Origin of the sequence: Nostoc sp. DedQUE04, assembly GCF_034530995.1 — a bacterium.
GTDB lineage: Bacteria > Cyanobacteriota > Cyanobacteriia > Cyanobacteriales > Nostocaceae > Nostoc.
The window spans coordinates 1-57671 of the sequence record NZ_JAVRCA010000039.1; the positions used below are offsets into that span (position 1 = coordinate 1).

The window sequence follows — 57671 nt, forward strand, 5'->3', positions numbered from 1 at the left end:
ACCTTGCTACTATCCATATCTGGGTTCAAAGGATTTTATTAGTGGGATAGGTTCTTGAACTTGCCATTATGGGGTGATGGCTCAACAGCAGCAGATGGAACCAAATATGAACTGTACTTCGTCATGACCCCCACTTGTTTGACAAAAGATTCTACCGATTGCAAAAATGCTTAATCTACGGCGTTTAGTCGTAGATTAAGCATTTTTACTTGATTCTGAAGTGATAGGTGTAACAAAAAGTTCAGTCCACAGATAAAACCCTGTATCTTTAGATGGTTTGCTTTTTTCGTGTCTTGTCTTTCTAGATAAAATATGTATAAATACGAGATATTTTAGTTAAATATTTTATTGAGATCGGTGCTAATTACAGATGTGAATATAATAATTTATTGCTAATTAAAATTATTAGAACTAATTTTGTAAATTTATAAAATACTTTATTTTTTTGTATAGATTGTGAACTTAACTTGGGAATACTAAGTGTGAAGAAAGTTAAAATTATACATAAATTTATAATTGCTTAACTTTTTCTACTAGCGTTCGCTGCTAAATAATCTAGATTCCTTTTTTAAACCACAGTAGGGAACTAATCGGGTTCAATCGAAGCTGACTAAGTTCTCTCAAAACTCTCATTGACCCCAACAACAGTTTATTTACACTTGCTTGATTCATATATCCTGTTTAGTTAAGAATCACTTTAGGTTCAATACTATTCGGATAAAATAACCCCGCCTGGATTTAAGGGAGTGAAGGAAAAAATACTCTCTCTTTTAAAGAAAGCCAGTGTGTTGCCAACTTTTCTAAATTTATAGGAGCAAGTGTCAGCAAAGCTGGCTACCAGTTTTCTATTGAAAAAAAGCTGATTAAATATTTTTGTTTTGGTTGAGATCGCAATGTTAGGAACTGACGGTGGCGAACGTGGTAGTGGCAGATAGGACTAGTGTAAAGTTCTCTCTCGATTATTTGCAGGAATTTTTGAGTGTTGGGTCAAAAAACTGAAATCCCTCGTACTTTAGGCGGGGGATGAGCTTAAATTGCGGCAATGACTTTGCTAATGGCACAATTGAATGATGTGAGTTCGACTTGACGAGTGCCTTCATGTCCATAAGTCAAACTCACGCTGAGATAACTATCTGGTTTGTAGGGCAATCGTTCCGCCCATTCAACTGCCACAATTCCTGGTATCACTTCAACACCTTCCCAGTAACTTTCTAAATTTAGAGTTGCGACTTCTTGCGGTTCCAAGCGATATAAATCCAGATGGTAAAGAGGAAAGCGTCCTTCAGTGTACTCATTAATCAGCGTGAAAGTGGGACTGACAATGGGTTCAGCAATTCCTAAACCTTTACCAATGCCTTGAACTAAAGTAGTTTTACCAGTGCCTAAATCACCTTCTAGTAAAATTACACTCCCCGATGTCAGGGATTCGCCAAGAGTAATACCTAAGCGCAGCGTCGCTTCTGTATCTGCAAGAAAAATTTTCATGATTGAGGTATTGGGTATTACTGAATTAGTCTAAACAAATGACAAATGACAAATTTTCATCTTCCTTAATTTTGAATTTTGAATTTTGAATTTTGAATTCCCCGAAGGGACTGACTTCTACCGTACCACCGCAATAACACTTGTGCTAGTTTCTGCGGATTGTGACGTACAAAACCTGTTTCATCTTCATACAAAACATTAGCTGGAACAATCCGTCGCCCTAGTTGAGTTACGGCTTCTCTATCGAGGAAAACGGGATGGGAGTTTTGTTGGGCGTAGCGGATAAGTGATTGCTCCGAAGGAGATTTTTTGTGTATTAATACAGCATCGAATAGTCGTCTTTGTCCGCAAGCAGCATCAATTGCTCTGATGTGATCGGCAACAGTGTAGCCTTCAGTTTCTCCTGGTTGAGTCATTATATTGCAGATATAAATACGGGGGGCATCTGATTGAGCGATCGCATCGGCAATTTCTGGTACTAATAAATTAGGAATTAGGCTTGTATAAAGGCTACCTGGGCCAATAATGATATAGTCAGCTTCTTTAATTGCCTTAATAGCTGCTGGTACCGCCGGAGGATTAGCCGGAATGCAGCCAATTTTGACAATTTTACCACCAGCTTTGGGAATACTAGACTCCCCCTCAATATGACGACCATCGGCTAATTCTGCCCAGAGGCGAACATCACTGAGAGTTGCTGGTAGTACTTGTCCTCGCACCGCTAGAACTTTAGAACTAGCTGCAACTGCTTGTTCTAAATCTCCAGTAATATCACTCATTGCCGTTAAAAACAAATTGCCAAAACTGTGGCCAGTTAACCCATCTCCAGCCCGAAAACGGTATTGAAACAATTCTGTTAATAACTTTTCTTCATCTGCTAGTGCAGCCAAACAATTACGAATATCTCCTGGTGGTAGCACTCCAAACTCTTGACGCAAACGCCCAGAAGATCCACCATCATCGGCGACAGTAACAATTGCAGTAATATTAGCGCTATAGGTTTTCAGTCCTCTCAACAACGTAGAAAGTCCCGTACCACCACCAATTACCACTATTTTTGGGCCTCGGTACAATCGACGATGGGCTAGCAAGACATCAATGAGTTCCTCTCCGCCTTCTGCTCTTAGTACCTTAGTAATTGAGCCTACTGTGCGAGTTTGCCCCCAAAGCACTAATAGCAAACCGCCAAGCAGTACCAAAGGCCCACTGATATAGTTCGGTAAGAGGTTGGTGATGACTCCCAAGAAACCTCTAACCAACTCAATCATCCAAAAAATTGGGGTTAGCTTAATCCAAATGGCTAACCCCAAACTCGCCAGCAGTACACCTCCAACACTAATTAACAACCAACGTTTTACCGATAGTCCAGGGGATAACCATTTGAACCACTGGTTAACCCGATAAGTACGAGAGCGCGACTGCTTTTGCAGGGCGTTGAGGGCTTGTCTGAGAAAACCAATTGACATACCTGATTTGGAGCAGTGCTACAAACAATAATTAACAGAAAATTTACACCGCTTGGTTTAAAAGACCAGGCGTGAAACTATTATATTTATCAATCCTATTAGACTAAGAGCAAGTCGTGAAGATTGCCAGGATTTCTAATTAAACAATACCCTGGCTTGGTAAAAGTGAATTTAATGGAAAAACGAATTTTAGGATTAGATCCAGGACTGGCAATTTTAGGATTTGGGGCAATTAGCTACACACAAAATCTCAAAAAGGTGCAAGAGACTACAGTAAATATGCTGGATTTTGGAGTAATTAAAACGTCAGCAGATGTAGAAATGGGACAGCGCTTATGTACCTTGTTTGATGATTTACACACCCTGATAGAGGAATTTCAACCAGATCTAGTGGCGATCGAGAAACTCTTCTTCTATCGTATGTCAAGTACTATCCTGGTTGCACAGGCGCGGGGTATAGTCATTTTAGTGTTGGGGCAGCGTCGTCTTCCTTATGTAGAGTTTACCCCGGCTCAAATTAAACAAGCTTTAACAGGCTATGGCAATGCTGATAAGTCAGAAGTGCAAGAAGCGGTGGCGCGGGAGTTGGATTTAGATGAAATTCCTAAGCCGGATGATGCTGCGGATGCTTTGGCAGTGGCTTTGACGGCTTCTTATCAGCTGTAGGTTTTCATCAAAGATTTGGGTTTGGGGAGATAATGCTTTCTCTAAAAGCCCACAACACCAATACTGGACTCTCTTTCAGAAAACGCTCAGGGGCTAGTCCTGATGATGTTGCTCAATGCGATCGCCACCGGAAAGGGCGGTTACGCGATCGCAAAAAGTCTTGCTAAATAATTGTAATAATATTTAATATGAGTCTGGGTTGTCTAATTTAGATTAACTATTGCAGAGAAATTCTCTCAGACTGAGTAAAATGACAAATACAACGAGGCAACTATTTTATAGATTAGTTACCCTAGAACTGGAGACTATGTTTTCAGTCCTGAGTTACTTCTGTATTTTGCCTCTGAGGCATAGCAATTTAGACCACACTAAATCCTTCATTTAAGAGCTCCTACAAATCATAATGGCTGTGATTGAGAAGAAAAGAACTCGCGATCTGCCCCAAATTAACGAACGAATTCGCTTCCCGAAAATTCGGGTCATTGACACTGACGGTGCCCAACTGGGAATTATGCTCCCACAGGAAGCACTACAACTAGCAGAAGAAAAAGAGCTAGATTTGGTGCTAATCAGCGATAAAGCTGACCCGCCGGTTTGTCGGATTATGGACTACGGGAAATACAAGTTTGAACAGGAGAAAAAGGCGCGGGAAGCCCGGAAAAAGCAGCACACGGCTGATGTCAAAGAAGTTAAGATGCGCTACAAAATAGAAGAACACGACTACAATGTGCGTGTTAAGCAAGCAGAGCGCTTTTTGAAAGATGGCGATAAAGTCAAAGCAACTGTGATGTTCCGGGGTCGAGAAATTCAACACAGCGACCTAGCAGAAGATTTGCTCAAGCGAATGGCAACGGATTTAGAGCCTTTTGGTGAGCTTCAACAAGCGCCTAAAAAAGAAGGACGAAACATGATGATGCTCATCTCGCCTAAAAAATAATTCTCTAACTGTTTAATAGACCAAGTTTGAAAATCCCCTGGCTAGAAGTCGGGGGATTTTTTCATCTTTCATTTGAATGCAATATACGCTTTGGGCGCATAGTTAGCTGTGCAGTCTTACGAAAGCGTTTAAATTTATCTAAAATCGATAGTCCTGAACGCTGAGTGGGAAACATAATACTCAGTTGCTCAGGACTTTTGCTATTTCCAGGGGATGAGGAGGCAGAGGGGCAGGGGAGCAGAGGGGACAAGGTGACAAGGTGACAAAAGTTTAGAACTACCAACAAGTCTTTCCCCTTGTCCCCAATTCTCCTTGTCCCCAAGTCCTCTTTCCCATGCCCAATGCCCAATGCCCATTGCGCGGTGATACTACCAGAAAATAAAACTGCATGGAACTGAAAAATCACTGGTTGGCTGCAAATAAAGTTGCTTTACCACGACTACTACAGTGGGTGAATCTCCGACCAGAGGAGAGCGAACGAACCCAGATAATGTTTCTTTTTTACACAATTGTATGTGTAGGATTGCGGTGGGCAGAAGACAGTACGGTGGCGCTGTTTTTGGATGAATATGGGACTCATCTACTGCCGTGGATGTATATTGCTAGTGCGGCAATGAGTGCTGGACTGGTTTTTTTATACTCTTGGCTGCAAAAGATTTTTCCCTTACGTCGGGTAATTGTGGCGATCGCACCTTGCATGTTGATGCCATTAGTTTTATTAGTTGTATTACGTTGGGGATATCATTTTTCCTACCTGGCAGTGATTTCGGCATTTCTGCTGCGGCTGTGGGTAGATGCACTTTATGTGGTCAATGACCTCAACACTTCCATTGTCGCCAACCAAATATTTAATATTCGGGAGATTAAACGGACTTACCCACTGGTGAGTAGTGGGCTTTTAGTAGCAGATGTAATCAGTGGCTTTAGTTTGCCTTGGCTAGTGCAATACACCACGCTGAATAAGATCATCCTCATCGCCTGTATGGTGATTTTATTAGGATCGGGAATTCTATTCTATTTAACTCATCATTATCGAGCAGCTTTTCCTGAAACCCCACAAAGACTAGCTCCTGAACAACAAGTTTCACGAGAGCGTTTCATTAAAAGTCCTCTGAAGCGCTACGTCTGGCAGTTGTTTGCTTTTGTGGGACTATTGCAAGTTATTGGGTTGTTAATAGATTTTCAGTATCTACGCGAACTCCAATCCAATTTGAGCGACCGAGAACTTGCAAGCTTTTTGGGTCTTTTTGGTGGGATGTTGGGACTGTGTGAGTTGTTGTTGCAATGGTTTTTTTCCAGCCGACTCATCGAACGCATGGGGGTATTTTTCACTGCGACGCTTTTACCAATCACCGTCGGCTTTTCACTCCCAGGAGTGCTGGTATTGCTGCATTTAATTCCAGCCATGCAATCGCAAAGTTTTTTCTGGGGTTTGATAACTGTCAAATTCTGCGATGAACTTCTGCGCTACACCTTTGTGATGAGTAGCGGCCCCATCCTGTACCAACCGATTCCAGAGGGAATTCGCAGCCGGATGCAGACTTTATCTGGCGGAACCGCCGAAGCGATCGCTACAGGTTTGACAGGAGCGCTAATTTTTGTGACTATCTTGTTTTGTGGGCGGTTTGTACCCGAACCACTACAAAAATGGGTGTTAGTAGCAGAAACCATGCTGATAGCTGGCACTTGTTTAAAAGTAGTTTGGGAATTGCGATCGCGCTATGTAGAACTGTTAGTCTTGAGTGTGGCGCGGGGTCATTTGAGTGCAAGCAATGTCGGCTTGCGATTTTTCAAACAGGGTGTAGTCAAAGCTTTAGCAGAAAAAGGCTCTGAGGCTGATAAACGCTCTTGTATTGAACTTTTAGCCCAAATTGATTCCCTTGGAGCGGCAGAAGTTTTAGCCCCGCTACTAGTGAAGTTAACCCCAGATTTGCAGCGCCAAAGTTTGGAAGTGATGCTGATGGGAGGTGTAAACCCGGTTTATTTAGCCGCCATCCGTCCTTTGTTAGAAGAATCCCAAGAAACTAACCCCGAAGTTTTTGCTTTAGCGCTGCGCTACGTTTGGCTGGCTGAACCAAATCCTAATTTAAGCCTCTTAGAAGGATATTTACACCCCAGGCAAAACTCACTCATCCGCGCCACCGCCGCCGCTTTAGTCTTACGCCAGGGAACGCCCATGCAAAAGGTAGCAGCTACCCAAACCATGCGCCGGATGCTGACTCATAAGCAAGAACGGGAACGGGTGAATGGAGTTAGAGCGCTCAGAGAAGCAGTTTATTTGCAGGCATTGCGGATTCATATCCCGAATTTATTACAAGATGAGTCCTTACGGGTGCGCTGTGCCGTATTAGAAATGATTTCAGCCACCCATTTAGAAGAGTATTATTCGGCACTGATTGCAGCACTTTATTACAAATCAACCCGCAGTACAGCCATGTCAGCTTTAGTGAGACTAGAAAATGAAGCTTTAGAAATGCTGTTGCGGTTGGCTACCAATATTTACAAACCAGAAGTAGTACGAATGTATGCTTGGCGTACCATTGCTCAAGTAGGAACTCAGCAAGCATTGGAGACTTTATGGGAAAACTTGGAAATATCCTGGGGTACTACTAGGGATCATATTCTCCGCAGCTTACTAAAAATCCACAAACAACCAGGAATTAAAGGTTTAGTAGATCGATTTTATGAAAGTCGGGTAGAAAATTTAATTAAGCAGGAATTAAAATTTTTAGGTGAAATTTACGCTGCATATATTGACTTCCAAACATTAGACCAAAAAGAAAATTATCAATCCAATCAAAGGATTGTGATTGTCTCGGAATTATTGCAACGCGCCCTTCTAGAATTGGAATTGGATGTGAAAGAGCGGCTGCTACTATTACTGAAACTGCTTTACTCGCCAGAAAAGATGCAGGCAGCATCCTTTAATCTGCGATCGCTCTCAGTGGTAAACTTAGCGCGGGGCTTAGAAATCTTAGAGCATACCGTAACTTTATCTTCAAAATCTTTATTGCTGAATATTTTAGATAATCGACCACAGGCAGAAAAATTGCAATATCTTGTCGAAGCCAAGATCGTAGAATATGAGAACATGGTAGTTAGCGATCGCCTCCACAGATTGCTGATGTTAGGTAATTTCCTTTCTGACTGGTGTCTAGCTTGCTGTTTCCATTATGCTCAAGTGACACGCATCCGACTGACCAGTTCTGAGATACTAGTGAGCTTGCGTCATCCTACTGGCTTTGTCAGAGAAGCTGCGATCGCATATTTAAATATGGTTTCATATCGCGTTCTCCTGCAAATCCTCCCCCAGCTACAAAAAGATCCACATCCTTTGGTGTCCGCTCAAGTTAAAGAGTTACTCGAAAAATACCAATTCAAAAATTACAATTAAAAATCCTCCACCTCGAATAATTCTGTTATTTCCATTGCTGCTAAAGGATTTCAAATAAAAAAACATCCAATAACTGTGCAAGCTATTCTGAAGCAGAGGGAGCAGAATTAACGACAAATGACAAATGACAAATGACAAATGACTATTTGTTAACCTGTAAACTGAAGTAAAAATTCAAAGAATATCAGGAATCATGTACGTACTCATCGGTGGAGCAGGCTTAGTCGGCTTAAGTTTGGCGCAAAAACTGGTAGAACTAGGGCATACTGTTGCTGTAATTGACATTGACCCTATCGCTTGCCGCTACGCCCGCGAACAAGTAGGAGCAATGGCTTTTGAAGGCAGTGCTGTGAGTACAGAAGTATTGTTAGAAGCTGGGATTCGCAAAGCCGGTTCCTTGGCAGCAGTCCTCAGAAGTGATGCCTTAAACTTGGCAATGGTAACTCTTGCTAAACACTACGGCGTCACCCATATTTTGAGCCGGATGCGCCACCCCGATTTTGTCGAACCATTGCGGATAGCTGGAGCCAACCATATTATCAGTACTGTTGAACTATCAGTTGCAACAATGGTGAACGCCATTGAGTATCCACAAGTAGAATCAATGATGCATTTTGAGCAGGGACAGATTGAGGTTCTGAAACTTTCCATCCCCAACAATTGCTATGTTGCTGGTCGTAGCGTTGCCGAAATTGCTCAAGATCCCCAATTCCCTACTGGTTCGCTAATTATTGGCTATCAATCTCATCCCCACGAAGATTTGATGATTCCTAACGGCAGTACAATACTGGAACCTCATTCAACTGTGCTGATTGTGACTAAACCAAGATGCTTACATCAAGTCATTGATTTTATTGAACAAAAATGTTGAGCACAGTTCCTACCTAAACTGTTTATTAGGTAGGGTTAGCTACACATTTAACAATTCAAAATTCAAAATTCAAAATTCAAAATTCAAGACATTTTCAGACGGGGATTTACAGCAGTTTTCATATATTTGAACCACATCTGTTGTAGGGGCGCAAGGCCTTGCGCTCCTACCGCGTCGTCTATTTACAGAAACTGACTGGAGTCGGAGCCACTTTGCCTCTGCGCTACGTCTAATGGTTGGGTTCTTAAACCCCTTGATTTACGATAATAAAAAAATGGTGAGTTTTGATGAAGCTGTATAGATATATTATTTTAGCGATCGCTCTTATTTTTCTTGTATCTTGTCAATCAACACCCAAATCACAACCCGATGCCATTCCAGCAGCCCCATTGCAAAAAACAGTGACGCTGGATAAGAATTTTAAGATAGCCAGCGGTGAAACTCTTTATGTTCCAGTCTACTCTCATATCTATCATCACAATCGCCAAGAGATTTTTGAGTTAGCAGTTACGCTTAGTATTCGGAATACAGATTTGACTAATCCGATCGTTATTACTTCTGTGCGCTACTATAACTCAGAAGGGAAACTAGTTAAACAGTATTTAGAGCGCCCTATTCAACTTGATGCCCTAGCTTCGACAGATTTTTTTATCAATAGAAATGACACCAGTGGAGGTTTAGGTGCAAACTTCATTGTCGAATGGGTAGCCCAAACCGAAATATCCGAACCGATAGTAGAGGCAGTCATGATTGGTACTGACTTTCAACAAGGAATTTCTTTTATCAGTCCTAGCAGGGTAATTAAAAGTCAAAATAACAATAAGCGATCGCCTTTAAAATAGAAATCTTAAAAAGCTAATTTATCATTTCCTCGTTCCCATGTTCCTCACGGGAATGCATTCATTGAGTTTCTGACTGCATCTATAGCTGGAGGCAACAGATCCTAATCAGCCAAAACTCAAAGGTTTATCAACGAAGCTCAAAGGTTCATTCACGAAGCTCAGAGGTTCATTCCAAAGCTCAAAGGTTCATCAACGAAGCTCAAAGGTTCATCAACGAAGCTCAGAGGGTCATTCACAAAGCTCAGAGGTTCATTCACAAAGCTCAGAGGTTCATTCACAAAGCTCAGAGGTTCATCAACGAAGCTCAGAGGTTCATCAACGAAGCTCAAAGGTTCATTCACGAAGGCCAGACTATCCCCAATGCCCAATGCCCAATGCCCAATGCCCCATCTTTAATCATCTTCTAATTTCAGTAATTGTTCATCAAGAATTTGTATCCGCTCGCGCACAATTTCTTCTGAGAGAATTCGCTTTCGCATTGCCTCATTGAGCGCTCCTTTTTCTGCCAAGAGTAAACGTCGGCGAATAGCTTCAAGTTTACTGCTCTTGCCACTTCTACCTTCCACCTCATCAGGGCGACGATTATATAGTTCCCGCAGTATTTTTTCTGCACCGGCAATTCGTACCTGATAAGCTGAACGCATCTCTTCATAAACGGCTTTTGGTAATACCCCTGATTTCAATAGGCTATCTAATTCATCTTGTGCCGCCTTACCCGTCATCAACTGGGCTTGCAACTCTTCAACCTGTTGTTGAACTTCGGAAAATTTAGATAACTTTAAGCGTTTAACCACCCAAGGCAAACTTAAACCCTGTCCCACTAACGACACCAGCACACAGCCGAAGACTATAGCTATCAAAACTTCTCGCCCCGGCAGTGTTGTAGGTAAACTCAATGCCAGAGCCATTGAGAGCGAACCTTTGATGTTGCCTAAAAACAGTAAATGTTGCCAGCGCAGTGGAATTGGGCGGTCAATCCAACGAACTAATGCTAGCAGTGGATATACGGTAAGAACTCGCCCGATTTGATAAGCCAAAACTGCAAGTAGAATTGCAGGTAAAGTTTTCCAGAGTGTTACCAAATTTATTTCTACACCAATTAACAGGAAAATAAAGGTGTTGACAGTGAAACTGGCATATTCCCAGAAACTCAACAAGGTGATGCGGCTAGAAGCAGAAGTATTGCGAGAAAGACCTAAATTTCCAAAAATCAATCCAGCAACAACTACGGCCACAGGGCCTGATACACCGAGAAATTGCCCAACCTGAAAAGTTCCTAATGCAACTGCGACTGTCAGCAAAAGACTGCTCAGAGCATCATCTAAACGGGCGAATACAGGTATACTCAAGTAGCCTAAGACTAACCCGACAACGCAGCCTCCTAGAGAGATAAATAGCAGTTGTTGGATTCCTTCTACAAATGTGAGTGAGCCTGTTGAATATACTTGCACGATCAGGTTGAAGGAAACTAGGGCAGCAGCGTCATTGAATAGGGTTTCTCCTTCAACAATGGTGGAAAGCCGCGAGGGTACTGGTATATCCTTAAATACAGCAATCATGGAAACAGTATCAGTGTTTGCCAGAATTACTCCGACAAATAATGCAGGTATCCAATCCAGTCCCAAGACAAATTTCAACAGGACGGCAATAATCGCACTGGAAATCACAGCCCCGGGCCCAGCTAGTAGAGCAATTGGTTTAAAGGTGCTGCGTAGGCGGCTGACATCTGTATTAATACCAGCTTCAAAGATCAGAATTGGCAAGAAAAGATCCAAAACAAGGGTTGGACTTAAACCAATCCGACGAGACAATAACTCAGTGATGGGCAAACCTGCTATTACTAAACCCGTAACATAAGGGATTCCCAACCGCCGGGACAGCAAAGCTACACCTGTAGCCACAACCAAAAGAATAATTGAAACTTTGACTAATTCGGTAACATCCACTATTGCGTTTTAGAGAGTTAGTTTGACTTGACTGATAGATTCTCTCTTCATTCATGCCAAATTAGCAAGTTCAGGGTGTGGGTTCATCGAACTCACGTTAAAGTAGAGTCGCTCCGAAACATTTGAAAAAAAATGCAACACATAGACCATTTGTAGAGACGCGATTCATCGCGTCTTTACCCAAGGATGTGTTGCAATCATCAATTGAATTGGTATTAGTTTTGCGTCAGTCCTAATTTTAGTCGAACCCGATAACGCCCGGAATTTCAAGGACAAAATCTGCCCCATATACAGATGCAGGAGTCTGGAATCCTACCTTAACTTCGCCTTGAATCACCCGTTTGATAACTGCTACAGCCGCCAATGCCGTAAAATCGTATGCTTCTGGCCCTAAGAGCTTTGCAGTTACTTGTTGACCAGTTTCATCCTCAGCAATACCAATTACTCGAACTTGCCCCTTGGCTCGTTCTGCTGCCGTTGGCCCAGTGGGTAGAGTTTTAATTAGACTTGCTAAAGCACTTTGGAATAGAGACGAGTTAAATAACCCTCCCAAATACTGGCTCGACTCCATCAGGAAGCCCACAGGATTAGGAAATACGGTATAAACCTCAATATTGGGAATACCCGTACTTTGAAAAGCAGTGATAATATCAGCACGCCAAGGGTTTGTTACTGCTGTCTCAGGCCCATAACCAAAATCAACTTTACGTCTTTTCGATGCTGGGCGAGATGGGATGAGCTTACCTGCTTCTCGGACTACCCCGATATGATGTAAAGTTGGCAGTACTGTATTTGCAGTTCCCTGAGATACACCGCCCACTGTTTCATAGATTAAAATCAGTCGCGTTGCAGCTGCTAACTTCTGTTTCAGGTAAGCAGCTACACAATCAGTAGGGACAACACCAAATCCCACACCAGGGAGAAGCATTATCCCTGCATTTTTAGCCTCAGTATCTCGTGCCTGTAGCGCCTGAAATTCAGGTACTTCGCCAGCTATGTCTAAATAATGAGTTTTAGTTTGCAGGCAAGCATCGACAAGTGGCTTTGAGGTTTTGGAAAAAGGCCCAGAGCAGTTGATGACAGCAATTATATCCTCAAGAGAGCGAGCGATCGCCTGCGGATCGTCTAAGCCAAAAACCCGAAAGTCCAAACTTAATTCCTTGGCTACAGGTGCTAGTGAACTTTGATTGCGTCCAGCTAAAATTAATTCCAGTCCATTATTTTTAGCAGATTCAGCAATGAGTTTTCCAGCATAGCCAGTTGCACCATACAATAACACCCTTGATGTCATTATTATCACCAGCTAGGAGTTGTTCGCAATCTGCTGCCATAACCTGACTTCAGGTGGTTCAACTAAAAATTGTCCTGATTTTTCCCCTAAAGCTTTAATATACGGCTGCTCTAGGTGTTGAGCTAAAATTTCTTGGCTGACCCAGTTTTCATGCAACAGAAACAAAGATGGCTCTTCAACAGATTGATGTAAATCGTAATTAATACAACCTTCTTCTGCAAGTGTAAGAGCTATTACAGGTTGAAATTCCTGCTTAAAATTGTCTTCCAAACCTGGCTTCACTTTTAGTCGAGCGGTGACGGTTACTTTCTGATTTGACATTGTGATTCCTCTTTTTTAGTAAAACTAATTCAAGTATTAATGCTATTAATAATTTCTGAAGGCTTGAAGTAGTTATAAGGTATGGGGCGAGTTTGATTTCTAATGTCTATTTGCCGTTCTATTTCATGCAAATTCTGTTGAAATTGCACCACAATTTCCTGTGCCAACGGATCGGGAAACTCCTCATCATAAAAACCCAATTTGTCATAGTGGTACGATGTTAAAATCTCAGTCCACATTACCTGATCGGCAGCTTGTTTAAAGGGAGGAAGTATCTTCATAATAGTTTCCAAGTCCACGCCCTTAGTTTCTGGAATTGGGTGGTAGGCTGCATAGGGCATATTGGGTACAAAAGCCATATATTCGTACTGAGAAAAATTCAAAGCAGAGTGTAGAGGAGCGCAAGTGAATACTACCACACTGATGATTTCAATCAGTTGTTCTAAAGTCTCAATCTTGGCTGGCATTCCCTTGACTCTACCACCATCTTGAGCTACTAATTCTCTAGCCCAATTTTGCAACTCATAGTCGTCACTGATATCCTGTGAGGTTTGGTAATAGAGTTGCAAGTATTCAGCCACAAACTTTTCGACGGCATTCCAAATTAATATGCCATCGTCCCGGAAAGGAAAGTGCGGTAAAATTTCTGGATCGTCTGTTTGACGACTTTTTATTAACCGAGGGAAGGTAAACTTTTCCACACTCCATTCTTCATAAACCTTCGCTACAAATCCAAGAGACTCCGCCAATGAACCTGCCATAAACTCATCAACCGGGCCTCCAGGCTGTAAAAACTGAGTGCGTCCCAAATCGTTATCAAATAGCATGAAACGGAAGTGGGGTTTTAACAGTAAAGCGATGGGATGATTTTCTGCTAGTTGCCGCGCAGTGACAATCGCGAACGGAGCCATAACTGCATGGGTATAGGCGAAATGACTACCCAATTCTTGATGATTGCCATCAGCAATTTGAACGCAGGTTTTTGCCAAAAACCAATCTAAATGCGGGTCATCTGGTGTATAAATCACGCTTTTTGCACCAGAGTCATGATTAATCTGGATAGCAACAGGTACTAGAGAACCACCATTAGGACTATCATTACTTTGCCAGTAAAATAGAGCTTGTGGTTTGGGAAGGTACTTTTTAACATTCTCGTAGATACCACCTTTAATATCAGATAACAAAGGATAATCTAAGAAATACAGCTTGCCTTCCTTAAGTGCTTTTTCCAAAGTAAATTCTGTACCTGCTACCTTCTGAAAATGTGCATCTGTGACAGCAAAATTCTCAGGTAATACATCAATTTTTTGGATAGCTAATGGGTTCGCTCCAGAGAGTCGTTGTTCTGCAAAACAAGAGTCTGTTTTGTAATTTTTTATGACATCGGGTTTTGGTAGTAGTGACAAAAGCTCTTCATATTCTTCCAATTCATCTAATGGGTCTAAGAAGTTTCTGGCTTTGGCAGCTAGCATATTTGGTGCAAGAGTTGCCATACTTGCCAAACGTTTAGCAGTATATTCCGCTGAGAATATTTCCTTATGAGGAACTTTATCAATTACTGGTAAAGGAGCCAGATAATTGTAATTAAACTTGTACTCTTCTCGATTTTTATCTAGCCAATTAATTCGGACATTAACATCAGGATCTTTTTGTGGTAAATATGGTTTCACGATTATCTCCAATTCGTTTTTTGAGCGGGTGCTAGTAAATGATTAACGTCAGTATTTAGCAAACAAACTTCATTACAGAGTTTTCAGATACTCAATCAAAGCTTTTTTATTCTCATCAGATAAATCAGTGCTATAAATATGTCCCTGATTTGAATTAGCAGTTACCTTGGTATCGTATTTAAAACCTATAGCTTTGGCTTCATCTCCCTCAGTAATAAAACCAACTTTTTTTGGGTCGTAGACATCATATCCTCGATAGAAAACTTGAGGACGATTCTCTGGTTTCTCGAACAAATCTTGTAGAGATGGGACTGAACCATTATGTAAATATGGCGCTCTTAACCATAATCCATCTAGGGAAACGGATACATACCCATTGGTTTTACGTAAGTTTTTGAAGTCCCAAGAATAGCCATCACCAAAATGATTGTAAGTATCCGCTCCTTCTTGCGTCCACATATCTAACCGATGGCGGTCAGTTCCCACTTCTTCCACAGGAATAACAGTACCTGTTCTTTCCCCACCAAAAGCGTGACAAGATGCACAAGTATTAGCAAAAATTTGACTTCCTTTTGCAGCCACTTGCTCATCAATAGCAAATGGATATTTAGGAGGTGGTAGTTCTTGAATAAAATCTTCTACTCGTTGTAAATCGGCTACAGGAAGTGATTTTTTGGTAGCACCATCACCAATTGCTCCAGTTTGAACAGTTTCTGTTAGTGAAGTTTCTAACCCATCCCAATGAAGTGCAAACCCTTTGTGCATCTTTTGATTCCAAAGAGGCATCATATCAGAGTTGCCAATAGTGTTATCTTTAGGCAACTTCAAAGTATTGAATTTAACTGGATTAAAAGGATCGATTCGACCAGGCCCCCAGTTAGGACGGGAATCTGTCCAACTATAGTCTTCTTTTTGTTGCAGCAGTGCTTTCTTAGTTTGAGGAATTAGCAGATAGCGATAAAGTAAATTTTCTAACCAGGAAAGGTTGTAATTATATTTGATTTCGTCAAGGATATAATCTGCTGTGAATCTAGGATCGCCAGCAGTTGCACTCAAAAATCGTAAATAGCCTTGTGAATCAAATTTATTAGCAGGAGCCGCAGCCACAATTGTGGGTTTATCTTTCTCTGTTTTTCTATAGGTAGCAGTATGGCAAACAGCGCAAGTTATACCGACACGAGGGAAGCCAATGGTTTTTTTCGTAAACCCAACTGGCATTTCTTTACCCTCTTCCCAAGTGATTCCCAAGGAAGTATAACCACCTGGCCCTGGTAATTTATCAGGGAATATTCGTGGTAGTACCAGCCAAATCCAATAGGGAACACCTTGCGCTTCTTCTGTGCCAATAGAACCATATTTAAAGTGTTCTTCAGACGATTCATAATATGTGGGAACCTCTCGAAAAAGGTTGTACCATCCCACATACCCAACTACACCAGCTAAAAGAACCACAATTAAAACGATGCTTGTGATTACCCTACCTATTTTATTTTTGAGTATTGTCATGGCACTCTTTTGCTCCTTTGCAGAAGAATCTGTTTGTAGTGTAGAAATATATCTACACTAGACTAGGGATAAAATTAGGAGAATTGCTTCACTGAAATTGCAGCGATTGCATTTTGCTACGCATTGCTAGGGTCAGAAGAATTAGTTCCGCTAATCCGAAAAACAGGTCTACAAAAGCAATGGATAAAAATCCTTTATCTTGCCCAAAGAAAAGCACTGCACAAATGAAAAATGTTGATCCAAAAGCTCTTGAAGGAAATATTGATATCCAGGCAGTTGCCTGATATCGGTACGGATCAAGTGCCCCAGGAATATAAAATGCACTAATAATAAACAACAGCATTCCCGCAGCACGAACCCAGATAATTGGCTCTGGTATATGCATTTGAAGGAACGTCAGCATTAATTCTGGAAAGAAGCAAGAGGGAATGACAAAAAGCATATTAACAATAATGCCAACCCAAGTAACGCGACTAAACCATTTAGCGTAATTATTCATTTTTTCTCCTTTTAAAGCTTTTTCATGTACTCAACTAGGGCATTTTTATCTTCTGTAGGAAGATCGGTTCCATATAAATGGCCACTATTACTATTTCCAGGCTTTGTGGTATCGAACTTAAAGTATTGCTTACCGTTTTCTACACCGACATCAGATACAAAGCCAACTTTTGCTCTGTCAATCACATCGTAGCCACGATAGAATTCTTTAGGTCTATTTTCTGGTGTTTCTAGTAAATCCTGTAAGGTGGGAACTGAGCCATTGTGCAAATAAGGGCCGCGTAACCAAACACCATCAAGGGGCATATTTGCATAGCCATTAGTCTTACGGAAATTCTTAAAGCGCCACGGATACCCTGTATACAGAGTATTTTGGTTAGACATCGTTTTGTAGCTATATGAGTCGAGACGATGAGGGTCTGTACCAATTTCTTGAATTGGGACAACTTTGCCTGTATATGCACCACCAAAAGCGTGACAACTAGCACAATTGCTTTCAAAAAGCTGTTCTCCCTTCGCTGCTATAGTTTCGTTAACTTCGTAGGGATATTTTGGTGGTGGTAGTTCCCATAACCAATCGGCAACTCTTTGAATTCGAGGCAAATCAATCGTTGTGGGTGTGACTCCAGCGCCTAAAGCTGCACTCTTATTTCGTTCATCAACGGAAGTGTTATTACCATCCCAATGTAACTGCAATCCCTCACGAGGTTTTTGATTCCAAACGGAAGGGAAATCAGAAGTACCAATCAGTTCATCCTCACGCAACTTATCCATTGGGAAATGAAATTGAATTGCTTTATAAGGATTAAAAGTATCTACTCTTCCTGGGCCCCAATCTGGCTGTTTTTCAACAAACTTAAGTCGAGATGCCTGATTAATTAGTGCGTCTCTAGTTTGAGGAATTGCAATAAAGCGATAAAGTAATTTTTCAATGGGATTAAGACCACCACTGATTTTTTCAATTTCTGGCAACATCCGGTTAGCAGTAAAGCGCTCATCTACACCAACTGCTGATAAGAATTTGATATATCCCTGCAAATTAACTACATTTGCAGGCATTGCCGTGATGACTTGATGTTCGCTATTAGGGGTATTTCGCAGCGTTCCTGTATGACATACAGCACAATTCAAGCTAACTCTATCGATAAAGACTCGCCGTTGCGAAAAACCTATAGGTAAATCTTTCTCAGGTTCTTTGATAAATCCCAAAGAAGTATAACCTTTTCCAGGTAATTTATCTGGGAATAATTCTGGTAAAACTTTCCAAATCCAGTAAGGGATGCCATTGACTGGTTCGCTGCCGATTGAACCATATTTAAAATGGTTTTCAATATCAGCATAATCCACTGGGGAGTTAGATAAAACAGGCCAAAGGAAAAATACTGCTACTGCTACAATACCTACAATTACAACCCAAATCCGCTGGAAGATTCCTTTGATTGAGGTTGGAAGTAGGGTAGGGTTTGTTTGTTCAGTCATGAAACACTCCCCATGTTGTCGAGATTATTTTTAAGCGAAATTGTCGATGCGATCTGCATCGCTTGTTTATCTAGATAAATTTGCAAACTGAGTTTCATGAAAGACTGACATTACTTCTTCCATCATCTCTTCATAGCTATTAAAGCGATCCTGCTCGTAACAACCCAAAGGATTTTCAATTACATTCAGCAGACATTTATTGCAATAGGTACAGGGTTTATCTGCCAGGTCTTTACCTTCTTTAAAAGATTTAACTAAGTCATTATTAGCAATTAGGGTACGAGCCATTGTCACGCCATCACAATAATGCTCGTCAATTGCCTGACGAATATAAGAAGCTTGCTGTAAACCACCTGTACATAATACGGGAATATTAACGTGCTTTTTAATTTCTCTGGAATCTAGTAAGTTTCTGCCTTGATTCTCTATTAGTAGCTGTTTGATTTTAGGATCTTTTACATCATCACCACTAAATGCTTGAGGAGGCAATTGTTTTTTCACACGATTCCATAAAAAATTGAAAATTGGATGCAAAAATGCTTTGCGAAATAAAATGTAGTTGCGTGTAGTTTCTACGCCACTTGACAACATGGAATCATAAGTTTTAGTAATGATATCAAAATTAAAATCACCAATGGGATTGAGTGGGTGAGGAAATAAGCTACCAGTTGACACATGCACGGCATCAGCCCCAGCTTCTTCTGCCCATTTACAAACTTGGATGGAATCTTCTATGGTATTACCTCGTTTTTCCCAAAAGGTGACGGCGTTGTTATAGTCAACGGCACTAATTTTGAATTGTAGATGAAAATCGTTGCCTACTTCTTTGCGGATTGCTCTAATTACATCTAGCAAAAACCGCGCTCGATTCTCTAATGAACCACCATATTCATCTTGACGGTCGTTAATTCCAGAACTGAGAAATTGATTAAAAAGATATCCATTAGCACTGTGCAATTCTACTCCGTCCAAACCTGCTTCACGGGCACGTCTAGCACCATCGGCGAAGTATTGGATTGTTTCTTTAATCTCTTTTTGTGTCATCGCTTGACACAAAAAGCCGTGGAATGGCTCAGTTTGGCTAGTGGAACTTAAGGCTTTTTTTCCTAAGTTTTCTACACCACCAATATCTTGCTGTCGCCCCGAATGACTTAATTGCAAAATAAATTTACAGTCATATTCGTGGACTCTTTCTCCTACTTTTCGCCAAAAGGGAATACGTTCATCACAGTTAATGGTGGCGTAATTGGGCATAATTCGTCCCCGGATGGCGACTGGGACAAAGGAACTAATAATCGCTCCTACACCACCACGAGCAAACTTTTCTTCCCAGTTGATTCGGGCTTGAGTACCTGAACCATCATAGTTATCCCATCTGCCAGAAATACTAGAGCGAAATATCCGATTTTTTACTGTGAGATTACGAAATCTCAATGGCTCAAATATAATATCGTTTTCCATGTGTTTCTCTGTCTTTATCTATTGTTTCGGCAATAAAATTAGGTGTCAAAATTATTCGTAGCACTAACAGTCTCGCCAGAGAAGTATTTTTTTAGGTCTCTGGGAGAGCAGTTTTTTATGTCTACAAATCTACAGTGGAGGTTTTCGGATGCGATCGCTAAGTATTAAGTTTTTGTTACTTAAATTTACTTAACCAGTTTCAGCATGGATATTTATCCTTATTGGTTTTTACAGTTATATAAAGACTTTTGCAATTTGTAAACCTATCGGTATTTACAGAGCAATTCTTAAAAAAAGTGAAAATTTCCATCTTTTATTTTTCTTCAAAGGTTAAGGCAACCTTAAAAGTAGCTAAAAGGAGCTGCTCACAATTTGTTACAAACCTAACCAAGTAGGTAGGAAATCGATATAACCATAGCAAATTGGTTATTGAAGACCATTGTAAATTTACAAATTTTTAAATTTTTGATGTAGAAATGTATAAAAGTTTATTGATGACGTTTTACAAAGTTGTGTAGTAACTTCATATATAACGAACCTCAGTAAGGTACATTAATCATCAAAATCTCCTCAGACTAAATCTGGAAAATGGGAAATTGGTGATGAAGCATTAATGTACCTCTGCAAACGTGAGGTGCAATGGAAAAGGTTTAGGTGTTACAACCAGAGAGTTTTATGAAAAAGACAAGTCTAATTTTTAAGGGCTGTCTGCTCCTCCTATTCGTGACTGTGTTTATAGTCTGCGGCTTTTATGGAACGCCTACGGCTCTAGCTGATGAGTATAGTGAAATACCTACATCCATAAGTACCGAGTATTCGGATACGGGTGTATCTGAATACCCTGATAACTGCGAGGGTATCGGTTATCTCCCAGAGTACACAAAGGAGAATTTGACAGATGCCGAAAAACGGGGTCGTTGCACTTGGTACTTATGGACTGGCGGTAATTCTAAGTACTATCGTGATTTAGCGAAGCGAACGCATGGTGGTGTTGACCTGCTAAAGCTGATTGACTCGCGCGTGCATGACGAGCGATTGCAACGTTATGGTGCAATTAACGATCCTGGATGTGAAAAGGCGACAGCACCAGATGAATATGGTTTGTGGCTAGATAAATGTAAAGATCCGCTCTCAACTGGCGTTATTGGGTTGCGTAAGTTCCAAAACCCCAACTTCGACTCGACAAAATGGAACCCTGTTGAATATGCCAAAACTTCACAAATTGAGCCTCCATACGTAATCGGGCAGTCCTGCGCCATCTGTCATGTAGCGTTAGATCCCCTTAATCCACCCAAAGACAAGGAACATCCAAAATGGGAAAACCTTGTAGCAGCATTGGGTAATCAGTACATTAAGGAAAATAAATTATTTGCATCCAGCGTTGGAGAAAATAGTTTTGTTAAGCAAGTACTTGATTCTCAAAGACCTGGAACTTCTGATACTTCTCGGATTGCCACCGATCACATCAACAATCCGAATGCGATCAATTCCATTTTTAATTTAGGCGATCGCCCCAAATATCCAGAGGTGATGAACGATGGTTCAACCAAGGATGTTAATCATATTCTCAAGGATGGTGCGGACTCTACAGGAGTGGCAAATGCCTCACTACGCGTCTACGTCAACATTGGGATGTGCGGCGATTACTGGACAAGTCTTCACGAGCCTTTATTAGGCAGAACTCCCCAAAAACCTTTTGATATTGAAAAGGCGCGGAAGGAGTGCGAAGGCTGGAGACAGACAGAAGCACGCATGGCTGATGCCGAAGCATTCTTAAAAACCATCAAGCCGATGCACCTGAAAGATGCACCAGGTGGCGAACAGTTCTTGACTAAAGATGAGGAAGTTCTCAAACGTGGGAAGCTGATTTTTGCCAGCACTTGTGCTAGTTGCCATTCCAGCAAAAAGCCACCTGCTGAAATTGCAGCTGACCCCGAACAGGCTCAAAAATGGTACGAAGAGTCTGTACTCAGTAGTAATTTCCTCGACCACAACTTCTTGTCTGATGACCAGCGTTATCCAGTTACCCTAATTGGTACTAATGCGGCGCGATCGCTAGGAACAAATGCCTCTAAAGGGCATATTTGGGATCAGTTCTCATCGAAGACGTTCAAAGAACTCCCTTCACCAGGTACTTTGACACTGTACAACCCCTTCGATCAGAAAAAACCCATCGAATTTAAGATACCTGACGGCGGTTTGGGATATTACCGTACACCCTCACTAGTGAGCATTTGGGCAACAGCACCACTTCTGCACAACAACACACTAGGACTTTACAACGAAGATCCTTCAGTGAAAGGACGTGTAGAAGCCTATACGGATGCGATGGAAAAGCTGCTATGGCCTGAAAAGCGTGAGGGAATTATCAGCAGGACATCTAAAGATACCAAATTAGAGCTTCCTCCAGGAGATCCGAATCCGAGATTTAGGCTTCCTGTTCCTAAAGGTACACCTGTGAATTTGCTAGCAAGCATCAATATGAGAGAGGCGATTACATCTCTGAATCTCGGCAGCCTTTTTCAAGACTTGAAACCGGAGGGTGGAATTAAGGGTAAGTTGGCACGTGTACTTTTAAGAGCCAACAAATCTCCTGATTTTGTAGAAGATGAGGGTCATTATTTTGGCTCAAATCTCCCAGATGAAGATAAGAAAGCCCTAATTGAGTTCGTGAAAACTTTCTAAGTACAGCTCCCGTGTAAAATCGTAGTGTTTTAAACGCAGAGAATTCGCTACGAATTAATAAAATGTTGTACTAAGACAACTTGTCTTGATATTCTGCACTCGTTTCCAGGTTAAATCTGGGAACGAGAAAAATATTGATTAAATAGCAAGGATATATATGGCGTATTTACCAATCGTCTTCGTTCGTGGATATGCAGGTACAGAAAAAGACGTTGAGCAAACAGTCAACGATCCGTTTTATGGATTCAATAGTGGTTCAACCCATATTCGAGTAGATGAGAAGGAAAATCCCCAGAAGTTTTTTTTCGAGAGTCCCTTGCTGCGGCTAATGACCGATCATGGTTATCAACCAATTGTTAACAATCAGAATGTGAGCAATCAGATTAAAAGATTGTCCGAGCAACTTCATCAAACTATTTGGATCTATAGATTTTATGATATATCTACACCTAGCTTTGGCTCCTCAAGTGTCGTTCGGCAGGAAATGGAGCAAATAGCTCAGGGTTTAAGAGACTTGATCCAGAATGTCAAAAAAACGACAGGTGCTGATAAAATTTATCTGGTTGCCCACTCGATGGGAGGTCTTGTTTGTCGCAGCTTGATTGAAAAGATTTATCCAGAACAAGGCGAGCAAGCTGCCGATCATATTGACAAATTCTTTACCTACGCTACACCTCATGGTGGTATTTATTTTGAGGTCGGGGGTGGCTTAATTGAAAATCTCAGGGACAGGTTTCAATTGAATAATTCTGATGACTTTGGCCCTCAACGGATGTACCAGTATTTAACACCTAATATTAAGCCAACGGCTGAGTTACCCGATAACTTTCAGCTACAACAATTACAAAGTATAGATAATGCATTTTCGCCAAGCCGCGTTTTTTCTCTAATCGGCACGAATGCACATGATTATGAAGAAGCTTTTGGTCTTTCACGCAATCTTGTTGGGGTGAAAAGTGATGGTCTAGTTCAGATTGATAAAGCTTATATCCTTGGATCTCATCGTGCTTATGTTCATCGCTCTCATGGTGGACGTTATGGCATATTGAACTCCGAAGAAGGTTATCAAAACCTACAACGATTTTTGTTTGGTGATATTCAGGTGAAACTGTCTCTGAGCAATGTTGAGTTACAAGACCTGGACAAGAACTTTTATCAACTAGAAACTAGGGTGGCTTTGCGTGGTCTTCCTATTCCTATATATGAGCAAGCGATCGCTCATTATTGCCCAATTACACAAGAGTTAACCCGAACAGATAAACCTATTCCGCTATTTACAGCTTTCTTAATTCCAAAAAACTCAGTCAATGATGATAATACCTGTAGATATGCCCTGCGTTTAGCGCTGCATTCCTTTACAAAACAAGAGACGAATTGGTTACGTGACCATCATCTCGACCAAGTACCTTTGTGGTCTGACTATCTAATTACTGATGTTGCCGAATCAAATAGCACTTATGAGGCTAAATACAGTTGGAATTCTGAAGACAAAGAGCCAGTAACAAAATTAAATCCGACTTCAGAATCTAGTCCAGATATATATGTTGCGTATATTTCTTTACCTGAACGCGGTCAAAAAATCTTAGGAACAAATGCAGCAGTTCGCTTGGAAATTTCCCAATGGAAATAAATAAGTGCTTGTTGTTGTGTAGTCAGTAATTAGGTGTGTTTACTTAGCACTGTTTAATTATTTTGGAGAGAGAATAATCAAGCTTAAAGAACGTTAGGTTAATAATGGCTAATAACTAATGATTCATAAAAAACATGAGTGAAAAACAATGGAGAGATGAAGCCTACGTTTTTATAAGGTTTCTGGATTAACACATAGTTATTTCACCTGTCTATTTATTTCAAGTTTTTAAAAGAGGAAAATTATGCAGACCAATCGCAAACAAACGGCTCTTATTACTGGTGCATCTGGTGGCATCGGTTATGAATTCGTGAAATTATTTGCTCAGGATGGTTACAATCTTGTGTTGGTAGCTAGAAGCCTGGAAAAGCTGAATAAAATTGCCGATGAATTTAAAAATAAATTTGGCATTGATGTCAAAGTTATTTCCAAGGATTTATCTAACCCATCAGCCCCAGAAGAAATTTTCACGGAGCTAGAACAAGCATCAATTAATATTGATGTGCTGGTGAACAATGCAGGATTTGCTACCTACGGATTATTTAACGAAATTGACCTGAATGCTGAAATGCAATTGCTACAAGTCAATATATTATGTCTGACACATTTAACCAAGTTATTTCTCAAAGGCATGGTTAAACGGGGGTCTGGAAAAATATTAAACCTGGCTTCCACGGCTGCTTTTCAACCAGGGCCGTTGATGGCAGTATACTACGCTAGTAAAGCTTATGTCTTATCATTTTCAGAAGCGATCGCAAATGAATTAGAAGGTACAGGCGTTTCTGTAACGGCGCTTTGTCCAGGGCCTACCGAATCTGGTTTTCAGCAAAGAGCCGCAATGGAAGACTCCAAGTTGGTAAGCGGTCAAAAAATTATGACTGCGGAAACAGTAGCCGAAATTGGCTATCGTGGTCTATTTGAAAACAAAACTGTTGTCGTTCCTGGAATTAAAAATAAGCTACTCGCTGAATCTGTAAGATTTACTCCCAGAAAGCTAGTGACTAAACTAGTTAGAAATATGCAGGAAAGCAAGTAATAAGTGGGTCGGCGTAAATAATTAAAGGTGAGTTCGACGAGTACTATTTTGACCTCTCCCCCAGCCCCTCTCCTACCAGGAGAGGGGAGCAAAAACTTTTGTTTTCTCGTTACTCCTCCCTCTCCCAAGGGGAGACGCACTCGCGTTCGCCTTTTAGGAGAGGGAGGTTGGGAGGGAGAGGTCTGTCGAACTCACGTTATTTTAGTGAAATGGTATAATCTGTCGGCTGCAACACAGTTGTTGTACTATGCCGCAGCGATGGTTGATTTAACCCCGAACCGGGAGTGAGATGGAAAACTCAGAGCCTTGTCCTAATTGGGACTGAACTTCCAGCCGACCATCATGTTTCTCGACGACAATCTGATGGGCGATCGCTAAACCTAACCCCGTTCCTTTGCCAACCTCTTTAGTGGTAAACAAGCGATCGAAAATCTTATATTTAACTGATTCATTCATGCCTTTACCGTTGTCAGAAATACGAATTTCAACCGCATTTTGTTCGGATAATAATGCAGTGTGAATCGCGATTTGTTGGGGATGATTTTCTAACTCTTCAAAGCTTGTTTGCTGTGCTATTTCATCGAACATATCAATCGCATTAGCCAGAATGTTCATAAACACCTGGTTAAGCTGACCGGGGAAGCAATCAATTTCAGGGATATTACCGTAGTTGCGGATAACTTTAATGGCAGGCCGATTTTCATTGGCTTTGAGCCGATACTTGAGAATCAACAGCGTACTATCTAACCCTTCGTGCAAGTTGACTTTAACTTTGTGTTCTGTATCGGCACGAGAGAAGGTACGCAGGCTGGTACTGATGCCTTTGATGCGATCGGTTGCGCCTTTCATCGAGTCAATTAATTTAGGTAAATCCTCCAACATAAACTCCAGGTCAAGTTCTTGGGCTAATTCGGCCACCGCACCCGTAGGTGGCTGGTGCTGGTGATAGGTATCTAAATACTCACATAGGTCTACTACATAATCTTTGGCATTATTAATACTGCCGTTGAGGAAGCCGACTGGATTATTAATTTCGTGAGCCACCCCTGCCACCAAGTTACCCAAAGTCGCCATTTTTTCGCTTTGCACAATCTGAAGCTGAGATTCTTGCAGCTGTTGAGTATATGCTTGGGCTTGCTGATAGAGACGAGCATTCTCCAGTGAAATCGCAGCTTGGGCGCACAGCAGATTCAGCACCTCAACGCGATCGCGGGTAAAGGCTCCCGTTGCTAAGTTATTTTCTAGATAGACTATGCCCAGCAATTTACCCTGTTGCAGAATCGGGCTGCACAGCAGACTCTTGGGCTGTTGGTTTTGGATATACGCATCGCCGAGCAATAGCGGCTCTTGTGCAGCATTACTAATTACAGCAGGCTGCAAGCTGCGTTTGACTTTTGTTACCAGACTGATGGGCACAATACCACTATCGACAAGCGACTGGGTTGGATGTAGAATTTGCGTTTCGATTTGGTGCGATGCCGTAAGTTCTGCCCTCGCCTGAACTGTGAGATTTTGCCCCTCGCTCAACATTAAAGCGCACTGCGTCGCACCAGAGGTTTGCATTACCGTCAGCAAGAGAGTAGCAATTAACGGCTCAAGCTCGATTTCACTCGAAAGAGTTTGCGACGCTTTGAGGATGGCAACCAGATCCAGGGAATCAGAAAGACTCGTGGAGGAAGTACTAGTCGCGGTGACAGTTGCAGTGGAAAATAAGGTTTCGTCAATAGAAAGTGGTGTCTGCGCCCCTTGGAGGATGGGAGCTAGCAGTTGGGGATAGCGAGTTTCCAAGTCAGCGAGTTTGGCTTTCGCCCCCCAGCGAGCATAGCCATAGTAGGCCTCGATCGAGTAAGCTTGGGCGATTCGCTCTTTGTTCCAATCCAGATAGAATTTTGCCGCCAGTTCATTGCCAAGGGCTGCTTCCTGAGAATAGCCATTGGCTTTGGCACCCGCGATCGCCAAATCGTAAAATTCTATAGCTTCGGTTTTGCGATCGAGAACGCGATATTTTTCCGCTTCAACTAAATGATATTTGTGCAAGTAATTCATCGGGCCGTAATCTGCCCAATCTTTTAGCTTGGCTTGATTTTCTTCCATTCGCTGCCATCCCGGTTCTGATGGGGACATTGATTCACCAGGATTAGCCAGTACGGTCAGAGAATCATAGAAATAGAAGATTGGTTCAACGATACTCCCCATCCCGCCAGCTAAATACTGTCGCGTTTGAGCGGCATCGTGTTGGGCTTTGGCAAAGTCTTGCAGCCAGTAATTTAAGGTGAAGCGATAAAGGTAAAAGAAGGATAGTCGGTAAAAATCGACTTTTGCCTCATCCAGAACTTTCTGTTCGTAGGCATCCTGGCGTAAGGGAATCTCTTGTTCTGACTGACCTAAGAGAATTTGCGCGGCTTGCCAGTAAGCCAATACACAGTTTGCTGCCGTGACTTGGTGGAGGTCGGACAACTGCTGGTAATAAGCACGAATTTGGGGTTCGAGTTCAGCGAGTGGTTGACCGTACCAATACGCATTGAAGCAGTACAACTGGGCATCGTAACCCATAAATTCTAGATTGCCAGTTTCTAACCCGGCTTGATATCCGTCCAGTAGAATAGGCAGCGTGTCTTGCAGATGGATTGTCCAAGAACCCACATAAGCCCCCATTAACATGGCAGTTGCGGCTCGAATGTTTTTGGCATCTGGTTCTAAGGCGAGTTGGTATCCTAATTGCCCAAACTGAGGCACTTTTGACATATCGCTCCACAGCATCCTCAGTTGGAAGGCGTAACCTACGTAACAAAACGCCGAAACTGGACTGTTGCCAAATTGAATCGATAATTTGACCTGGAGTGCCACAACCAGGAAATAAAGCTTTGTGCCGGACATATAACAAACTGGTGTCAGCCGCGCCGCATTTTGCATAATGGCTAATTGCTGCGGGTCGGTCATTTTCGGCAGATGAATGAATGACTCGATGGAGCGACCCTCAATTAAAGCATCAATTTCTTGCTTCAGGAGGCGAATGTCGTCTAGGGTTGGTTCGTCTGGTAGGTTCACGCCCAACATTCGGAAGACTGATTGACCGATCGCGATCGCCTCGACAAATTGATTGCGGGCGACCAATGCCTGAATTCTGACTTGATAAACTGGCACTCGTTCTAGAGGCGTTTTTGCATGATGAATTACCGCTTCAATCCACTCCTCCATCTGCTCAAAAGCACCAGCCAAAAAAGCGACCTCGGCAGCTAAGTCATGCAGGGATAGAGTTATTTCGTACTCCCGTTGCCAAGCATCCCCTAAGAGCAGTTGCAGCCCGACTGTGGCATATTCACGGGCGGCATGGTAGGCGGTTGCGGCTCTGGCTTTGCGGCAAGCCGTGAGGTTGAGTTGGGCGAGTTCGTCCCGTTGCTGTTGTTTTTCAATCAGCGTGGTTCCATAGTTCAACTGATTGACGATTTCAAAAATGCGCTCTTCTCTGGCGGCAGGGGAAACTTGTTGCAGCAGAAGTTGTCCGATTTGGTAATGAGTCGTCTGTTTTTGCTCGTCAGGGATGAGGGAATAAGCAGCTTGCTGGACGCGATCGTGGAGAAAGCGATAAGAACAGTTAAAGGTTAATGGCTGCTGGACTTCTGCCACGTGAAGTTCTGATAGTTGGTAGAACTTATAGACATCACTGATGGGCAGAATTACGCCTTCTTGCAAGGCTTTCCAGAGGTCGAGCGCGATATCTTCGGGCGATCGCTGATTGACAATCGCCAGGGTAGACAAATCGAACTGAGCGCCAATGCAAGCTGCCAGTTTCAAAGCAGTCTGGGTGGCAGTCGGCAATTTTTGTAACTGAAGTGCCATGAACTCGACGACATCATCCGTAAGCGCGAGTAACTTCACCGTTGCCAAGTCACATTGCCAATGTCCTGTCTGGAAGTCAAACCAAATATAGCCGTCCTCATGCAATGCTTTGAGAAATTGGGTGAGGAAGAAGGGATTGCCCTTGGTTTTTTGATAGGCCAACTCCGACAGAGGTTGAGCCAGTTCAGTTGAGCAACTGAGCGTATCTGCTGTTAACTGATTCACATAGGCTTGGCTCAGGGGTTGTAGGGTGAGGGTATGGATAAAGGTTTGGGCTTTTTTAACCTCATCGAGCATCAGCATCAAGGGATGAGTCGGGAACACTTCGTTATCGCGATAAGCTCCGATGACGAATAAATAACCGCGATCGCGTTCTGTCAGCAGTAGCTTCAGCAAATTTAGCGAAGCCGAATCAGCCCATTGCAAGTCATCTAAGAAAATGACTAGTGGATGCTCTCTTGTGGTGAACACCGTGATGAACTTCTGGAACAGCAGATTGAAACGATTCTGAGCCGCACTACCGGAGAGTTCTGGTACTGATGGTTGTTGTCCGATGACCTGTTCGAGTTCCGGAATCACCTCGATGAGTACCTGGCCATTGTCACCTACTGCCGCCAGGATTTTTACTTTCCAATCAGCTAACTGTGCGTCATCACTGCTCAGAAGTTGACCCATCAGGTCGCGGAAGGCTTGGATAAAGGCACTAAACGGGAGATTGCGGTTGAACTGGTCGTATTTACCTTTAATGAAATAGCCATGCCAACGTACAATCGGCTTATGCACTTCATTGACGACGGCAGTTTTACCAATACCGGAAAAACCTGCTACCAGCATCAGTTCGGAGGCTCCGTTGGCAACTCGGCCAAAAGCATCAAGTAAGGTTTGAACTTCTTGTTCTCGTCCGTAGAGTTTTTCGGGAATCAAAAAGCGATCGCTAATATCCCGTTGCCCTAAATCAAACCAGGCGAGTTTGCCCGCAACATGATATTCTTCCTGGCATCGCAACAAATCGTGCTTCAGACCGAGGGCGCTTTGATAGCGGTCTTCCGCATTCTTGCCCATCAGTTTGCGAATGATTTCACCGAGCATGATGGGCAGATCGGGATTGCGATCGCAGATAGAGGGTGGTTGTTTCGCTATATGGGCGTGAACCATTTCCATTGGCTCGTCTACTGGAAATGGTAACTGTCCCGCGAGCAGTTCAAAAAAGGTAACTCCCAAAGAATAGAAATCGCTGCGATAGTCAATCCCCCGGTTCATCCGCCCAGTTTGTTCCGGTGAGATATAGGCGAGTGTACCTTCTAGAATGTTGGGGTTTTGAATTTCTTGGGTTTCGCGGGGTAACAGGGAGGCAATGCTAAAGTCAATCAGCTTAATCTCCCCGGTTTCTGGTTGAATCAGAATATTAGCTGGTTTAATGTCTTTGTGAATAATCCGTTGTTGATAGAGCTGGTGGAGGATATCTACAATTTGCAGGGCAATTGGCCAGAATTGTTCGACACTCAAAGGGGCAGCCTGGATGCGATCGCGTAGGGAGATGCCACCGATGTCTTTCATTACCAAAGCATAGCCATTTTGGTATGGTTCTAGACTCAGCGGTTGGACAATGCCTGAGATGTCGAGATTTTTAGCGATCGCATACTGATTGCGAAACTGCACCAATTCGCTAAAGCTGGGATAGTCGTGCCGCAGTAGTTTAATAATGACTGGTTTTCGATCTAATTCCCTAAGAGCGCGATGTACTAGGGTATTGGAACTGGAATAAATTAGCTCGTTTATACGATAACCAGTTATTGCCAACATAAATCTTATTTTTATTTACAAATCTTTTTTTATCTATATAGAGAATTCCCGTTTTAAGATTATCTTTAACTTTTAGAGACAAAAATTAATAATTCCGGTCAAATTTGCGATCGTTTGCTCTAACATGACTGGCTCAAAATGTTATTAATTAACTATAAAAAACTAAAACAACTTATACCAATTCTCTAAAATCCGGCAACACATATTCGCTCCGAAACCTAATGCATATATGACGCATCTTATTCAAACAATTCAACATAAAATGCTTGGAAAACAAGTTCCCATTTAATTAACTCCGACAACATCTGTTCAAGAATCTTTTCTTATAATTCTGACTCCGAGGGATACAGAGAAACTGGCCCAGCAAGAAATTATTGGATAGTTAGCTTTTGTTGTTGAAAATCCTTAATAAAATCCCGAATATCTGATATTCAAGCACGGCTTGACCCAGATTCAGTTTGGTCAAACTTTAATAATGTTGGTATGTAGGGGATTACCAAGAAATAAATTATCCACTCTTGTGGGGTGGACATCTTGTCCGCCCTATGAACTAGGCTCTCGTGTCGCCCACCCCACAATAAAAGTTGTATATTTTTTTATAGCATCTCCTAGTCTGTTGAGGTACAAATCTCTGCGTACCTCTGCGCTTTACTTTGTACAATTATCCATAACATTTTGATATCTTTTTTAGTTTTTATTAGCAATTAAGATGCGTTCGCCCTGCCTCCCTGCTTTTTCACTAATCTCCCTGTGGATGCTCATCCCACAAGGTTGTCAGTTCCCGTAAACTTTGATGATTGCCATTGCCCAAAATCAGATGATCTAGTACTGGAATGCCCAAAAGCTGCGCCCCTGCTAACAACTGACGCGTCAATTCTATATCTTCCTGGCTGGGTTCAAGGTTCCCAGAAGGATGGTTGTGGGCAACTATTACCCGCGTTGCGCCTTGACGAATAACTTCTCGAAAAATATCACGGGGAGAGGCTAGAGTTTCGGTTGCAGTGCCAATGGTAATTACTTGCGTACCCAGCAAACGATTCTTGACATCTAACAGCACCACTGCAAAACGTTCTTGTACCTGCCACATCAAATCTTGACTGAGGGTAGCAGCAGCAGCAAGTGGGCTATCAATTAATGTGCCATCATTGGGAGGGAACTTGACTACCTCCCCAAAACGCCCTAATTACTTGATTAATCAACTAGCGTGCTTACAGACTATACGATTCAGAATATTATTAATATGCTGAAATATCCTAAAATACCCTAAAGCGCGGCAAGTAACTAGGGCGGATTTAGGGCAATGCGATACTCTTTGGAAGAGATAAATAAGCGGCTCAAGGCAAGCAAGAGTGGGGTATCTCTAAGGCAAAGGGGGGATACCCTAAGTCTTAGGGCAACTTTACCGTCGCGCCCAGGTAGCCAAAAATCTACCCATTCTCAGCAAGATTTAGCTTTGGGAATGTATGCCAATCCTGCTGGACTGAAAGCGGCAGAGGGTAAAGCGATCGAGCTAGCAGCTGATATTGTGAGGTGGAAGTCTGGGCGGCCATTTCCTTGGGATAACTGGCTCGGTAAAAAAACAGAAGCAGCAAACACCTGCAAATACTGGATAGAAGCTTTCAAAGAAGAATTTTTAATTAAGCAGCAGAAATTTTCTGCTAGCACCTGGGAGCGCCATTATTTACTACAATTCAACAGGCTCGACCCTAACAGCGAATTAACTGGAGAGCTACTGCTAAAAACAATATTATCTTTGCCTAGCAACAGCTGGACTAGATACCACACAACTTCAAGCTATATTAAGCTAGCTAAATTTGCTCTTATTGATATTGACTTACGCCCTTACAAGGGCAAATACAATTCCACCAACACAATCAAGGACTTGCCATCTGATGAATTGATTGCCCAAATCCGAGATCAAATCACTAGCCAAATGTGGCAGTGGGGTTATGGGATGCTTGCAACCTATGGTTTAAGGCCGCATGAAATATTTTTTGCTACAGTTGAACCGAATCCACCTTACAAGTGCCAGGTATCAGAGGGTAAAACCGGAGCAAGAACGATCGCACCTTTTTACCCTGAGTGGGCAGAGCGCTGGAAACTTTGGGAGAAAAAAGAATTCCGTACCCAAAAATCAGAATACTGGGAATTGGGGAAGCGAGTTTACCAAGGGTTGTATTATTACTTCAAAAAAATCGACGGAGCCAACCTAGCTCCCTATGATTTACGTCACTGTTATGCCATTCGAGCAAGCGTGGTATTTGAATTACCTGTTACCACTTCAGCAAAATTAATGGGGCATTCGGTAATGGAACACCTCAAAACTTACCAGCGCCATATTGACGAGAAAACTAATTCCTTAGCAGTGGAAAGAGCGATTGCACGGTTTGATGGAAAAGCACCATAGCCTATTTTCCGTACTCTAGCTTGGCTTGCTCAAATGCCTGATTAATTACTTTCATTTTGATGCGGAAATAGACACTGATACCTAAATCAAGGGGTTTTTTGAAACTGGCGTAGGGTAGTCCATCTTTGCGAAGCGGAATATCGGATGAGATGACGACATTATCCGCTCCAAATAAACGCAACTCATTTAACAGATCATCTCGTGCCTTGGCAAAGCCAGCACGGTAAGTAGCCGAATCAGGTTTGCTGCTATGTGTACGTCCTTTAGTGGGTGGCCGCGTCAGAGGGGAGGCGGTAATCAGCATCTCTATCTCTGTGCAACAAAATGGGGGAGCTAAAGTCTTTCGTTATTATGAAATAATTTACCAGTAACTACTATTTGGGATCGAAAATGTGATAACAGTCTGACTCTTGAAACCAAAGCCAATTGGCTTGGTATATATTTGCTATTCTCCCAGCAGGGACAATCCCCGCATAGAGAGAGGGGCGGCGCTTGTTAGTTATCTATACTTTGTATAGGCAAAATATAGATATATGCCTGAAACTATCTTTATTACTAGGCAAAATATAGGCTGACAAGTAGAATTAGGTATAGGCTAAAAAAATGGAGAACAAATATGCCAAGAAATCTTGCAGAAGGCGAAACTCAGATGAATTTTCGTATTCCCGAAGACAAGAAAGATGCTTTTTTAAAAAAAGCCAAAGCGAGTGGCACTTCTGCTAGCCGACTCTTGCTAGAATTCATTGATAATTACTTAGGGATATCACCAAAATCCGATGAGGATATTGACAATCTCAAGAAAGAAGTTGCAGAGCTTAAGGAATTTAGAGAACGTGCGGAAAAAATCCTGGGGGAATTAGCAGCCTGAGAAGCGCAAACGAGCAACTCAGGCAATCGCGGGAACGTATTCGCCAGTTTTTAAAATCACAAGGAAAAACCCCTGAAGTTTGACATTCAGGGGTTTTGCAATTTTAGTGCCTTTGGCTTTTAAGACAAAGTTCACGGTATAGGCTAGAAGCTAGCCTATAAAAAATATAGGTTTTTTATTGACTTAATGATTTCCCTAGCCTATACTAGGGAAACATGAAAAATTTTTCATGTGCCATTCAAGTGAAAGCGATCACACCAAAACGCGAATAGCACTTGTTGACGACACTTGCTATTCATACACACCCAATTCAGAAGAATAAGGGACTTCCAAATAAAAAAACATCCCAAATTTTCTTGTGGGATGGGTGTCCCCACCCGTCCCAGATTTAGGGCGGGCAAGATGCCCACCCCACAAAATGGATAATTTATTTCTTGGAAGTCCCTAAAAACGATGCGCTGCTGCCTCATTATCAGTAGCCAGCAACGGCACATCTGCCCTGTGAGATGACTTCAGGCATATGTACTTAGCCACTTTTGGACAGCTGATGAGCTAACGCCTAAATCACGAGCAAACTTACTGTGTGAGCGATTGTCTATAACAAGTTTTACAATTTCCCGAAATCGTTCTCTAGATTACTCATTCATTTATCGCCATCCAACAAATCATCAAACAACGGCCTGGCTAGTCTTGCCCGTTGTTCTTTATCTAATTTTTTTGCTAATTGCAGCACATCCTCTGCCACCTTTGGCGAATAAACTTGTAGACTTTTTCCTGGATTACCACCGCCAAAAGCATGAAAAAATGCAGTTAAAAGCGCCAGCAGAGGTACCTACTATGCTTAAAAGCGCTTGAAGCTAAAACTTGCTGCATCTACGATTCACAGGCATAAAACATGGAGCAATCAGGGGCTTACAAAACCGAACGCCTCATCCCTGAATCACAAATCAGGGATGCAATTAAAGAAATCTTGGCAGAGATGCTAGGAGTAAACGCTACTGCCCAAAATCAAAGGCAATGGTATGACACCGACCCTGCCTACTCTCGCCTGGATTTAGATTCAGCTGAGCAGCTGCGGGAAATGACACGCAATGAAACGCTGCGAATTGGGATAGAAGTACGTGATGTGCGATCGCCCAATTCCCAGCTTCCTCGCTATCAGTTTCACATTGAAAAATGTGAAGCTCGATTGTTGCAACGACCTGAAAAACGTCAAGGCAAAAAAACCGCGTAGTTTTCACAGAACCGTGCGTTTAAAAAATACTAAGTTTAATTAAGTCTAAATTATGACACAAAGTCTGATAAGTTTAAAGAGCTGGAATCCTTACAAAATAACAGTTCCCGACCATTTAACTGCTGAAAAAAATATTGTCTCAAAAGTTATATCAAGTTTTAAAGCTGATGGCATTATTCCCGACATTATTATTACTGAAAGTGGGGAATTAATCGAAGGCATTGAAGCTTTAGAAGCGGCAAAACGACTTGATCAGCAGATGGTGATGGTGATAGTACGCCAGCCATTACAAGTATCAGAATCACTCTTAATTTCAATAAGTGCTGAGTTGCTTTACGTTCATCCCCTCAATGTTTCCATCTATGGGGATAACGAAGATTTATCCGCATTGAAAGCGGCAATATCTGAAACAGGATGGATTAAGCCCTTGGTTGCCACTCCTGACGGTCAAGGGAGATACAGAATAGTTTCAGGGAACAGCTGCTTCAAAGTCGGTTGTGAGCTAGGTAGGAAGGAATTCTCTGTTGAATTAAAGATTTTTAATTCAGAACAAGAAGAACTCAAAACTCTATTAGCAGGTAACGTCGGCAGAGAAAAGACAATTGAGCAGAAGGTCAGAGAAGGGCTTCTGTGGGAGAGAATTGAGCGCGAGGAAGCTAAATCACGCCAGGGGAGATCGGGACAAGGCGAAGGAACAACCCGTGATATCATCGCCAAACGTGTGGGGCTTGGCAGTGGGGTCAACTACGAACACGCTGTCGCAGCTGTCAAAGAGATGGATGAGTCAAAAGATGCGCCCGTTGGCAGCGTCCAACATCATCGGCATCAGCAATTCAAGCAACTTTTATCAAGGCCGCGCGGTGTTGACGCAGCGTACAAGCTGGTCAAAGAATCCGCTCCTCCCTCTGCTAGTGGGACAAATCACAAGCGCTGGATACCTAAAGAGTTCGAGCGGGTGAAAATCACTGCCGGGTCCTACAAAGGAAAAGAAGCCACAGTGCGGGTGATTACCGGGCCATTTTCTAGTATTTGCCACATTGATGGCACCCCAGAAGAAAAACAGCATCAAATAGCCTTTGAGCAAATGGAAGCTATCGTTGAAGTTTCAATTCTGCCCACGTCTGTCACTCAGGAACTGAAACAGCAGCAGCAGAGTTTGGGGTTGGGAACACGATCGCAAATACTCCCAGACAAAGTGCGAAACGAGGGGCATCCTCCAGAACAACAACTACCCTCTTGCATCACCAACATCAATGCCATCGGTGAAGTGCAGGTGACTGAGATGGCGATCGCCCTTTTGTCGCTCACTCCCAAACAATTATTTGAAGTGATGAGCAAAGCACAGGCAGACTTTTCCGCTTCTCAATTAGAAGCTATTTGGAAGGCGCTAGAAAAGTCTTTGGCACACAAGGCAGCGTGATGAGTATCATTACCATTGAATTGTCGGTTGATAAATATATGAGGGTTATTGGCAGTAGCCCAGTTCCAATTGCGGCAATTGATCTAAAACCTGGTTTTTATTACAAATTGGTTAATCGAGCCACAGGAACCTATATGCATCGCTATTTGAGAGCGGTTCTTAGCGAGTATACATATTGGGAGTAACGATGCAACAACTAAGTTTATTTGAGACAACTAACACACTGCCAATTGAGTACTATCCTGGCTTTTTAAACAACACTGAGGCTAATACCTTATTCGCTCAATGCAAGGCTTTGTGTGGCAACAGAACAAGATCAGAATGCTAGGCAAACCCTTACAAGTCCCACGACTTGAGTGTATGTATGGCGAACCAGGGGCGAGTTATCTGTACTCCAATAGTGTCACTTTAGAGGCGCATCCCTGGACAAACGAACTCTTATACGTGTGCGATCGCATCACAGTAAAAACTGGATTTGCATTCGATATCGTCATTGGCAACAGATATCGCACAGGTCTTGATTCCATCGGCTGGCATTCTGACGACGAGCCATCAATGGGGTATCATCCGGCGATCGCTTCTATCAGCCTCGGAGGTTGTCGCAAATTTTCCATCAAGCCGAAAGTCAAAGGCTCTAAATCTACTCACTTTTGGCTTGAGCATGGTTCATTGCTATTGATGCTACCTGGATGCCAAGAAGGTTACGTGCATCAGCTGCCCAAGGATAATAACTGTTTTATTGAACGAATCAACCTGACTTTTAGACCTTATGGAAGGCTCAAATGAGCAATAGACCTGATTCACCTTGGCACTATGCAATGGCTTTCTTTGCTTTGGTGAGAGCGCACGGAAAGTTACATAGGTTGATTAGATTCGTTGGTAGAACCGATTCCTTTCAAAAGTCGGAGTCTGATAATGAAGCGATCGCCAAAAGCCTTGATGATATCGAGGGCGAACTCGATTCTGTACGCCAGAGTATTGATGAGTGAAGCAAGCAATGGATCTAACCTTGACCCAAAAAATCGAAGCTGAATTAGCTAGAAAAGATTGCAACGCTGGGGAAATTAAGGATGCCACAAAAGCCAGCTATACTGAAATTTTTACAGCACTAAAACAGCTTTCAGATGAAGGCAAAGTAACTCACTATTTTGACAACAATTCAGCGCTGACCTATCAGATGAAAAAACAGTCTTTTTGGAGAATTTAATGAGTCATCTTTCCAAAAAAAGAGGTTTCCCCGCAGATAACGTACTCTACTAAGGAAACCAAATGAACTTATCCAATAATAACATGAGCATACGAGTTTACAGACATCGGACTCCGGTATTTATTGAAAAACAAATATTTAAGATGGGGCTAAGTCCTATTGAATTTAGAGTTTATTGCCAGTTGTTATATCTTGCTCAAGAAGGGACTGAAGAAGACAGTGAGGTGGCTTGCCAGTGTTATATAACAAGCGAAGAACTTGAGGCAGCTTATCAAAATTTAGAGTTTTTGAACCTAATAAATAGAGTTGGAGAGGCGATCGTTTTAATCGATCCACCACAGGAGGAGCATGAGCCTCAAATTAAAATTTCTTCCCAGATAACTTTCGTAAAAGACAGCATCAGATACAAAGATATTCCACTTTATCAGCCATCTATTTACGTTATCAAGTCGGACTTAAATGGTTTGACGAAAATAGGAATTACAACAAGCCCAAGAAATAGGATAAAGAGCATTGTTAACAAACATCGTTTTGATGTAGAGGTGTTAGCGATCATCAGATGCCGCGTCCCTAAAGATTTAGAAAAATTTCTGCATTCAAGGTTTAAACGTAAGCAGGTAATTTTTGCACAAGAGCAAGAGTGGTTCGATTTGTCTGTTGAAGATATAGAAGAAATTGGCACATTAACACAATCCTTTGTGACCCGTGAGGTGTGCAATGAGTAATAAACAGCATGGCTATGCGGACGGCAGAGCATTCCCTATTTTTATCGATAGGGAACTGGATGATTTTGGACTAGACCCTTATCAATTTCGTATTTACGCCAGAATTGCTCGTAGGGCAGGAGAAAGAGGAGCTTACGAATCTATCAAGAATATGGCGACTGGCTGTCAAATGTCAGAGGGTAAGGTTAAAACCTCTCTGAAGGTACTGATTGAATGCGGACTTGTTACGAAAGAATCTTGCGTCGGAGGTACTTCGATCTATCGACTAACAGATAAGGCTGAGTGGATTCAATCAAGCAAAGATTTGCGTAGTAAGCGTGGACACAGTGCAACCCAGGACGCAACGTGTCTACCCACCCAGGACGCAACGGATCTACCCCCAGGACGCAACGTGTCTACCCCCCAGGACGCAACGTGTCCACAAAGATACTCCATTGAAGATACTCCAGTTAAAGGTACTCCAATTGAAGAAGATCCCCCTATAGTCCCCCAAAATTTTTTAAAAGAAGAGGGGGGAGGTTTGGATTTGGATGATAGGGGAATTGAATCGATTGAAGAACCCAATTCGCAGATCATCACTGCGCTGCCAAGCAATTTAGAATCTACGCGAAAAAGCAACATACCCTCGTCTGGCTCAATTATTCGGCGAAGTGAGAATAATTATCAAAATCAAAATTTGAACCCAATCCAGCAAGCTTTTGAAGATTCAGGCAAAGTCTTGAGTTACGGAATTGAGTACAAAACTTGGATACAGACAGAAATTGGCGATGTGATTAAGCATTATCGCCAAAGCGGTAGGGCCTTAACTGTAAGCCCAAACGACATTGACCCTGATTTTAAAAGTTTTACGGCTGCCAATGCAAACGGTGGAAAGGGCTTGAAGTTAGCAGCAGCCCAAGGGTGGATAGTGAACTGCGAGAAAGACCCGCTTCGATGGGGAGAGCTAAGAGACTTGGTTGCTGAGTGGCTCTTAGCAAAAAAAACTGGCGATCGCCACACCAGCATTGCTCAAGAAATTAATCGAGCTTCAAAACCGAAAATCTCGCTGAACTTGAACTACTAGGAATACACAAATGCTAGATTATCAAGATTTCAAGGATTCCGTATCTGAGCTACAGAGCTTCTATGGTGGCAATATCCTCAATGGCGGAATATTGGAAGCCGCATGGTATGAAACGCTCAAGCACTTGTCTTTAGGGCGATTACACAGCGGCATTGCCCGTTGCTTCAAGAAGCACCCCAGAGCGTACAATTTTTTCCCATCAGTAGACCAAATTCTTGAATTTGCTCAAGGTGAATACAGACCGCCTGGGGAGCGTGTAATGGGTAATTTTTCTCTACCCGTTTTACCTTCTCACGAAGACAGGCTAACGCCGGAGCAGATAGCTGAGTTATCCAAGCGTGGGCAGATGGTGGCGCGAATAATTTTAAACTGCACAGGCTACATGACTTCTGAGCGTAAAGAAGAACTCATTGAACGGTTTAAAACCATGCCTACTCATGAGCTTGAAAATATCGCTTTTGTAAGTCAGCGCACACGAAAAAGTGGGATCTCTATCAACAATATTGCAGACATTCTTGAAAAAATGGAGCAAAACTTTGAAGCCGAATCAACAGATGAATACTACAAAAATTCTAAAGCGATCGCCCGTCAATGGTTGGAGGAGCAAGCATGAAAGCCATCACAGTTAAAGCCCCTTTATCGTGGGCGATATTCAACGCTAACTTCACTGTCATTAGGCGTTATGAGTCCATAGGCTTCCTCAAGCAAGTTGCGATTCATGCCTCGAAACAATGCACGCGTTCGGATTGTGAGAATTTCTTCAGGATGACAGGAATCAAAACGCCTCCCCACAATCGCTTGCCGCTTGGTCAAGTTGTTGGGCTTGTTGATGTTATAGATTCTCAGCAAGTGGATGCTAACCGCTGGGATTGGAAGATTGCCAATCCCAGATCCATTAACCGATTTCACCACAAAGGACAACTTGGGATTTATGAAATTCCAGACGACTGGATTGATCATGACTGCTCTAAAAACTGCATCCTTGAAGAGTGTGGATACAAATCGAGCTGCAACTCCAGAGGGCAATGGCGGATTACGGTGTGGCCGCATCCAAATACCGCCAATCATTATTCTTTTGCAGTGGGCATAGGCGGCGGGGTAATGAGCGGCGGTATACCCGGACATGATACTTTGCATGGATGCTATAGCGATCCAGAAAAGGCGCTTCAAGTTGGAATAAAGGAGCTTTATCAGCCATGACCAAAGATTTATATGAAGGAATGCTCGAAGTTCATATTGATTGGATGATAGAACTGCGCCGCAGAATGAAAATGAACTACGAAGATGTTGATAGGTTTGCGACAGATAATAACTTAAATCACTTAGAAGTTTTTTGGTTTTTCAAAGGCTGCCCAGTTCCAGAAAGTACCTTCAAGAGCGTTTGTGAAATCTTGGATTGCGACTGGGAGAAAACTCAGGAGGCTATAAATGTGTGACTGCGATCGCCCTGACTATGACGACGAAGAGGGAGAGGAATTGTATGAGGAGAACGAGGTAAAAGCAGAATTATCTTTTCCTTGCTGTGAGTGCAATCAACCTATAAGCACAGGCGAAAAATACAGGCACATTAGAGGCTGCTGGGATGGCGATTGGTCTACCTACGGTATGTGTTTGAGTTGTTCAAGAGTGAGCGATCGCTTTACTCAAGAAAATAACTGTTATTGCTTTGAGGACTTTACGACGAATTGATTAATTCTGACATTCTCTGCCGTGATGAGCTTGAGGAAGAAGCTTATTTTTGCAGTCGTGCTTGGTTAAAGGTTACAAGTCAAAATCCTCTTAGATGTGATGTGGAGGAAACTGCATGAATTTTTCCTCTTGTCAACTTGGTGTTTGTCCCCTCGGCTTGGAATGCCCAGATGAGGCCCATCAATACGATGAATGCATAAATTCAGAAGCCTGCTATCGATGGACAGAGGCTTGGGATTTGTACGAGATTTTCATCCTGGGTGAATTGCCACCAATTTATTTGGACAATGGCAAGCGCGACGACTGGACAAAATCGGAATACGGTTTTGAGCGTTTAAACAACTGCGATTTTTTTCTCTACTACGCTGCCAAATTCATTTCCTTCGAGCAGTGGAAAGAAGCTTATTACAAGCTAAATCGCAGGTATTCCGCTTATGTGAGAAAAGAGCATTTTGGTCAAGTTGAGGAATTGAGAAAATTACTGGACATTGAATATGCTCAGTGCGGAATAACAGCAGAAGATATCCCTTTTTAAGAGTGAATCAGCAGCTACGAGGAAGACAAATGCCAATTGAATCTTGCAGAGGCAGGAAAATCGAAACAGGATGGGAACCGGGAGAGGGATGGTACTACAGGCTTGATTCTGGTGAGTGGTACGGCCCTTTTGATGCCGAGAAAGAGGCGATCGCAGCAGCAGAAGACAGGATTGACTCGGAGGATTGGGAATGAAATCATGACCACCACTGCACCCAACCTCGGCAAAATTTTTACCAGTTGCACCAAGCGCCCAGCTACCGTAGAAGATATCGCCCTACTTTCCCCTGGCGACTGGATTAGTGAGAGAGAATGTCCCTGGTCTTGGCAATTCAAGTGTTCTTGTCAGGATATGGTAGTGGGTTTATGGGAGGGAAAAGAGTTTTTCATCCCACATCACCTGTTGATGGTTTGTGAAGTCATCGAGGGACAGGTTCTTGAAAAATTTTTCAGAAAGCCCGAACCAAAGTTTAAGGTAGGCGATCGCGTTATCGCCTACAAGGGCAAATTTGCGGCATCAGCTGTTATCCACGATGCCAGAATCGAGAATGGGCGCATTCAGATAATTTGGGATGACGTGCAAGACAAGAAGCCCAGATGGTTTGCGGTTGACACTTTGAGCTTGGAGCAAGAATTAGATAAGAGTACTGATAAAAGTATCAAGAAATCCACCACCTCTTTCAGTGTTGGCGATCGCTTTGCCGTCTACCCAGGTGTTACAAACGAGTGCGAGATAATCGAACCTATGGGTGATAAATACCGCGTTCGCTGGAGCTTGAAGGGTGACGAGCAGGAAGTTGATGAGGCATTTTTAGCCAACTTAAAACCAATTCTTGAAGAGCCTGAAAAATTTTTCATGAATGAAAGTGACGATAGCGAATCCTGGAACCCTGCACACTTTGGGGAAGTGCCACACCAGCTTGAAGAGGATGGACAGGCGACTATTTCCTACGACACGAAGGACGAACCGCCAGAGCCTGATGACTTTGAAACCATTGAAAAATTTGAGGAAGCTTGGAAAAAATGGGAGAACTCACTTCAGGGCATTTATTCTCAGGCGCAGGAGGTGACACAGAAGGCGCGATCGCCGCAGGATACAGACCTATCTGGGCGGTTGACAACGACTCAAGTGCAGCAAGTTTCTACAGAAAACGATTCCCAGGAGTCTTGCTCATTGAGCAAGATATCCGATCCATTACAGATGAGTTTATTGCCGGACTCCCAATACCAGATATCTGCTTACTCACAACACCTTGTCCAGATTTTTCCTTGGCTGGTAAGCGAACTGGACTTGCTGGAGTTCGCGGACAACTGTTTTTTGAAGGACTCAGATTCATTCGACTCCAACGCCCAAGCGCATTTGTCTTTGAAAACGTTGACGGACTCCTTAGCGCAGATAAAGGAACTGCCTTCTTGCAAGTCATCCAAGCGTTTACAAGTCTGGGGTATCGCTGCACCTGGCAACTTAGGAATGGCAACAAGTACGTCCCCCAAAACCGAGAACGGATTTTCGTCGTGGGCTATTACTGCGGAGGTGAAGGTTACACAGCCCAAGTCAGGGAAGAAAACTTTAGCTGAAATTATTGGTGATCGCAACGCCATTGTTTACCGCGCAGCTGGAGGCGATCGCATCTATCACGAAGAAGCGCCTACATTGCGAAGCCTCTCAAATACTGGTGGCAAGCATCAATCTGGAAGTGGAGCTTACAAAATCCGCGAATACGATGGCGAAACTTATCTTGAGCGTTCCATCAATGCGACCGAAGCAGAGAAATTGATGGGGTGGGAGGTTGGTTCAACTGCGCGAGGCATCAATAAAGAAGGGGATGAAATTAGTATTAGTCAAACCCAGCGCATTAAGATGTTAGGTAACGGAATAATACCCGCAGAGATAACCGATATTCTGACCGCAATCAAGCCAATGTTAGAGCGTAAACTGGAAGCGGAAGTGCCTGAAAATATGCGCTTTGCTTATCGGCAATTGCGGCAAAGAGGCATGAGTCATCGGCAAGCTATTTCTTTACTGATTGACCCTGGCTAACTTCTTAATATTTTTTGAGCTATTCCCGACAGCAGCCCTACGCCGTCTCGTTCGCGGAGTGTTCCCAAAGGTTAGGGTGGCGCAGGGAGGATGTTACTTGCACCAGACAGTCAAACTTAGAATCCTCTTTCTTTACAAAGGTTATCTAAATCCTTCCATTTTTTTCCTGTTGAAAAACTAGCTGCTTTCTCCGGTGTATAGTCTTCAAATAAGACTTGATAAGCTGCTAGCAATTTAATTTTTTTCCCAAGTTTCGTATTTTCTTTTTGCTCTTCTGCTATTAAACAGGCAGCATAAGTATCAAAAAGGATAGGCTCTGACACCTTAAGTCTCCCTTGATCAATTCGATGAGTAATTTGAAGATTTACTGTCGGAGTTTTAAAAATTGATAGGTTTTTATCGTTCTTATTTATTTGAACACTAATTTCTAATATTGCACTCCATACTAATTTAGGCAAACCATAACTTTTGAAAAGTTCCAAAAATTCAGTATCTCGAATTGCATAGCCATTTACAGTAACCATATAGGAATCAATCCTTCCATTATTAAAACATACTTTTATACCCTCAGGATATTCTCTTAACATGATATTACACATATATTTAAAAGCGTTTTTAAAATTATTACTCCTAATTTATATCATCCAAAAACACTATATATGTTTAGTACATCTACGGAATAGTAGTTTTTATTTATTTGAATTATTTCAATTAAAAAGAAGCATAAGTAAGCAAATATTTAGAGAAATTACATAGAGATTTATTGATTAGAATCAAAACATGGCAGTATTCGGAAACTTTTTACTAGCTAACGCTTATGGATGCTACACAAAGTCAATCTGTTTTGTTGGAGAAAAAAACCAAGTCACAGATTGCAGAGGACAGCAAACACGAGTCGTGATATTTAGGTTCGTGAAAAATTTTTCATACCTGGGCTGTTAACTGGTAACAGCAATGTATCTTCAATCTGCTGTCGCACTTCGCGGCTCATGTAGCACTCGCTGTTGAGGCAATCAATTAATAGCTTGTTTGCATCATAGTATTGCTGCAATAGTTCTTTTTGTTTCTTGCTGAACTGCCAGTCATGACCAATATTGCAATGCTTAATCATTAATGCTCTAAGTTGTTCAATCCAAGCTCGTCCATTTTCTTCCCACCAACGTTTGAATGCTTTTTTCTCATCGGCTCTTGAGTCGGGCAGTTGGTCTAGTAGTTGTTGGAGCGATCGCTCCAATTTAGGATTATGGTCTCGGGCGAAATCTCGGGCGAGGGCGAGGTCGAGGGGAAGGTCTCGGGCAAGGTCGAGGAGGTCGAGGGGGAGGTCTCGGGCGAGGTCGAGGACGAGGGCAAGGGCAAGGTCGAGGGTGAAAACGAGGGGGAGGTCTCGGGCGAGGACGAGGGGAAGGTCTCGGGCGAGAGCGAGGTTGAGGGAGAGGTCTTGGGCGAGGTCTTGGGCGAGGTCTCGGGCGAAGTCTCGGGCGAGGTCTCGGGCGAGGTCTCGGTCGAGGTCGAGCGCAAGGTAAGCGTAGAAGGCTCTAACAGCAGCAGTTTTGTAACGCACTTTTACAGAACAGGATTTCTCTTCAGCCCAAGTGATAAATTGCAGCAATTTATCATCAATTACTACGAGTTTATCAATCTGCTGTTTAATCAACTGCAATAGGTCGTCAGCATCGGGTAATATTCCTAAAGTTAGAAAGAGGATTTCTCGCCAACGCTTTTGTGTGATATTAGTAGCTAGCTTTAGAAACGACTCTTGAGGATTACGGCTTAAAGCGATCTTTCTAGCCGTAAAATATTCGTGAAACGTTAGGTGAGAAAAAGAGTAAATACCCTTTGCACGCGCTACTAGTAACCCATGCTGTGCTTCAATTGATTTCAGCACAGCTTCGCTGTCTAGCTCTAATTCCTTCGGTTGAGTACGAGCATTGGGTAAGTTGAAGATAAAGTCAGCAATATAAGTTTCAACTGTCTTTTGTTTGAAAAAATAGTCTTTCTGTTCAAAAGTGGTTAGAGCAATTTGTGAGAGCAAGTCCTCCTTACGCTGCAAGGACAGGTCTTTATAAACTTCATCCCGCTCAATGTTGCGTTTGGCATCCCATTTTTTTAGCAATACATCTATCCCTTCTTTATAAAGTTCGGAACGATTGGTAGGGAAATTTCCGGCTTCACCAAATACCAAACAAAGCAAAGTTAACAGCAGAGGATTGGTTGCTAGCTCTTCGATTGGTCTATTGGCCTTCAATTTTTGCATGAAACGCTCACCTTTAACTTGGTCACTCAAGCGAAACCAGTTTTGAGCAAAGGTGGCGATTTGCTTAGAGTTAAAATCTGCAACTTCTACTTCAGTGAATCCTTGAAAAGTGTATTCTTTAGCGGCAATTCGACAGGTGATAACAAATTGATTTGCGTGAAACTGGTAGGAAAAGTCTTGAACTTGATTTAATACCCTCTTAGTGTCCTCTTCTCGGACTTCATCTAGCCCATCCAATAAAACTAATACTTTCCCGTAGTTTAAGAGTTGCTCTGCTTTGGTGCTGCCATCCCTCACCTGATATTTAGATAGCTGTAGAGCAATATATTCTGAAATATCTGGCTTTTTGTCCGCTTCTGCAAAATCTTTGAGAGTGATAAAAACTGGGAAATGATCGCCTTGAAACTGTCCTTGAATGCATTGGATTGCTAGGTATTTCAAAAATGTGGTTTTCCCTGCTCCTGGCTTACCCAACACCATGAGTTTGCTGTGCTGTTGCACTGCTTCTAGCCCCGCTACTCGCTTTTGGGTTACGCAAAGTCCAAAACGACTAAGTTCTTCTACATCGGAGTTTTGTAATAGTTCTGTTTGCAGATCCTCAATTTCCAACCGCCTGCGTCCAGTAATTTTTTCTAGGATATTCACATCAGTGTAAATGTCATTCAACCCAATAGGCTGACTCATATCTAGTACGCGCATTTCACCGCAGCACGCCTGAATGTACGGTTTTATCTTTTCACGTACCTGTTGCACCAACTCATCGATGTCAATGCCTGTACTTGTTTTCTCTAATGAATCACCTGGAGCGGTTGGCTTAACCTGACCAGTAATTTCCTGCCAATTGAGTTCCAGCACTCGGCAGATAGCAACAAAGTTTTCGCTAGCTACTCCCTTGCCATTAAAAAAATTGCCTACTGGCTGACGGGTTTGCACTCCTATTGCTTCTGCCAATTTCTCGTATGACCAACCTTTACCAGTCAAAGCTATTCTCGCTTTCTCAATACCTGCTGGACATGCCGTAAGCGATTTTCTGGGCATAGCTCAACGCAAAAACTATGTTTATTTTAATGGTAAAAATCCAAAGTTATACCAAACACATACGAAAGCTATTTCTGCAAAACCCTTATCTAGACTGAACTTTCAGTGTCGAACTGCGAGACTTTAAGCAGTTGAGTGATGGATAAATTTATGACTAAGCCGACATTATCTTCTAATTCCGAACCCAATTTCAATCAAGAGATAGTTAGAGAGCGTCTACGCCAAGCCCGTTACAGTTTCAATCTAACTCTATTTGCCACTGCCATGTCTTTTTTGGTGAGTTTAGTGGGTGCTGGATTATTACTGTCAGGCAAAGCTACAGAAGGAACTGTTACCACTGCTGGAGGAATAGTTGCTAGTGTACAATGCACTAAACTTGCCAAGGAAGCCAATGACAGGCTTGACAAAACTTTAGCTGAACTTAATGACGCTCCTTAAAGAAGTGTCTGTTACCCAAGGGCGATCGCTTGGATATGATAGCGATCACCCCCCAGTTCTCAACCCCAAATAAGCGTACATGAAAAATTTTTCAAGGGTCTTGACCCAACAAAAAACCACCCAAAGAAGCGGGTGGCGATAATAGTTTTTTGGGCGATCGGGATTAGTTATTAAGCCGTCGGTTTTTTGAAAAGCGACTTAGTTCCATCGCTGCTTCTTCCAGGTGCTTGACTGTCAAATCAGGACTTGGCTGCTGGCGATCCACCCAACCTGCTAATGCTTCTAACAGGTCTTGAAACGAGTAGCCCTCTTGATGCAGCAGTTCAATCAAATCTTCCATAAAATTGATTAGCCCTTCTCGCCTGGAATCCCGTAGGGCAGTGCGGATTGAGATTTTTTGTTCTGAGTCAATCATCATGCTTGTTGTACCTCTTCTAGTTGTTTGGCTAAAGCAGTTACTTTAGAGGCGTGAAACTCAATCTCAGCTTGGATTTTTTCTTCTAACTCTTGGGCTGTTAACGGTTTAATATCTTTCTCTATGAAGATTTCGGCAGTCTCGCACAGTTCGTTTCTTAACACTCGGTAAACCCAGCCTTTGCCCAGTTCATAAGCAATTTGCGTTCCAGGGGGATGATATTCTACCCCAGTGATTTGACCTTGCTTAACTCGTTGCCCAAAATAATATTTTGGTGGCGTCCAATCGCTAGGGATGCGAATTGATAAATCCTGCTTGTAGTTATTCATGCTTGTTCAACCTCCTTCAATTGTTCCGACAAGGCTTTGATGTTGCTCTCCATAGTTTGGATAAAAGCCTTTTTGCTTTCAATTTCCTCTTGCAACTCAACGCACGTAAGCGGTTGGAGGTTTTCTTCTCTGAAGCTTTCTATGTCATCTTCTTGGTCGCCACAAAGCAAGAAATAAGTCCAATATTCACCAAAAACACTTGCTCTTTTCGTTCCTGGCGGGTGATATTCCATAGCAACAATCTCCCCTTGCTGCATTAGTTGACCCAAATGGTATTTGGGCACTGACCAATGACTTGGAAAACGAATGCAGGATTTTTGGGCAATAATTTCTGGCGTATCTTCTGGCATGGCGTTACCTCGTTTTTGATTGCAGCCATTGCAGGCTAGGCGTAAGTTTTTAATCTTGTTGCTTCCGCCCAAAGAGAGCGGAATGTAGTGGTCAATGGTCAGTGTTTCAGGTGTCAGGGTGTGCCCACACCTGAAACATTTCATTTTGTATTTGGCAATTAGGTGTGGGCGCTTACGGTCTTTTTGGTGGTGTCCAAGGCATTTATGAAGGCGCAAGCTAGTCGGACTATCCATTTCTATTCCTCACATCTGCGCTTTTCTTGCAGATAAGCAAGCTTGAACAAGGAAACAAGCCGCGTCTGTACTTTTGTTGTTGACAAAGGCATAATTTGCCAAACCATCCAGCAACTCGTCAAAACTGAAGCCTTGTTTTTCAAGTGAGGTGACAATTTCAACCGTAATGCTGCATACGAAATCGTGTCTATGCTCGGTGGTTGCTATGTTGAGGGCTTCGGTTAGTTGGTTCATGCTTATCTCCTCCCACTACTGCGACATGGGTGTTCGTAAGTGCAGTCGTCGTTGTCGGCCTGCGCTTTCAAGGTGAAAGAATGCATGAGAAATAGAGCCGCAGTTGCAGCCAGAAGACAAGTTTTTAGTTTCATAAAATTCTTTGTTAGTAAAAAACTTTGGTGGAACTAGGCTAAAGCCTCAGTAGGGCTAGGCTGTTGTACATGGCTCATCCACTGCTTGATTGCCTTTAATTCATCAGCACCTTGGGCGATCGCGGTGATTACGTGCTTTTGGTAAGAGTTAGTGGCATGATTCGGATGGTCGATTTTATCAGCAGCCCAATCCAAACACATTTTTTTGACAAGTTCATCAACCAAGCTGACCTCAAGCTGGCTAGGGCGCTCAACATCCTGGAAATGCAACCACTCTTTAACTAAATCCAGTGGGTAATCAAGCAGTGTACGAATCTGCTTTACGCGCAGGTCTTGGGGGTGAACTGTTTGGACTACGGTCAGTGGTGGTTGGTCAGCAATTGAAATATCAACTGTGTTGCCTTCTTCATCGACTTGACAATCCAACTCCTCTGGTGTGTAAGTCACACTTCCAGCAAATATGTCAGGACATTCGCCCACAATCTCTTGTAGCGTTTGTCAGCAACTTGAACGTCTGCACCAATTTGGGTATAGATAACTTTCAGTTCAAAGAGTGACTTGGCTTGAAGCTGTTCAACTGTGTACAATTGATGCATGATAAATCTCCTTTGCGGGGGGTTTTCACAAAAGGCGATCGCTTGTCCTGAGAAAACGTGGCGGTCGCTTTTTGCTGTCTGTATCTAATGTATTGTTTTTACGATACAATGTCAAGCACCATAAGGTACAATACACTCAATACCTTGCAATACAGATTCGACGCGAATAAATTAAAGGTATGCAGTATTAAAAAAACTATGACGACAAAAAGACAAAGAACTTTTATTTCGATTGAGATAGACCCCGAAACCAAAGAGGCTTTTAGCAAAAAATTGGGGCAAGAGGGTAAAACAGTTACTGGCGCTCTTAAACAGTTCATCGAAGATTACCTGAGTAAGGAGGAGTCTATCTCTTCACCGCAGAAATTATCAGAGGTTATCAAGCGATTAGAAACGGTCGAGAAAAAAGTAGGTATTGAAAATGCCCAACTGCTGGGGGAATCAGCCGCCTGAGAGAGGAAAACGAATCTCTCAGGCAGACATACAACCATCTACTAGAGCTACTCAGCAAACAAAAACCCGCTTCTCATGAGGCGGGTTAAATGTTTTTTAGGGGCATATAGCCTTTTACAATACTTGTAACGTATAATCAATACAAAGTTACTGGATATGAGAATAGGAGGTATGGCAGTGCAAAATAAAATCAAAAAATTTGGGGATGGATGTTAGTTCAGTTATCACAGAAAAAAACACCAATGGGTCATCGTCTAGTAGCTCTGGCAAGTCAGCCAAGACTAGCGCTCAGGTAATCACATACAAAACTGAAAACATTTGCTAAGACAGCTCATCAACCATGAGTGTCGTCTGATGTTTAACCTGCTTTTACTGCTAAATCTTACTTCGCTTATCGGCTTTGTGGTTGGGTTAATTAACCCAAAATTGGTACTTCGCGGTGACAACCGTACTCGGCGTAAAAGCTCTGAGGTTTATCTTTCTGTGTTTGTGCTTTCGTTTATTGGAACGGGTATTTTTGCTCCCAAGCCTGAGCCAGCAGTGGTAGTTGTGCCAGTGAAAAAGCTGAAAACTTCGTCAGCGATCACTTCACCAACTCCTTCTCTTAACGCTTCTGTACAGGAAATAAAACCCCTGCCTACACCCACGCCATCAGCAACACCTACACCAACTGAGCCAGTCGAAATCGAACCGCCGCATGAAGAGTCAAATACAACGCCTCATTCTGACGGTTCTTACACCAAAAAAACAGTTGAAACTCGCAGGTTTCAAAACCCTGACAAATCAACTTATCTGCTGATTAAAAAGACTGAGAAAAACGTAGAGCGAGGCAAAATTACGACTTTGGTTATAACTCAAGTTCAGATTCAAGATTCACAACCGAGGACAACGGAGGTAGTAGCCACAACACAAACAGACCAGGGAACGCAAATTGAAACCGAGAAAATAGCTGAAAACGGTGTTATCGACAAACAGCAAACTAGCAATGACAACATCCCGGCTGAAGTGTGGGACAGCTTCAAGATTGCAGAGGAAAAACCAACACAGTCGGAAGATGTCACGCAGAATTCGGTAAACATTCCCACAGGTGCTAAGTGCGAAGATTTCGCCACCCAAGAAGAAGCTCAAGCAGCCTTATCAGCCAACCCACAACTGGATAGAGACGGCGACGGGACAGCCTGTGACTCACTCGTTTCTGGAGGTGGTGGATCATACGTCCAATCTGGGGGTAGTGGTTCGTACCACCATACGGATCGGCGACGCAGGAAAAGATGAAAAATTAAACCCAAGAGCGTTGTTTTCGAGGCAGTCACTCTTGGGACGTTCACGAGCCATTTAGCTAATGAATACACAAAACTTTAACACCCCTGCATACTGCACGGGGAAAATTTTCACGCGCACAAAACCCCTGCTAGGGGAGATAAAACCATGAAACAAGAATTTACGCTTGAACTTGCTCAACAGTTGCATGACAGCAACCAGATTGTAGATTTTGAATGGGCTTGGCAAGTACTTGGGTATAGCCGGAAAGACAGCGCCAAAAGAACACTAGTTAGTTACTTTGAACGAGATTTAGATTATTTTGTACAACCTCCAGAGGAATCGCCAGAAGCCTTACCACATGATATTTTCCACATTGAGGTGGAAAATTCAAAGCTGGGTAGACCCGCAGAAAAAATCTATTTGACAGTCGAATGCTTCAAAGAGATGGGGATGCTTGCTAAGAGTGAAGAGGGTAAGCAGATCCGCAAATACTTTCTGACTTGTGAGGCGATCGCAAAGCAATCAGTAAAAGCAATTCCACAGTTACTAGAAAAATTTGAGCAGCAAAATCGGGTAATTGAGGAACAGGGTAGAGCGATCGCCGAGCTTCAATCCCAAATACAAAACCTACTACCGATATCATCTGACTTCATGCCGCCGGGGTGGGACGCGGATGTATGGGAGAAGTTACCGCCGCAAGACAAACGGCATTTCAAATATTTGTACCGCTCGCGCGGTTTTTGTCCTGGCAACGAAGCTAAGGTAAAACTTTTACCAGATGCAAACAGGGCATCACAACGGGCTGAGATTGAGCATCTGATGAACGATGTGCCAGAAGAAGAAAAACAGTTAATAGAGACGGCCAAGCGATTTGCATTGCAAAGATTTTGTGCAGAGACATAGCTCGCGCTGCCACTCCGTTTTTTGTCAATTCAACAGCAAATAATATGACTAATTTAAAAATTGTTCAACCGAGCGATCGCAAACGCACCAAAGCGCACGCCATCATTGCTACTGAAGACCTAGTTTGGGCTATGAAACAAAAGCCTTCAGTTAACCAACTATGGCTAGAATGCTGGGCATCAGACCCTTACGGCTCTCGTTGGATGTCGCTTACTACTGCCCTTAGCAACAGTGCCTTTCGTGCTGCAAGAAAAGTCATCCAAGAACAAAATTTGTTTTTATTCATGCCTAAGAAATCTGTCAAAGATGGCAGACAAACCGAACATTGGATGACCATAAACTTACATGGTTCACGCCGAAAATCCTACTGGGAACAGCCCGTTGGGTACGGAAAATTTCTCAAAAGCGAATACTGGCTACGTGTTCGCCAAGAAGTATTTAAAAGAGATGAATTTAAATGTCAACACGTGATGCAACAGAGAGCTTGCAAGTACATCATCTAACTTACGAAAATCACGGAAAAGAGCATGAACATTTAGAGGATTTAATCACTCTATGCGATGACTGCCACAAAAAACAACACAGCTTGGTGGTGAACAATGATAAAGACTAAAACTAAGCCAGTTGTAAACAAGACGACACCGCGCGATCAAGGCAGTAAGGCGCGTACTCTTCCCCACATGACAATTCCAATGGCTGATCTTGACTGGGCATTAAATCAATCTCCGACAGTGCTACGCCTTTTCACAGAATGCTGGAAATCAGATCCGTATGGTTCTCGCTGGATGCCACTCACCACCACTCTACGCGATCGCAATTTAAGAGGTGCAAAGAAAATTCTCAGAGATGCTGGTCTGTTTGATTTTAAGACAGAAACCAGAGTGCTAGAAGGTAAACAGCATTACGAGACTATGGTGATTAACCTTCATGGTTCAAGGACTGTTTACTGGAAACAAGGTGATAATTTTCCAGCCGAGGGTGGCAGTGACAATGCCAACTTGGGCAATGATAATACCGCAACTGGAATTGATAACACCCCTATCGGCACTGAAGAAGCCGAGGGCGGCAATGACAGTGCCGGGGAAAGCCTTGAAACTATTGCTAGTCTTGAACTCCAAAACCTCTCAGGAACTTTTCAAGAACACCTCAAGAACTCTTCAAAAGAGTTCTTGAGGTGTGACTCTGACTCGCATTGCACGAATTTAGGTGAGGATGAGACGGCTCACGCACCCTTGGGGGGTGCGTCGCCTCCACCCTTGAAAAGCGTGTCAGAGTCAGAAGAGTTACCGCAGGTAACGGACTGCACGACGCTGACGCTAGTAGATGATGCATCAAGTCAATCCACTTCGCTGTCAGCAGAAAACCAAAATTCTGGTGATGAACACAAAGACCTTCATGAAGACACTTCTTCCGCCCCGGCTGCTGTGCCGCCTTTACAAAATCTTACAAACACCGAGATATTAAATATTCTAGATGCTGCAAACTTTGGAGTTTGCCCATCCATTGAAGCGATCGCAATCGTGCTAAAAACACCTCATGCGCGGTCACTCATGGGTGCAATTAACAACAATCCGCAGTGGGATATCAAGCTATCAGATTACTCTACAGTGCCGCAAGATTCAAAATTGCGCGCATTGCGACTCAATCGACTTAAATCCTATGCGGCAAGAGGGGAATGTCCACCTGACAAATTTGTGCTTGAATGCCTTAGTGACCCAGTGTTGAAAATTCAACTCTCAAGAATGGGATTGCAAAAACTTTGCTAAATATTCTCATGCAAAAAGATGATTCCTGAATTGAAAGCGGTGAGCGCGTAGTAAAATTTGCTCACCTCCGTCAAATGGAATATGGCTTTAGATTTCTCTGGTCAAAATCTCCGAGGACGCAACTTCAAAGGACACAACCTTGCGGGTGCAAACTTTATTTATGCCGATATTCGAGGGGCAAACTTTAGCGGTGCTAATTTAACAGGTGCAAACTTCAACCATGCCAAAGCTGGGCTGCAACGACGTTGGGCAATTGCTTTAGTTATTGTCTCATTCTTCTTGTCGGTACTGTCAGGATTTTTATCGGCCTTTAATGGTTACTTGGTATCGCTGATATTTAGCTCATCCAGTAATAGTAAGCTTGCGGGCTGGTTTGCTTTAATCACATTGATTGCCTTTTTCTTCATCATAATTCGCCAAGGAATAATAGCTGGTTTAGGAGCCGTCACCGTCGCCTTCGTCGTCGCCATCTTCGTCGTCGCCGCCGCAGTCGCTAGCGCAGACGGAGCCTCAGCCGCAGCCGCAGCCGCAGCCGTAGCCGGAGCCTTCGCCGCAGCCTCAACCGGAGCCGCAGCTGGAGCCGGAGCCGCAGCCGTAGCCGGAGCCGCATCTGGAGCCTTCGCCGCAACCGCAGCCGTAGCCGGAGCCGGAGCCTTCGACGCAGCCTTCGCCGAAGCCGGAGCCTTCACCAAAGCCGCAGCCTTCGCCGTCGCCGTTGCTGGAACGTTATTTAGTATCTACATCAGCTGGCGAGCTATGAAAGGAGATCAAAAGCACTCCTTGATTCGTAATATCGCGATTGCCTTTGCTGCAATAGGAGGTACAAGTTTTCGTTACACTGACTTAACAGGTGCTGATTTCTCCCAAGCTACACTCAAAAGTACAGATTTCCGCAACACTATTCTTATCTGTAGCTGTTGGCATCAGGCGAAAATGCTAGACCGTGTTCGTCCTGGCTCGACTTATCTACAAAACACACAAATACGTCAACTGCTGGTTACTGGACTTGGACAGGACAAAAACTTTGACCGTGAAAACCTGCAAGGTATCAACTTACAAGCAGCAAATTTAGCAGATGCTAGCTTTATTGGCGCTGATTTAAGTGAAGCCAATTTGCAAGATGCCGATTTGTCAAGAGCAAAGCTGAAGCAAACGCAACTAGACGGCACAGATTTAACAGGTGCAACACTCACTGGAGCTTTCATTGAAGATTGGGGGATTACAAATACAACTAAATTAAATGGGGTGAGGTGTGAATATGTCTTCATGCGCGTCCCTACCAAAGAAAACCCTGTACCCCTTCGCAAACCTGATAATGAAGAAGAGAAATTTAAGGACGGCGACTTTGCCGACTTTATCAAGCCAATTTTTGACACACTCGACCTTTACCATAATCAAGGCGTTGACCCTCGCGCTGTTGCGATCGCCTTTAAAAATCTTGCCCAAAACCATCCCGAAGCCGAGTTAGAAATCGCGGCAATGGAGAAACGCGGCGATGATAAAATCTTGCTCAGAGCCAAAACCGCCGCAGATAGCGATAAATCTCAACTCAGTGCAGAATATTTTGATGACTATAATCGACTCAAAGCTTTATCGCAGAGTCAGCAATTATTGCTGGTAGAAAAAGATAGTTTTATTAGTCAGTTAGTAACTACGATTCAAGTTGGACTTGGACAGTCTAAATATCATATACAAGGAAATCCTACCATGTCTGATATTAGCGGCATCAGTATTCAAGGTAGCAGTAATGTTAGCGGTATCGCTGGTAATAGTTCTGTTGCTAATCTAGGAACCATTAGCGGTAATGTGAGTATTGCTCTCAATCAGTTACCTGATGCACCAGATACCGAAAAACCGGGAATCAAAGAACTGTTGACGCAGTTACAAGAAGCAATTTCACAGTCGGCAGATTTGCCCGAAACAGACAAAGCTGATGCATTAATACAAATACAAGCTTTAGCCGAAGCTAGTAAAAATCCCCAAGAATCGACTAAGCAAAAAACGGCAAAAAATGCAGTCACCATGTTGAAAGGGATATTTTCTGGCTTACCTGCTGTTGCCTCGTTGGTAGAAGCGGCTAATAAGCTATTGCCTGCGATTTCTAAATTATTCGGTTTAGGATAATTTAACGTGAGTTCGATATCTCCGATTGTGACCAATACGGTTCGATTAACATCCCCCGCCCCCATGACTTGACCTGTTGGATCATAGAGGGTTTCTCATTTCAAGAATTGTTAGAGGCGCTCGCAGGCTGGGGTTTAGGAATTTTGGCTCTATACTTATAGCTCCCAAAATCGCTGCAAGAATCATCGACAAAGATGAAAAATTTTCATGACCTCGAATAGGGCGATCGCTCTTCAAGCGCATAGGTATGCTCACGAGCGCGATTGCACCTAACCACAGAGATGAAAAATTTTGGCAAACAAGATAGGTTTTTGTGTTGTTGCTGCATCACTGCTGCCAATCCCCAAAAAATATTTTATAAACTCACACACTTATATCTTTGTATAGTACTATAAAAGTGTCGAGTTGAGTTTTGGTATGGGTAAAGAAGAAGGTGTAAAGCTTTCAGCCCTTGAAGAAGACATTCTAACCCTTATGGGGACTCAAAAAATGTATGGTCTTGAAATGCTGGATGGACTGAACGAAAACAGACCAATCCCGATTGGATTCGGCAGCTTATACCCCACCTTAAACAGACTTGAAAAAAAGGGATTAATCTCTTGGAAGTGGGGTGATGAGCAAGACCAAACAGGGGGAGCAAGGCGCAAGTACTACATAGTCACGGGTATGGGGTCTAATGTACTTAGAGAAGTTCAAGAATACCGTAGACTGTTAGCTTTCCGTGCCCAACAAGGCCCACTTACGCCACAAGGGGGTTAGTAGATGCGAATATTTGACATCATTAATCACCTAGCGCTGAAGTATTTGCTGGTGCTGGGGCTGGTGCTAGGGCTGGGACTGGGACTGGTGCTAGGGCTGGGACTGGGACTGGTGCCTTGGCTAGGGCTGGTGCTGGTGCTGGGGCTGATGCTGTTGCTGGGGCTGGGGCTGGTGCTGGGGATGGCGGAGGGGCTGGGGATGGCGGTGGAGCTGGCGGAGGACCTGGCGGTGGAGATGGCAAAGAAGCTGGCAAAGGAGGTGGGGCAGGAGGAGAATTATAACAAAATAACGGTGCTGACGCGGGCGCTGATGCTGGTGCTGGGGCTGGTGCTGGGGATGGCGCTGGCACTGGGGCTGGCGGAGGGG

57 protein-coding genes and 1 pseudogene (1 of these 58 running past the window's edge) are annotated in these 57671 nt (G+C 42.9%); 36 read left to right on the forward strand and 22 right to left on the reverse strand.

Features of this window, described 5'->3' with window-relative positions:
- Positions 1–1029 precede the first annotated feature (1029 nt).
- Together tsaE and RM049_RS23520 are read right to left on the reverse strand one after the other, a co-directional pair.
- Positions 1030–1485: a tRNA (adenosine(37)-N6)-threonylcarbamoyltransferase complex ATPase subunit type 1 TsaE gene (gene tsaE, locus RM049_RS23515; RefSeq protein ID WP_322673187.1), complete on the reverse strand. Its 456-nt coding sequence runs from the start codon at positions 1483–1485 to the stop codon at positions 1030–1032.
- A 65-nt stretch (positions 1486–1550) separates the two neighbouring features.
- Positions 1551–2951: a gluconeogenesis factor YvcK family protein gene (locus tag RM049_RS23520; protein ID WP_322705873.1), complete on the reverse strand. Its 1401-nt coding sequence runs from the start codon at positions 2949–2951 to the stop codon at positions 1551–1553.
- A gap of 174 nt (positions 2952–3125) precedes the next feature.
- Here RM049_RS23520 and ruvC point away from each other — a divergent pair, with 174 nt between their 5' ends.
- The 6 genes from ruvC to RM049_RS23550 all read left to right on the forward strand — a co-directional run bounded on the left by ruvC (position 3126) and on the right by RM049_RS23550 (position 9661).
- Positions 3126–3617 (forward strand): crossover junction endodeoxyribonuclease RuvC, encoded by a 492-nt coding sequence (ruvC, locus tag RM049_RS23525; protein WP_322673185.1) that lies wholly within the window; start codon positions 3126–3128, stop codon positions 3615–3617.
- 32 nt (positions 3618–3649) lie between these two features.
- A complete protein-coding gene (locus tag RM049_RS23530; protein WP_322673184.1) occupies positions 3650–3784 on the forward strand; it encodes a hypothetical protein in 135 nt (44 codons plus the stop codon).
- 236 nt (positions 3785–4020) lie between these two features.
- The gene (gene infC, locus RM049_RS23535) at positions 4021–4554 is read left to right on the forward strand and encodes a translation initiation factor IF-3 (RefSeq protein ID WP_322673183.1); all 534 of its coding nucleotides are present in this window, start codon (positions 4021–4023) and stop codon (positions 4552–4554) included.
- 388 nt (positions 4555–4942) lie between these two features.
- Positions 4943–7948, forward strand: coding sequence for an MFS transporter (locus tag RM049_RS23540; RefSeq protein WP_322705874.1), 3006 nt, complete (start codon positions 4943–4945; stop codon positions 7946–7948).
- Between the two features lie 193 nt (positions 7949–8141).
- Positions 8142–8819 carry a TrkA family potassium uptake protein gene (locus tag RM049_RS23545; protein WP_322686536.1) on the forward strand — a complete coding sequence of 226 codons (678 nt, stop codon included), beginning with the start codon at positions 8142–8144 and terminating at the stop codon, positions 8817–8819.
- A gap of 287 nt (positions 8820–9106) precedes the next feature.
- Positions 9107–9661 carry a DUF3124 domain-containing protein gene (locus RM049_RS23550; RefSeq protein WP_322673180.1) on the forward strand — a complete coding sequence of 185 codons (555 nt, stop codon included), beginning with the start codon at positions 9107–9109 and terminating at the stop codon, positions 9659–9661.
- A gap of 158 nt (positions 9662–9819) precedes the next feature.
- Here the strand turns inward: RM049_RS23550 and RM049_RS23555 are convergent, their stop codons facing one another.
- The 9 genes from RM049_RS23555 to RM049_RS23595 all read right to left on the reverse strand — a co-directional run bounded on the left by RM049_RS23555 (position 9820) and on the right by RM049_RS23595 (position 19833).
- Positions 9820–10002, reverse strand: coding sequence for a hypothetical protein (locus tag RM049_RS23555; RefSeq protein ID WP_322705876.1), 183 nt, complete (start codon positions 10000–10002; stop codon positions 9820–9822).
- A 51-nt stretch (positions 10003–10053) separates the two neighbouring features.
- Complete coding sequence (locus RM049_RS23560; RefSeq protein ID WP_322705877.1) at positions 10054–11607, reverse strand: cation:proton antiporter; 1554 nt, start codon at positions 11605–11607, stop codon at positions 10054–10056.
- Between the two features lie 238 nt (positions 11608–11845).
- Positions 11846–12898: a saccharopine dehydrogenase family protein gene (locus RM049_RS23565; RefSeq protein ID WP_322705878.1), complete on the reverse strand. Its 1053-nt coding sequence runs from the start codon at positions 12896–12898 to the stop codon at positions 11846–11848.
- A 12-nt stretch (positions 12899–12910) separates the two neighbouring features.
- Positions 12911–13219, reverse strand: coding sequence for a putative quinol monooxygenase (locus RM049_RS23570; RefSeq protein ID WP_322705879.1), 309 nt, complete (start codon positions 13217–13219; stop codon positions 12911–12913).
- A gap of 29 nt (positions 13220–13248) precedes the next feature.
- Positions 13249–14889: a lipoxygenase family protein gene (locus RM049_RS23575; protein WP_322705880.1), complete on the reverse strand. Its 1641-nt coding sequence runs from the start codon at positions 14887–14889 to the stop codon at positions 13249–13251.
- A 72-nt stretch (positions 14890–14961) separates the two neighbouring features.
- The gene (locus tag RM049_RS23580; RefSeq protein WP_322705881.1) at positions 14962–16395 is read right to left on the reverse strand and encodes a c-type cytochrome; all 1434 of its coding nucleotides are present in this window, start codon (positions 16393–16395) and stop codon (positions 14962–14964) included.
- 88 nt (positions 16396–16483) lie between these two features.
- Positions 16484–16894, reverse strand: coding sequence for a hypothetical protein (locus RM049_RS23585; protein ID WP_322686530.1), 411 nt, complete (start codon positions 16892–16894; stop codon positions 16484–16486).
- Positions 16895–16905: 11 nt separating this feature from the next.
- A complete protein-coding gene (locus RM049_RS23590) occupies positions 16906–18372 on the reverse strand; it encodes a c-type cytochrome (RefSeq protein WP_322705882.1) in 1467 nt (488 codons plus the stop codon).
- 66 nt (positions 18373–18438) lie between these two features.
- Complete coding sequence (locus tag RM049_RS23595; protein WP_322705883.1) at positions 18439–19833, reverse strand: NADH:flavin oxidoreductase; 1395 nt, start codon at positions 19831–19833, stop codon at positions 18439–18441.
- A gap of 675 nt (positions 19834–20508) precedes the next feature.
- Between RM049_RS23595 and RM049_RS23600 the strand changes: the two genes are divergently transcribed.
- The 3 genes from RM049_RS23600 (at position 20509) to RM049_RS23610 (ending at position 25184) form a co-directional block, all read left to right on the forward strand.
- Positions 20509–22518 (forward strand): hypothetical protein, encoded by a 2010-nt coding sequence (locus RM049_RS23600; RefSeq protein ID WP_322705884.1) that lies wholly within the window; start codon positions 20509–20511, stop codon positions 22516–22518.
- 157 nt (positions 22519–22675) lie between these two features.
- Entirely contained in the window at positions 22676–24148 is a 1473-nt protein-coding gene (locus tag RM049_RS23605; RefSeq protein ID WP_322705885.1) for a lipase family alpha/beta hydrolase, read from the forward strand.
- 244 nt (positions 24149–24392) lie between these two features.
- Positions 24393–25184: an SDR family oxidoreductase gene (locus tag RM049_RS23610; protein ID WP_322705886.1), complete on the forward strand. Its 792-nt coding sequence runs from the start codon at positions 24393–24395 to the stop codon at positions 25182–25184.
- Between the two features lie 267 nt (positions 25185–25451).
- On the opposite strand, the gene RM049_RS23615 is transcribed toward RM049_RS23610, so the two are convergent.
- On the reverse strand, positions 25452–30827 hold the full coding sequence (locus RM049_RS23615) for an AAA family ATPase (protein WP_322705887.1): 5376 nt from the start codon (positions 30825–30827) through the stop codon (positions 25452–25454).
- Between the two features lie 739 nt (positions 30828–31566).
- Positions 31567–31977: pseudogene (gene radC, locus RM049_RS23620) on the reverse strand (RadC family protein); the annotation flags it as partial.
- A 150-nt stretch (positions 31978–32127) separates the two neighbouring features.
- Between radC and RM049_RS23625 the strand changes: the two are divergent.
- Complete coding sequence (locus RM049_RS23625; protein WP_322705888.1) at positions 32128–33234, forward strand: integrase; 1107 nt, start codon at positions 32128–32130, stop codon at positions 33232–33234.
- 1 nt (position 33235) lies between these two features.
- Here RM049_RS23625 and RM049_RS23630 read toward each other — a convergent pair whose 3' ends face one another.
- Positions 33236–33538 (reverse strand): hypothetical protein, encoded by a 303-nt coding sequence (locus tag RM049_RS23630; RefSeq protein ID WP_322705889.1) that lies wholly within the window; start codon positions 33536–33538, stop codon positions 33236–33238.
- A 312-nt stretch (positions 33539–33850) separates the two neighbouring features.
- Here RM049_RS23630 and RM049_RS23635 point away from each other — a divergent pair, with 312 nt between their 5' ends.
- The 16 genes from RM049_RS23635 to RM049_RS39370 all read left to right on the forward strand — a co-directional run bounded on the left by RM049_RS23635 (position 33851) and on the right by RM049_RS39370 (position 44015).
- Positions 33851–34102: a hypothetical protein gene (locus RM049_RS23635; RefSeq protein WP_322705890.1), complete on the forward strand. Its 252-nt coding sequence runs from the start codon at positions 33851–33853 to the stop codon at positions 34100–34102.
- 895 nt (positions 34103–34997) lie between these two features.
- A complete protein-coding gene (locus tag RM049_RS23640; RefSeq protein WP_322705891.1) occupies positions 34998–35336 on the forward strand; it encodes a hypothetical protein in 339 nt (112 codons plus the stop codon).
- A 52-nt stretch (positions 35337–35388) separates the two neighbouring features.
- Entirely contained in the window at positions 35389–36756 is a 1368-nt protein-coding gene (locus RM049_RS23645; RefSeq protein WP_322705892.1) for a hypothetical protein, read from the forward strand.
- 321 nt (positions 36757–37077) lie between these two features.
- The gene (locus RM049_RS23650; RefSeq protein WP_322705893.1) at positions 37078–37542 is read left to right on the forward strand and encodes an alpha-ketoglutarate-dependent dioxygenase AlkB family protein; all 465 of its coding nucleotides are present in this window, start codon (positions 37078–37080) and stop codon (positions 37540–37542) included.
- Complete coding sequence (locus RM049_RS23655) at positions 37539–37745, forward strand: hypothetical protein (RefSeq protein WP_322705894.1); 207 nt, start codon at positions 37539–37541, stop codon at positions 37743–37745. Before RM049_RS23650 ends, RM049_RS23655 begins: the two co-directional genes overlap by 4 nt.
- Positions 37742–37963, forward strand: coding sequence for a hypothetical protein (locus RM049_RS23660; protein ID WP_322705895.1), 222 nt, complete (start codon positions 37742–37744; stop codon positions 37961–37963). The genes RM049_RS23655 and RM049_RS23660 overlap by 4 nt, the downstream gene beginning before the upstream one ends.
- A gap of 62 nt (positions 37964–38025) precedes the next feature.
- A complete protein-coding gene (locus tag RM049_RS23665; RefSeq protein WP_322705896.1) occupies positions 38026–38688 on the forward strand; it encodes a GIY-YIG nuclease family protein in 663 nt (220 codons plus the stop codon).
- Positions 38681–39751 (forward strand): helix-turn-helix domain-containing protein, encoded by a 1071-nt coding sequence (locus RM049_RS23670; RefSeq protein ID WP_322705897.1) that lies wholly within the window; start codon positions 38681–38683, stop codon positions 39749–39751. The genes RM049_RS23665 and RM049_RS23670 overlap by 8 nt, the downstream gene beginning before the upstream one ends.
- A gap of 10 nt (positions 39752–39761) precedes the next feature.
- On the forward strand, positions 39762–40364 hold the full coding sequence (locus RM049_RS23675; RefSeq protein WP_322705898.1) for a hypothetical protein: 603 nt from the start codon (positions 39762–39764) through the stop codon (positions 40362–40364).
- A complete protein-coding gene (locus tag RM049_RS23680; protein ID WP_322705899.1) occupies positions 40361–40951 on the forward strand; it encodes a hypothetical protein in 591 nt (196 codons plus the stop codon). The genes RM049_RS23675 and RM049_RS23680 overlap by 4 nt, the downstream gene beginning before the upstream one ends.
- Positions 40948–41187, forward strand: a complete 240-nt coding sequence (locus tag RM049_RS23685; protein WP_322705900.1) for a hypothetical protein — start codon at positions 40948–40950, stop codon at positions 41185–41187. The genes RM049_RS23680 and RM049_RS23685 overlap by 4 nt, the downstream gene beginning before the upstream one ends.
- Positions 41180–41440, forward strand: a complete 261-nt coding sequence (locus RM049_RS23690) for a hypothetical protein (RefSeq protein WP_322705901.1) — start codon at positions 41180–41182, stop codon at positions 41438–41440. Before RM049_RS23685 ends, RM049_RS23690 begins: the two co-directional genes overlap by 8 nt.
- Positions 41441–41555: 115 nt before the next feature.
- The gene (locus RM049_RS23695; RefSeq protein ID WP_322705902.1) at positions 41556–41975 is read left to right on the forward strand and encodes a hypothetical protein; all 420 of its coding nucleotides are present in this window, start codon (positions 41556–41558) and stop codon (positions 41973–41975) included.
- Between the two features lie 29 nt (positions 41976–42004).
- A complete protein-coding gene (locus RM049_RS23700) occupies positions 42005–42169 on the forward strand; it encodes a hypothetical protein (protein WP_322705903.1) in 165 nt (54 codons plus the stop codon).
- 828 nt (positions 42170–42997) lie between these two features.
- Positions 42998–43552, forward strand: a complete 555-nt coding sequence (locus tag RM049_RS39365) for a DNA cytosine methyltransferase (protein ID WP_416212658.1) — start codon at positions 42998–43000, stop codon at positions 43550–43552.
- Positions 43509–44015, forward strand: a complete 507-nt coding sequence (locus tag RM049_RS39370) for a hypothetical protein (protein ID WP_416212659.1) — start codon at positions 43509–43511, stop codon at positions 44013–44015. Before RM049_RS39365 ends, RM049_RS39370 begins: the two co-directional genes overlap by 44 nt.
- A gap of 116 nt (positions 44016–44131) precedes the next feature.
- Here RM049_RS39370 and RM049_RS23710 read toward each other — a convergent pair whose 3' ends face one another.
- Positions 44132–44602: a DUF7004 family protein gene (locus tag RM049_RS23710; RefSeq protein WP_322705905.1), complete on the reverse strand. Its 471-nt coding sequence runs from the start codon at positions 44600–44602 to the stop codon at positions 44132–44134.
- A gap of 317 nt (positions 44603–44919) precedes the next feature.
- Entirely contained in the window at positions 44920–47307 is a 2388-nt protein-coding gene (locus tag RM049_RS23715; RefSeq protein ID WP_322705906.1) for an NACHT domain-containing NTPase, read from the reverse strand.
- 150 nt (positions 47308–47457) lie between these two features.
- Between RM049_RS23715 and RM049_RS23720 the strand changes: the two genes are divergently transcribed.
- Positions 47458–47745: a TRADD-N-associated membrane domain-containing protein gene (locus RM049_RS23720; RefSeq protein ID WP_322705907.1), complete on the forward strand. Its 288-nt coding sequence runs from the start codon at positions 47458–47460 to the stop codon at positions 47743–47745.
- A 163-nt stretch (positions 47746–47908) separates the two neighbouring features.
- On the opposite strand, the gene RM049_RS23725 is transcribed toward RM049_RS23720, so the two are convergent.
- The 6 genes from RM049_RS23725 to RM049_RS23750 all read right to left on the reverse strand — a co-directional run bounded on the left by RM049_RS23725 (position 47909) and on the right by RM049_RS23750 (position 50037).
- Positions 47909–48163, reverse strand: coding sequence for a hypothetical protein (locus tag RM049_RS23725; RefSeq protein WP_322705908.1), 255 nt, complete (start codon positions 48161–48163; stop codon positions 47909–47911).
- A complete protein-coding gene (locus tag RM049_RS23730; RefSeq protein ID WP_322705909.1) occupies positions 48160–48489 on the reverse strand; it encodes a hypothetical protein in 330 nt (109 codons plus the stop codon). The genes RM049_RS23725 and RM049_RS23730 overlap by 4 nt, the downstream gene beginning before the upstream one ends.
- The gene (locus tag RM049_RS23735; protein ID WP_322705910.1) at positions 48486–49073 is read right to left on the reverse strand and encodes an HNH endonuclease; all 588 of its coding nucleotides are present in this window, start codon (positions 49071–49073) and stop codon (positions 48486–48488) included. Before RM049_RS23735 ends, RM049_RS23730 begins: the two co-directional genes overlap by 4 nt.
- A gap of 9 nt (positions 49074–49082) precedes the next feature.
- On the reverse strand, positions 49083–49307 hold the full coding sequence (locus tag RM049_RS23740) for a hypothetical protein (RefSeq protein ID WP_322705911.1): 225 nt from the start codon (positions 49305–49307) through the stop codon (positions 49083–49085).
- 167 nt (positions 49308–49474) lie between these two features.
- On the reverse strand, positions 49475–49888 hold the full coding sequence (locus RM049_RS23745; protein WP_322705912.1) for a hypothetical protein: 414 nt from the start codon (positions 49886–49888) through the stop codon (positions 49475–49477).
- Entirely contained in the window at positions 49885–50037 is a 153-nt protein-coding gene (locus RM049_RS23750) for a hypothetical protein (RefSeq protein ID WP_322705913.1), read from the reverse strand. The genes RM049_RS23745 and RM049_RS23750 overlap by 4 nt, the downstream gene beginning before the upstream one ends.
- A gap of 198 nt (positions 50038–50235) precedes the next feature.
- Between RM049_RS23750 and RM049_RS23755 the strand changes: the two genes are divergently transcribed.
- The 9 genes from RM049_RS23755 to RM049_RS23790 form a co-directional block, all read left to right on the forward strand.
- Entirely contained in the window at positions 50236–50490 is a 255-nt protein-coding gene (locus tag RM049_RS23755) for a hypothetical protein (protein ID WP_322705914.1), read from the forward strand.
- Between the two features lie 354 nt (positions 50491–50844).
- The gene (locus RM049_RS23760) at positions 50845–51765 is read left to right on the forward strand and encodes an excalibur calcium-binding domain-containing protein (RefSeq protein ID WP_322705915.1); all 921 of its coding nucleotides are present in this window, start codon (positions 50845–50847) and stop codon (positions 51763–51765) included.
- Between the two features lie 153 nt (positions 51766–51918).
- Positions 51919–52656 carry a hypothetical protein gene (locus tag RM049_RS23765; protein ID WP_322705916.1) on the forward strand — a complete coding sequence of 246 codons (738 nt, stop codon included), beginning with the start codon at positions 51919–51921 and terminating at the stop codon, positions 52654–52656.
- A gap of 44 nt (positions 52657–52700) precedes the next feature.
- On the forward strand, positions 52701–53159 hold the full coding sequence (locus tag RM049_RS23770; protein ID WP_322705917.1) for a hypothetical protein: 459 nt from the start codon (positions 52701–52703) through the stop codon (positions 53157–53159).
- The gene (locus RM049_RS39375) at positions 53114–53269 is read left to right on the forward strand and encodes an HNH endonuclease (RefSeq protein WP_416212660.1); all 156 of its coding nucleotides are present in this window, start codon (positions 53114–53116) and stop codon (positions 53267–53269) included. Before RM049_RS23770 ends, RM049_RS39375 begins: the two co-directional genes overlap by 46 nt.
- Positions 53256–54422: a hypothetical protein gene (locus RM049_RS23775; RefSeq protein WP_322705918.1), complete on the forward strand. Its 1167-nt coding sequence runs from the start codon at positions 53256–53258 to the stop codon at positions 54420–54422. Before RM049_RS39375 ends, RM049_RS23775 begins: the two co-directional genes overlap by 14 nt.
- Positions 54423–54503: 81 nt before the next feature.
- Entirely contained in the window at positions 54504–56546 is a 2043-nt protein-coding gene (locus RM049_RS23780; RefSeq protein ID WP_322705919.1) for a pentapeptide repeat-containing protein, read from the forward strand.
- Between the two features lie 417 nt (positions 56547–56963).
- Entirely contained in the window at positions 56964–57305 is a 342-nt protein-coding gene (locus tag RM049_RS23785) for a PadR family transcriptional regulator (protein WP_322705920.1), read from the forward strand.
- A gap of 3 nt (positions 57306–57308) precedes the next feature.
- Positions 57309–57671 carry the 5' portion of a hypothetical protein gene (locus RM049_RS23790; protein WP_322705921.1) on the forward strand. Its footprint extends 351 nt past the window's final position, so only the first 363 of its 714 coding nucleotides appear in the window; its start codon is at positions 57309–57311; its stop codon lies beyond the right edge, outside the window.

Bases quoted from the DNA above. Each gene is read 5' to 3' on its own strand.
- tsaE (WP_322673187.1), bottom strand. From the start codon at position 1,485: ATGAAAATTTTTCTTGCAGATACAGAAGCGACGCTGCGCTTAGGTATT.
- RM049_RS23520 (WP_322705873.1), bottom strand. From the start codon at position 2,951: ATGTCAATTGGTTTTCTCAGACAAGCCCTCAACGCCCTGCAAAAGCAG.
- ruvC (WP_322673185.1), top strand. From the start codon at position 3,126: ATGGAAAAACGAATTTTAGGATTAGATCCAGGACTGGCAATTTTAGGA.
- RM049_RS23530 (WP_322673184.1), top strand. From the start codon at position 3,650: ATGCTTTCTCTAAAAGCCCACAACACCAATACTGGACTCTCTTTCAGA.
- infC (WP_322673183.1), top strand. From the start codon at position 4,021: ATGGCTGTGATTGAGAAGAAAAGAACTCGCGATCTGCCCCAAATTAAC.
- RM049_RS23540 (WP_322705874.1), top strand. From the start codon at position 4,943: ATGGAACTGAAAAATCACTGGTTGGCTGCAAATAAAGTTGCTTTACCA.
- RM049_RS23545 (WP_322686536.1), top strand. From the start codon at position 8,142: ATGTACGTACTCATCGGTGGAGCAGGCTTAGTCGGCTTAAGTTTGGCG.
- RM049_RS23550 (WP_322673180.1), top strand. From the start codon at position 9,107: ATGAAGCTGTATAGATATATTATTTTAGCGATCGCTCTTATTTTTCTT.
- RM049_RS23565 (WP_322705878.1), bottom strand. From the start codon at position 12,898: ATGACATCAAGGGTGTTATTGTATGGTGCAACTGGCTATGCTGGAAAA.
- RM049_RS23570 (WP_322705879.1), bottom strand. From the start codon at position 13,219: ATGTCAAATCAGAAAGTAACCGTCACCGCTCGACTAAAAGTGAAGCCA.
- RM049_RS23580 (WP_322705881.1), bottom strand. From the start codon at position 16,395: ATGACAATACTCAAAAATAAAATAGGTAGGGTAATCACAAGCATCGTT.
- RM049_RS23585 (WP_322686530.1), bottom strand. From the start codon at position 16,894: ATGAATAATTACGCTAAATGGTTTAGTCGCGTTACTTGGGTTGGCATT.
- RM049_RS23590 (WP_322705882.1), bottom strand. From the start codon at position 18,372: ATGACTGAACAAACAAACCCTACCCTACTTCCAACCTCAATCAAAGGA.
- RM049_RS23595 (WP_322705883.1), bottom strand. From the start codon at position 19,833: ATGGAAAACGATATTATATTTGAGCCATTGAGATTTCGTAATCTCACA.
- RM049_RS23600 (WP_322705884.1), top strand. From the start codon at position 20,509: ATGAAAAAGACAAGTCTAATTTTTAAGGGCTGTCTGCTCCTCCTATTC.
- RM049_RS23605 (WP_322705885.1), top strand. From the start codon at position 22,676: ATGGCGTATTTACCAATCGTCTTCGTTCGTGGATATGCAGGTACAGAA.
- RM049_RS23610 (WP_322705886.1), top strand. From the start codon at position 24,393: ATGCAGACCAATCGCAAACAAACGGCTCTTATTACTGGTGCATCTGGT.
- RM049_RS23615 (WP_322705887.1), bottom strand. From the start codon at position 30,827: ATGTTGGCAATAACTGGTTATCGTATAAACGAGCTAATTTATTCCAGT.
- RM049_RS23625 (WP_322705888.1), top strand. From the start codon at position 32,128: ATGCGATACTCTTTGGAAGAGATAAATAAGCGGCTCAAGGCAAGCAAG.
- RM049_RS23630 (WP_322705889.1), bottom strand. From the start codon at position 33,538: ATGCTGATTACCGCCTCCCCTCTGACGCGGCCACCCACTAAAGGACGT.
- RM049_RS23635 (WP_322705890.1), top strand. From the start codon at position 33,851: ATGCCAAGAAATCTTGCAGAAGGCGAAACTCAGATGAATTTTCGTATT.
- RM049_RS23640 (WP_322705891.1), top strand. From the start codon at position 34,998: ATGGAGCAATCAGGGGCTTACAAAACCGAACGCCTCATCCCTGAATCA.
- RM049_RS23645 (WP_322705892.1), top strand. From the start codon at position 35,389: ATGACACAAAGTCTGATAAGTTTAAAGAGCTGGAATCCTTACAAAATA.
- RM049_RS23650 (WP_322705893.1), top strand. From the start codon at position 37,078: ATGCTAGGCAAACCCTTACAAGTCCCACGACTTGAGTGTATGTATGGC.
- RM049_RS23655 (WP_322705894.1), top strand. From the start codon at position 37,539: ATGAGCAATAGACCTGATTCACCTTGGCACTATGCAATGGCTTTCTTT.
- RM049_RS23665 (WP_322705896.1), top strand. From the start codon at position 38,026: ATGAACTTATCCAATAATAACATGAGCATACGAGTTTACAGACATCGG.
- RM049_RS23670 (WP_322705897.1), top strand. From the start codon at position 38,681: ATGAGTAATAAACAGCATGGCTATGCGGACGGCAGAGCATTCCCTATT.
- RM049_RS23675 (WP_322705898.1), top strand. From the start codon at position 39,762: ATGCTAGATTATCAAGATTTCAAGGATTCCGTATCTGAGCTACAGAGC.
- RM049_RS23680 (WP_322705899.1), top strand. From the start codon at position 40,361: ATGAAAGCCATCACAGTTAAAGCCCCTTTATCGTGGGCGATATTCAAC.
- RM049_RS23685 (WP_322705900.1), top strand. From the start codon at position 40,948: ATGACCAAAGATTTATATGAAGGAATGCTCGAAGTTCATATTGATTGG.
- RM049_RS23690 (WP_322705901.1), top strand. From the start codon at position 41,180: ATGTGTGACTGCGATCGCCCTGACTATGACGACGAAGAGGGAGAGGAA.
- RM049_RS23695 (WP_322705902.1), top strand. From the start codon at position 41,556: ATGAATTTTTCCTCTTGTCAACTTGGTGTTTGTCCCCTCGGCTTGGAA.
- RM049_RS23700 (WP_322705903.1), top strand. From the start codon at position 42,005: ATGCCAATTGAATCTTGCAGAGGCAGGAAAATCGAAACAGGATGGGAA.
- RM049_RS39365 (WP_416212658.1), top strand. From the start codon at position 42,998: ATGGGAGAACTCACTTCAGGGCATTTATTCTCAGGCGCAGGAGGTGAC.
- RM049_RS23710 (WP_322705905.1), bottom strand. From the start codon at position 44,602: ATGTTAAGAGAATATCCTGAGGGTATAAAAGTATGTTTTAATAATGGA.
- RM049_RS23715 (WP_322705906.1), bottom strand. From the start codon at position 47,307: ATGCCCAGAAAATCGCTTACGGCATGTCCAGCAGGTATTGAGAAAGCG.
- RM049_RS23720 (WP_322705907.1), top strand. From the start codon at position 47,458: ATGACTAAGCCGACATTATCTTCTAATTCCGAACCCAATTTCAATCAA.
- RM049_RS23725 (WP_322705908.1), bottom strand. From the start codon at position 48,163: ATGATGATTGACTCAGAACAAAAAATCTCAATCCGCACTGCCCTACGG.
- RM049_RS23730 (WP_322705909.1), bottom strand. From the start codon at position 48,489: ATGAATAACTACAAGCAGGATTTATCAATTCGCATCCCTAGCGATTGG.
- RM049_RS23735 (WP_322705910.1), bottom strand. From the start codon at position 49,073: ATGGATAGTCCGACTAGCTTGCGCCTTCATAAATGCCTTGGACACCAC.
- RM049_RS23740 (WP_322705911.1), bottom strand. From the start codon at position 49,307: ATGAACCAACTAACCGAAGCCCTCAACATAGCAACCACCGAGCATAGA.
- RM049_RS23750 (WP_322705913.1), bottom strand. From the start codon at position 50,037: ATGCATCAATTGTACACAGTTGAACAGCTTCAAGCCAAGTCACTCTTT.
- RM049_RS23755 (WP_322705914.1), top strand. From the start codon at position 50,236: ATGACGACAAAAAGACAAAGAACTTTTATTTCGATTGAGATAGACCCC.
- RM049_RS23760 (WP_322705915.1), top strand. From the start codon at position 50,845: ATGTTTAACCTGCTTTTACTGCTAAATCTTACTTCGCTTATCGGCTTT.
- RM049_RS23765 (WP_322705916.1), top strand. From the start codon at position 51,919: ATGAAACAAGAATTTACGCTTGAACTTGCTCAACAGTTGCATGACAGC.
- RM049_RS23770 (WP_322705917.1), top strand. From the start codon at position 52,701: ATGACTAATTTAAAAATTGTTCAACCGAGCGATCGCAAACGCACCAAA.
- RM049_RS39375 (WP_416212660.1), top strand. From the start codon at position 53,114: ATGTCAACACGTGATGCAACAGAGAGCTTGCAAGTACATCATCTAACT.
- RM049_RS23775 (WP_322705918.1), top strand. From the start codon at position 53,256: ATGATAAAGACTAAAACTAAGCCAGTTGTAAACAAGACGACACCGCGC.
- RM049_RS23780 (WP_322705919.1), top strand. From the start codon at position 54,504: ATGGCTTTAGATTTCTCTGGTCAAAATCTCCGAGGACGCAACTTCAAA.
- RM049_RS23785 (WP_322705920.1), top strand. From the start codon at position 56,964: ATGGGTAAAGAAGAAGGTGTAAAGCTTTCAGCCCTTGAAGAAGACATT.